Origin of the sequence: Curtobacterium sp. NPDC089185, from assembly GCF_040685235.1 — a bacterium.
GTDB classification, from domain to species: Bacteria; Actinomycetota; Actinomycetes; order Actinomycetales; family Microbacteriaceae; genus Curtobacterium; species Curtobacterium citri.
In genome coordinates, this window is sequence record NZ_JBFBHK010000016.1 from 1 (window position 1) to 57,072 (window position 57,072).

Consider the following 57,072-nt stretch of genomic DNA (forward strand, 5'->3'; position numbering starts at 1 on the left):
TTGCGCATGGGATGCGTTCCTTTCGTCGTCGCGCTCGGCGCGGCATGCTGTGTGCGCGCCGAACACACCCCGACCAGGGGTGGAGAACCAGCTACCTGCGGCTGGTGAGCGCTCCGGGTGTTTCCCGGCTTGTGACAGTGGTTCGGCACCCTCCGCCGGAGGGTTTGGGTCGGTTCGGTCTCGTTACCGTTCTGTTACAGAACCGGGGGACACCCCCTCGTCCGAGGGGCATCCGGACGGCGGTGGAGCCGAGGGCGCGTAGCGTGCGCCGCATGAGCGACCAGCACAGCGACACCAACCCGACCGACGGTTCCACGGACGCCCCCGAGAGCGAGTTCCAGCGCACCGAGGACCTGCCCGACGGCTCGTCCACCGGCAACGCGACCGAGGACCCGCAGCAGGACAGCGACGTCGACTCGGGCGGCGAGCCCGAGTCGCCCGACAACGAGCAGGTCTGACGGCCGTCGGCCCGGGCGCTCGCGCCCGGACCGCTCCGACGTCGACCTGACAAGCTCGGAGCATGCAGCACCACTCCCCCGTCGTCATCGCCGGGTGCGGCGACCTCGGTACCGAGGCCGGCCTGCGCTTCGCCGCGCTCGGACACCCGGTGACCGGCCTCCGCCGCCGTGCCGAGCGCATCCCGGCACCGATCACCGGCCGGAGCGTCGACCTGCGGCACGAGGCCCCGGCCGTCGACCCGGACACCGGCGTCGTGGTGGTCGCGTTCGCGGCCGGGTCGCGTGACGTCGACGAGTACCGCGCGACCTACGTGGACGGCCTCCGGAACGTCCTCGACGGCATCGACGCGTCGGGGGCGACACCGCGCCTCCTGGTCGTGTCGTCCACCGCGGTGTACGACGTCGACGACGGCAGCGAGGTGACCGAGCAGACGCCGACCCGCGCCGCCACCCCGACGGCGGGCGTGCTGCTCGAGGCCGAGGCGCTGCTGCGCGACCGGGCGCCCGACGCCGTGCTCGTCCGCCTGTCCGGCATCTACGGGCCGGGGCGGGAACGCCTCGTCGAACAGGTGCGCAGCGGGCGGGCGACGCTGTCCACGGGCGACTCCCCGCACACGAACCGCATCCACCGCGACGACGCCGCCCAGGCGCTCGTGCACCTGGCGGGCGTGGACCAGCCCGCGCCGACCTACCTCGGTACCGACGACGAGCCCGTGCGGCTCGACGACGTCCTGACCTTCCTGGCGTCCGAGCTCGGCACCCCGGAACCCCCGCGTGCGGACCCCGAGGGGCGGCAGGCCGGCGGGGACAAGCGCCTGTCGAACGCGCTGCTCCGGTCCACGGGCTGGGAGCCGCGCTACCCGACGTTCCGCGAGGGCTACCGCGCGGTGCTCGCCGGCGAGGGCACGCGGCACCCGTAGTCGGGTACGCGGTCGACGGACGGGAGGGACGTGGCGGGCTCGCCCCGTCCCTCCCGGCCGTCGGGTGGTCGCGTCAGCGACCGTCAGTGCTCGTCGTAGTGGTCCTCGTGACGGGCGTGGCGGTGCCCGTCGTGCACGAAGTCGACGTGGTCGCCGTGCTCGACGGTCTCGTGCTCGCCGCCGTCCTGCTCGTGGTCGTGTCCCGCGACGTCGTGCTCGGCGACGCGGTGCGCCTCGGTCTCGGCCTCGACGGCGGGGGTGGTGTTCGGGTCCGACATGGTTCCTCCTGAGTGAGATCGGTTCTCACCTGGAGCGTACGTCGCGGCCGCCGCCGTGTCCGGGCCGGTCAGTGCCAGCGGTGGTCCTGGATCGTCATCCGCGGACCGAACGCCGGCTTCCGGAAGCCCGAGCCCCCGATCAGCCGCACGACCCGCTCCCGGTGCCCGCGCCAGGGCTCGAGGAGCTCGAGCATCCCGTCATCGTCGACCGGCCCCCCGGCGAGCGCCCACCCGACGAGCGCCGGGACGTGGAAGTCGCCCACGCTCGGCGAGTCCGGGTCGCCGTGGGACCGCTGCGCCGTCTCGGCAGCCGTCCACGGTCCGATGCCGGGTACCGACCGGAGCCGCTGCGACACGACGGCACCACCGCGGCCGAGGGCGAGCGTCCGCTCGAGTGCGGGCGCGAGCTTCACCGCGCGCATCACCGTGGCGGAGCGTCCGGGCTCGATGCCGGCGCGGTGCCACTCCCAGCTCGGGATCCGCGCCCACTGCTCGGGGGTCGGCGGGACGAACATCTCGACGGGGACCGGTCCCGGTGCCCGTTCGCCGAAGCGGCGGAGCAGGTACCGCCAGGCTCGCCAGGCCTGCCGCGAGGTCACCTTCTGCTCCATCACCGCGGGCACGAGCATCGCGACGACGGTGTTCGTCCGGAGCAGCCGCAGCCCCGGCTGCCGGTGTCGCGCCTCGGCGAGGAAGGCGTGCGCGCTGACGTCGAGGTCGGACCAGTCGTCGCCGCGTCCGAGCAGGTCCGGAGCGTGGGTGACCGCCCACGCGGCCCCGTCGCCCCACGCGGACACCGCGATCGCGTCGTTGCCCGCTCGGCGAACGAGCACCGAGGCCGCTCCGGCCGGTGTGCGCAGGGCGAGCCACGTGTCGGCGCCGACCACCTGGAAGGCGGGGTCGCCGGAGCCACGCTGCAGGGGCCGGAGGGTCGCGCGAACGTCCACCGCGCCTCCCGGCCGGTACACGGTGTCAACCCGACCGGCCGCGGCGGACGCGTCACCGGACGGACCGGAGGCGAGGGCGGCTGGCAGGGACACACGGGGATGGTAATGCCACACCACCGTCAGACATGATGGGAGCGTCCCCTGCACCAGACGACGGAGTTCCCATGCGCATCGGCATCCTCACCTCCGGAGGCGACTGCCCCGGACTCAACGCGGTCATCCGGGCCATCGTGCTCAAGGGCATCGCGATCTACGGGCACGAGTTCGTCGGGTTCCGCGACGGCTGGCGGGGCGTCGTCGACGGGGACATCGTGCCGCTCGGGCGCAAGGACATCCAGGGCATCGCGAAGCAGGGCGGCACCATCCTCGGCACGAGCCGGACGAACCCCTTCGAGGGCCCGAACGGCGGCGTCGAGAACATCACGGCGACCCTCGGCCGGCACGGCATCGACGCGATCGTCGCGATCGGCGGCGAGGGCACCCTGGCGGCGGCGAAGCGCCTGACGGACGCCGGGCTCAAGATCGTCGGCGTCCCGAAGACGGTCGACAACGACCTCGGCGCCACCGACTACACCTTCGGGTTCGACACCGCCGTCGCGATCGCGACCGAGGCGATGGACCGTCTCCGCACCACGGGCGAGTCCCACTCGCGCTGCATGGTCGCCGAGGTGATGGGCCGCCACGTCGGGTGGATCGCGCTGCACTCCGGGATGGCAGCGGGCGCGCACGCGATCCTCATCCCCGAGCAGAAGACGAGCATGGAGCAGATCGCGGCGTGGGTGCGTGCCGCCTACGACCGCGGACGCGCGCCGCTGGTGGTCGTGGCCGAGGGCTTCGTGCCCGACCACGAGGACAACGCCCACACCGAGCGGGGGCTCGACGCGTTCGGTCGGCCGCGGCTCGGCGGGATCGGGGAGCGCCTGGCACCGCTCATCGAGGAGATGACGGGCATCGAGACCCGCGCCACGACCCTCGGGCACATCCAGCGCGGTGGCACGCCGACCGCGTACGACCGGGTGCTCTCGACCCGGCTCGGTCTCGCGGCGATCGACGCGGTGGTCGAGGAGCGGTGGGGCCGGATGGTCGCGCTCCGCGGGACCGACATCGAGCACGTGTCCTTCGAGGAGGCGCTCGGCGAGCTGAAGACCGTGCCGCAGGCGCGCTACGACGAGGCCGCCATCATGTTCGGCTGACGCACCCCGCCGGTGCGCCGGACGGGAGGCACGGGGTAGCGTCCGGCGCATGACGCGCGCAGTCCTCGTCTCCCGTTCCACCCCGCCGACCGTCACGCAGGTCGACCTGCCGGACCCCACCGAGGGCGAGGTCCTCGTCGACGTGACGTGCTCGAGCGTGAACTACAAGGACGGGCTCGCCCTGGCCGGCAACCCCGGTGTCGCCCGCATCGACCCGCTCGTCCCCGGCATCGACGTCGTCGGCACGGTGTCGGCGCTCGGCCCCGGGGTGCACGACGTGGCGATCGGCGACCGGGTGGTCTGCAACGGCGCCGGCCTCGGCGAGACCCGGTACGGCGGCTGGGCGGAGCACGCGGTGGTGCCGAGCGGCGCCCTCGTGGTGCTGCCCGACGCCGTCGAGGACTCCTTCGCTGCCGCGATCGGCACCGCCGGCTTCACCGCGATGCTCTCGGTGCTCGCACTCGAGCGCACGGTGTCGCCGGACGACGGACCGGTCCTCGTGACGGGAGCGTCGGGCGGTGTCGGCACGGTCGCGATCGCGCTGCTCGCCGCCCGCGGGTACCGGGTGACCGCATCGACGGGGCGGACGTCGAACGAGGCCTCGCTCCGCGCGCTCGGCGCCGCCGAGGTCGTCGACCGTGCGACGATCGCCGAGCTCGGTCGGCCGCTGCAGCGGGCGACCTGGGCCGGTGCCGTCGACAGCGTCGGGGGTGCGACGCTCGCGAACGTCCTGGCGTCGACGCGGTGGGGCGGGGCGGTCACCGCGTGCGGCCTCGCGCAGGACTCGGCGCTGCCGACGACCGTGATGCCCTTCATCCTGCGTGCGGTGTCGCTGCTCGGCATCAACTCGGTCGAGGCCCCGCTCCCGCTCCGGCAGCGGGCGTGGGACCGGCTCGCGACCGATCTCGACCGCGCCCTGCTCGCCGACGTCACCCGGACGGTCGACCTCGAACGTGCGGTGACCGTGGGCGCGGAGGTCGTCGCCGGCCGCGTGCACGGGCGGACGGTGGTCGACGTCCGGGCGTGACGCCGACGCCCTTGCAGGCGATTTCCCAAGCGCTTGCTCACTGACACGCTAGGTTTGGTACACGGCACACACCGGACCCTGTGAGGAGCAGCGCATGCCCGTCCCCAAGTCGACCGTCGAGAACTCCCCTCGGAAGCTCCTGCGTGACGTCGTCTACGAGAAGATGCTGGCCGCGCTCCGCGACGGGACCCTCGAGCACGGCGAGCGCCTCAACGACGACGAGCTCGTCGCGTGGCTCGGCGTCAGTCGCACGCCCATCCGCGAGGCGATCGCGAAGCTCGTCGACATCGGGCTCGTCGAGATGGAGGCGAACCGGTACACCCGCGTCGCGACCCCGACGCTCGACGACTGGGTGACCGCGAGCCGTGCGATGACCGGGTTCTTCGAGCTCAGCCTGCGCTGGGGCGTCCCGGAGTACTCCGACGCCGAGGTCCGCGACCTGCGGAAGCTCCTGGACCGCGCGGACGACCTGCGGAAGGTCCGCGACAACGGCTTCAGCGGCGCGGTCACGGCCGTCATCGAGTTCGCCGTCGAGCACTCGGGCAACCCGCTCGTCCGGAACGCGGCACAGGGTGCCCTCGAGCGCGTCCGGTTCACGCTGAACCCGACGCCGCCGTTCGAGCAGTGGGACTCCGAGGCGTTCTTCTCGATCCTGCGCGAGTCGCTGGAGGACCGCGACGGCGAGACCGCCGCCGAGGCCGGGCGTGCGCTCACCCGGAACATCGAGCACCACATCGACGCGGTCCGCTCCTCGCGGGGCTGACCGGAGCGGTGCGGGACACGGAGGCCGACCGGGCGGGCACCCGGGCGACGCCGTGGGACGACGCGTGGCTGGCGATCCTCCGCGCCGCTCGTTCCGGCGTGCTCGCGGAGGGCAGGCCGTGGTCGGTCGCCGAGCTCGCCGCGCGACTCGGTGCCGCGCCCGGTGCGGTACGCGGGGCGCTCTTCCGGCTCGAGTACCAGGGGTTCGCCCGACGGGTCGACGACGACGTCGTCGTCCTGACGCAGGCCGGACCCGAGCGGTGGGCCGCCGGCACCCGCGCCCTCGTCGGCATGCTCGAGTACGCGGTCCGCAGTGCGGTCCCCGTGCTGACGGCGGACGACGTCGACCGCTACCGCACGCTCGTCGACGAGGCCGACCGATCCCTGCGCCTCCGGTCGGACGGCGCACGGTCGGCACTGCTCGCGACGCTCGGGTTCTGGGTGGACGTCTGCCCCGACGTGCTGCTCGCACGCTTCACGCGACGCATGCTCGAGCTCGTCACGTTCGGGCTCGTACCGGGGACCGCGTGGCGCACCTGGGACGCCGACGCCTGGCTCGCCTCGTCCCTGCTCGCGGCGACGACCGGCGACCGTGACACGGCCCACGACGCCGGCCACGCGCTCGCCCGGTTCCGCGACGTCCGGGTCGCCGACGTCGAGGCGCAGGCCGGGCTGGCGGACGGTACCCTCGTGCGTCCGCCGGACCTGCGTCCGGCCGTCCCGAGCGTCGTGCCGTCGAGCGCCGTCGGCACCGCCTGGGACTCTCTGCTCGGAGCGGTTCGCAGCGGCGCACTCGAGGCCGAGCAGCGGTACACCGTCGACGACGTCGTGCGGATCACCGGGCAGCGGGACGCCGACGCGGACCTCGCGGTCCGGCAGCTCGAGGTCATGGGGCTCGCCCGGTTCCTCCCGGGCAACCGCACCGACTTCAGCCCCCGCACACCGTCGCTCGACGAGTGGGCGGAGAACGCCGCCGCCGTCGTCGCGTTCGCCGAGCTCGGTCTCCGGATCCTGGTCGGACACGACGACCACACGCAGGTCGCCGAGGCCCGGACGATCGTCGACCAGGTCCGCCGCCACGCGACCGTCCGCGACCCGCGACTGACGAGTGCGCTGGTCGACCTGGCCGGGTGGATCGCCGACCACGTCCCCGACCCGTTCGTGCGCGACGCCCTGCACTACACGCACAGCCGCGCGTTCCTGCTGCTCGACGAACCGCCGCCCTTCCGGCAGTGGGGCGTCACGGACGTCGCGGCGCACCTCGACCGAGCGTTCGACGGGGACGAACGGGCCGCCGCGAACGCGGCGCACGCCCTCGCGCGCCACGTCGACGCGCACGTGACCGACGTCCGGGACCGGTACGGCACGATGGGGACGTGACCGACCTCCTCGTCTCCGCCACCGGCCTCCGCGTCACCCGCTCCGGTCGCGACCTGCTGCACGACGTCGACCTGACCGTCCGGCGCGGTGAGCACTGGGCGCTGCTCGGACCGAACGGTGCGGGCAAGTCGACGCTGCTCACCGTGCTCGGGGCGGCCGGCCACCCGACCGCGGGGACCGTCGAACTGCTCGGGCGCCGGCTCGGTCGCGTCGACGTCCGGGAGCTCCGCGAGCACATCGGGCACGTCGACCCCCGCCACCGGATGCTGTCGCCGCTGACGGTGCTCGAGACCGTCCTGACCGGGCTGACCGGCACCGCCGACCTCATGCTGCGGTGGGAACCGACGGCCGAGCAGGTCGCCACGGCTCGTCGGCACGTCGCGGACGTCGGCATGGAGGCACGGGTCGACTCCCGCTGGCCGGTCCTGTCCCAGGGGGAGCGCGGTCGGACGCTCATCGCCCGGGCGCTCATGAGCGAGCCACGGCTGCTGCTGCTCGACGAGCCGGCGACCGGACTCGACGTCGCGGCGCGCGAGCACCTGCTCGAGACGGTCGACGCCCTGCGGCAGGGACACCCGGACCTCGGCAGCGTCATGGTGACCCACCACCTCGAGGACCTGCCCGCGTCGACCTCGCACGCGATGCTGCTGCGGGACGGTGCCGTGGTGGCGCAGGGTCCCGCCGACGAGGTGATCACGTCCGGGGCGGTGTCCGACGCCTTCGCGTTCCCGCTGACCGTCTCGCGCGACGGGGGCCGCTGGCAGGCGCGCCGCGCGCGGTAGCCGCCCCGCGCCTCCCGGCCGTTGTCCCGCTCGTCCCGCTCGCGAAACGCAACGTCGGCGGCTCCGCGCAGCGGGATGTCGCTGCGAGGAACCGCCGACGTTGCGTCTTGCGGAAGTGGCTCGGGCTAGGCCGTCGCGGCGGCCGCCGCCCGCGCGGCAGCCGGCAGCGCGTCGAGCACGCGGCCGACGGCAGCGTCGTCGTGCGCCGCCGTGACGAACCACGCCTCGAACACGCTCGGCGGCAGGGTGACCCCCGAGTCGAGCATGCTGTGGAAGAACGGGGCGTACCGGAAGACGTCCTGCGCGCGGACGTCGTCGTAGTTCCGCGGCGCGGTCTCGGTGAAGGCGAACGAGAACAGGTTCCCGGCGTGCTGCACGGTGTGTGCGACACCCTCGGCGGACAGCGCGGCGCTGGTCGCGTCGGCGATCGTCGCGGCGGTGCGGTCCAGGTGCGCGTACACGTCGGGCGTCGCGGCCCGGAGCGTGGCGGTGCCGGCGGCCACGGCGAGCGGGTTCCCGGAGAGCGTGCCGGCCTGGTACACGGGGCCGAGCGGTGCGAGGAAGTCCATGACCTCCCGACGGCCGCCGAGCGCGGCGAGGGGCATGCCGCCACCGATGACCTTGCCGAACGTGATGATGTCGGGCTTCCAGCCGGTGCCCTCGGGGACGGTGCCGTCGGCCTCCAGGCCCCACCACCCGGCGGGGCCGACGCGGAAGCCGGTCAGGACCTCGTCGACGATGAGCAGCGCACCCTGCGCGTGCGTGATCTCCGCGAGCGCCCGGTTGAAGCCGGGCTCCGGCGCGAGCACGCCCATGTTCGCGGCGGCGGACTCGACGATCACGGCGGCGATGCGTTCGGAGTGCTCGTCGAAGGCGGCCCGCACGGCGTCCAGGTCGTTGTACGGCAGCACGAGGGTCTGCGCGGCGGTCTCGGCGGTGATGCCCGCGCTGCCCGGCAGGGCCAGGGTCGCGACGCCCGAACCGGCCTCGGCCAGCAGCGAGTCCGAGTGGCCGTGGTAGTGCCCGGCGAACTTCACGAGGAGGTCGCGGCCGGTGTAGCCGCGGGCGAGCCGGATCGCGGTCATCGTCGCCTCGGTGCCGGTCGACACCATGCGGAGCTTCTCGATCGGACCGTCGCCGTCGACCTGCACGCGCTGCTTCACGAACTCGGCGAGCTCGGTCTCGCCCGGGGTCGACGCCCCGAAGGACAGGCCGCGGGACGCCGCCTGCTGCACGGCCTCGACCGTGCCGGGGTGGGCGTGCCCGAGGATCGCGGGGCCCCACGACGCGACGAGGTCGACGTACTCGCGACCCTCGGCGTCGGTGACGTACGCGCCCTTCGCGGCCGTGAGGAAGCGTGGGGTCCCGCCGACCGAGCCGTAGGCGCGGACCGGCGAGTTCACCCCGCCGGGGATGCTGTCCTTCGCACGACCGAAGAGCGCGTCGTTGGTCGTGGTCGGTGCGGTGGTGGTCATTCGGGGGCCTTCCCGGTCGAGGCGACGCCGGACACCGCCGCGGTGCTGCCGGACGTGCGCAGGCCGGCCTCCTGGTTGAGCTTCCGCGCGATGTCGACCGCGAAGTACGTCAGGATCGCGTCCGCGCCGGCGCGCTTGATGCCGACGAGGGCCTCCATCGCCGCGGCGTCGCGGTCGATCCACCCGTTCTGGGCGGCCGCCGTGATCATCGCGTACTCCCCGGAGATCTGGTACGCCCACACGGGGACCTCGGAGACGTCGGCAGTGCGGGCGAGGACGTCGAGGTAGCTCATCGCGGGCTTCACCATGACGATGTCGGCTCCCTCCTCGATGTCGAGCAGGACCTCGCGCAGGCCCTGGCGACCGTCGGCGGCGTCGATCTGGTAGGTCCGGCGGTCCCCGACGAGCGTCGAGGCGACGGCCTCCCGGAAGGGCCCGTAGAACGCCGAGGCGTACTTCGCCGAGTACGCCAGGAGCGCGGTGCCGCTGTGGCCGGCGCTGTCGAGGGCGTCGCGGGCGGCGGCGATCTGGCCGTCCATCATGCCGCTCATGCAGACGAGCTCGGCGCCGGCCTCGGCCTGGGCGACCGCCATGTCGCGGTAGCGCAGGAGCGTCGCGTCGTTGTCGACCGAGCCGTCGGCGGCGAGCACCCCGCAGTGGCCGTGGTCGGTGAACTCGTCGAGGCACAGGTCGGACTGCACGACGAGCGCGTCCCCTACCTCCTCCTTCGCGATGCGGATCGCGACGTTGAGGATGCCGTCCGGGTCGGTCGCGCCGGACCCCTCGGCGTCCTTCGACGTCGGCACGCCGAACAGGTTCACGCCGCCGACGCCCTGCTCCGCCGCCTGATTGAGTGCGCGGCGGAACGAGTCGAGCGAGTGCTGCTGCACGCCCGGCATGCTCGAGATGTCCACGGCGTCGGTGGCGCCCTCGCGGATGAACATCGGCAGCACGAGCTCGGCGGGGTGGATCCGGGTCTCGGCGACGAGTCGGCGCATGGCGGGGGTCGCACGGAGCCGCCGGGGGCGGACCTGGGGGAAGCGTCCGGTCACGATGACCTTCCTGTTCTGGGGTTCGGGTGGAGGGTCTCGACGACGGCGTCGAGGAGGGCTTCGGCGGACCGCTCGCGGGCGACGACGTGCACGGGGAGCCCGGCTGCACGGGCCGCTTCAGCGGTGGACGGTCCGATGCACGCGACGTGCGTGCGGGGGTCGAGGGGGGTCATCCGGCGGACGACCTGCTGCGCGACGCTGCCGCTCGTCACGAGCACGGCGTCGGGGGGTGGGGTGAGGACGACCGGCTCGTCGCCCGTCCCCACGGTACGGTACGCGACCACCTCCGACACCGGGATGCCGCGTGCCCGCAGCGCGTCGACGAAGGTGGGCGCCGCGATCTCGGAGCGGGGGAAGAGCACGTGCGCCGCGTCGGCCGGCAGCGCGGCCGCGAGCCCGGCCGCCGACTCCTCGTCGGGCACCAGGTCGACGGACCACCCGGCAGCACGGGCGGCCCGTGCGGTCGCCCCGCCGACGCACGCCACGCGCACACCGGCCGGGAGGCGCGGCATCCGCCCGGCGACCACGCGCACGGCCGTCGCACTGGTCACCGCCAGCCAGGGGGCGCCGGGACCGGCCCCGTCGGGACGGGTGCGGTCCGCGGGTGGTGCGTCGCGCCTCCCGGGAGGGTCCGTCAGTCGGGCGAGGGCCGCGTCGAGGGCTGCCGGGTTGGCCGGCCGCGCGTCGGTGATGAGCGGGACCACGACGGGCGCGAGCCCGCGTGCGCGTGCCGCCTCGGCGACCACGTCACCCCACGCACCGCCGCGCGGGACGAGGACGACCGGGGGTCGTGCCTCGTCCGCGGCGGGGGTGGTGTCGTCCGTGATGGTGCCTAGTCCGTCGCGGTGGTCGGCGTGGACGCGGTGTTCGTCGAGGCGTCGTCGGCCGGCTGCTCGGCCCCGGGCGTCGCCAGACCGGGTCCGGCGGAGTGGTCGCCCTCGGCGGGCGTGCCGGAGACCGAGGAGGCCAGGTCGGCGAGCTCGGCCGCACCGTTCTCCAGCAGCTCGGCGGCGACCCGACCGGCCACCTCGAGTGCCTCGTCGAGACGGTCCTGCGCGGACCCGTCGAGGTGCGCGGCGTGCGACGCCGTGCGGTACTCCGAGCCGTCGGGGCGGTAGACCGTCGCCGACACGAGCAGCAGCTCGGCGTCCACGACCGCCGTGGCGCCGATCGGTGCGGAGCAGCCGGCCTCGAGCTTCGCGAGCACCTCGCGCTCGGCCGTCACGGTGAGCCGGGTCGGTGCGTGGTCGAGCTTCCGGAGCGCGGCGAGCAGGCCCTTGTCGGTCTCGTCCGCGCGGATCTCGACCGCGAGCGCACCCTGGCCCGGGGCGCTCGGCCAGAAGCCGAGGTCGAGGAGCTCCGTCGCGGCGTTCAGCCGGTCGATGCGTCCGAGGCCCGCGGCGGCGAGCACGACGGCGTCGAGGTCGTCGTCCACCCGACCGAGCCGGGTGTCGATGTTGCCGCGGATGTCGATCACGTCGAGGTCGGGACGCTTGGCCTTGAGCTGCGCGACGCGGCGGGGTGACCCCGTGCCGACCTTCGCGCCCTCGGGCAGGGTCTCGACCGTCGCGCCGTTCCGCGCGACCAGGACGTCTCGGGCGTCGGCGCGCTTCGGCACCGAGGCGATCGTCAGGCCGTCGTACGGCGCGGTCGGCAGGTCCTTGAGCGAGTGCACGAGGACGTCGACCTCGCCGGCGACCAGGGCCTCGCGCAGGGCGCTGGCGAACACGCCGGTGCCGCCGAGGCTCGCGAGCGAGGCGCGGTTCGTGTCGCCCTCGCTCGTCACGGTGACGAGTTCGACCGGTCGCCCGGCCGCCTTCGCCAGGCGGTCGGCGACGTCCTGCGACTGCGCGACCGCGAGCCGGCTGGCACGGGTACCGAGCCGGATCGCAGCGGGGCCGTCCGTCACGGGGCGACGCCGGCCGCGGCGGGCTTGAACCCGGCACGCACGTTCTCGCAGCAACCCGGGCGGCACACGTCGTACCAGGGGCCGATGTCCGTCAGGTGCGGGCGCTCCGCGGTCGGCGTGCCGTTGACGCGCTCGAGCACGAGGTCGACCAGGCCGGACACGTACGCCGGGTCCACACCGGGCGTCTGCGTGCGGAGCGACCAGAAGCCGAGCTCGCCCGCGGTCTCGGTCGCCTCTTCGTCGAGGTCCCACATGACCTCCATGTGGTCGCTCACGAAGCCGAGCGGGACGATGAGCACGGCGCGGGTCGGACCGCCCTGGAGCTCCTCGTTCATGTAGTCGTTGATGTCGGGCTCGAGCCACGGCTGCGTCGGGGGGCCGGACCGCGACTGGTAGACGAGCTTCCAGTCGGGCTTCGACGTGCCCCGGAGGTGCGCGTGCTCGGGCTGCTCGAGCAGCTCGTTCCACGCCTGCTCGAGGACGACCTCGCCGACGGCCAGGTGCTGCGCCTCGTACGCGCCGTGCTCGTCGAAGCCGCGGTAGTCGGGGCCGGACCGGGCGGCGTCGGTGGACGGGATGGAGTGCGTCGAGAACAGGATGCGCAGCTCGGTGGCGACGTCGAGCCCCTCGTTCTCGGCGATCGCGCGGGCCATGCCGTCACGCACGCCGTCGACGAACGGGCGGACGAAGCCCGGGTGGTCGAAGAACTGCCGGACCTTGTCGACCTGGATCGTGTCGATCAGGCCGGTCTCGGTGAGCACGCGGGCGTAGTCCTCGCGGTACTGCCGGCAGCTCGAGAAGGACGAGTACGCGCTCGTCGCGATCGCGATGAGCTTCGTGTAGCCCTTGTCGGCGGCCTCGGTGAAGGCCTCCTCCAGGTAGGGCTCCCAGTTGCGGTTGCCCCACAGCACCGGCATGTCGATCCCGCGGGACGCGAGCTCCGCCTCGAGCGCGGCCTTCAGCGCGCGGTTCTGCGCGTTGATCGGGCTGACGCCGCCGAAGTGGCGGTAGTGGTGCGCGACCTCCTCGAGCCGCTCGTCCGGGATCCCGCGGCCGCGGGTGACGTTGCGGAGGAAGGGGATGACGTCGTCCTGGCCCTCGGGGCCGCCGAAGCCGGCGAGCAGGATCGCGTCGTACGCGGTCGGCACCTCGACGTGCTCGGGGCCGTCGACGGCGGCGGCAGTGGCGGCGAGGACCGTGCCCCGCCCGTTCGTGATGTTGCTTGTGTCGGTCACGACAGCACCTCCGGCAGCTCGGCGGTCGTCACCCGACGACCGGTGAAGAAGGGGACCTCCTCGCGCACGTGCAGACGCGCTTCGGTGGCGCGCAGGTCGCGCATGAGGTCGACGAGGTCGACGAGCTCCGGGCTCTCGAGCGGCAGGATCCACTCGTAGTCGCTCAGGGCGAACGTTGCGATGGTGTTGGTGAGCACGCGACGGTACTTCGCGCCGGCGATGCCGTGGTCGCGGAGCATCTTCGAACGCTCCTCCTCCGGCAGGAGGTACCACTCGAAGGACCGGACGAACGGGTACACCGTGATCCAGGCCTCGGGGTCCTTGCCGCGCAGGAAGGCGGGGGTGTGGCGCTTGTTGAACTCGGCCTCGCGGTGCATGGCCATCGCGTGCCAGACGGGCTCGGCGTCGGCGAACAGCCCGGTGCGCCGGATCTCGCGCAGCACGGCCTGGATCGCCTGGGCGTCGTCGCCGTGCAGCCAGATCATGACGTCGGCGTCGGCACGGAAGCCGGAGACGTCGTAGAAGCCGCGGATGGTGACCCCGCGCTCGGCGGCGCGGGCGACAACGGCGTCGAGTTCGGCGACCGCCCGGTCGCCGTCGTGCGAGACGGGGCCGAGCGGCCGCTGGAACACGGCCCACAGCGCGAACGCGGTGAGGAGGTTCGGGTCGATGCCGCTCGCCGGGTCGGTCTCGTGCGCAGGGCTGCTGGTGGCGTTGTCGTGCGGTGCTGCGTGCACGTCGGAGCTCATGGTTCCTCGTCTTGTCGGTTGCCTGGGTCGTGGCTGCGCGCCGCGGCCGGAGGACCACCGATCCGGCGGTCTACCGCCGTCGGAGCACCACCACGACGATACTCCCGACCACCGCCACGCCGGCTGCGAGCCCGGCCAGGTAGGGCACCGGCTTCTCGTCGATCCCCTGCTTGACCTTCGACGCCGCGATGCCGAGCTGCTTCGGCACGTTGAACTTGTCCTCGATCGCGTCGAGCGTCTCGAACAGCTGCGTCCGCATCGCCGTCACGCGGTTCGCCAGGTCGTCGTGCTGGTCGGTCACAGGGGTCCTCACGTCGGGGGTGTCGGTCGCCCCGCTCAGGAGCGGGGGGTGCGGTCGTGCTGGCCGGGCTTGTTGCCCAGGCCCTTCACCGCGTTGATGTCGTCCTTGACGCTGTCGATCGTGCGCTTCGGCGTGAGGGGCAGCCCCTTCTTGAAGCGCTTCCAGCCCACGAACCCGAGGATCCCGGCCACGATGAGCATCAGGACGGCGAGCAGGAGCGCGGCGAGCCACGCCGGCATCACGGTCGCCAGCCCCATCACGGCGGCGGTGAGCAGGACTCCGATGGCGTACAGCACGATGACGAGCGCGCCGATGAGGAGCCCCGCGGCGAGGCCGAAGACCTTCGCCTTGGCGATCATCTCGGCCTTGAGCAGGTCCACCTCGCCCTTGACGAGGTTCTTCACCAGCTTCGGGACGTCCCCGACCAGACCGAACAGCGATCGCGACTTGCGGTCGCGGGTGTCGGTCATGAGGTGGTCGTGTCCTTCTTCTGGCTGACCTTGCGGACGACCTTCTTGGTCTGCTCACCGACGAACTCGGCCACGTCCGGGCCCTTGTCCTGGATGAACTCCTCGGCCTGGTGCACGCCCTTCTGGACGTTCCCGTTGTTCCAGATCTTGCCGCTGACGGTCTTGATCTGCTCGTACCGCGCCCGTCCGGCTCGCGATCCCAGGACGTACCCGAGTGCGGCGCCGGCGACGAACAGGAGCTTGCCTCGCATGTGCGATCCTCCGTTGTTGAGGGGTGTGCGGTGGTCATGCGCCGAGCGGTATACGTCCGGCGTTCCACTCACAGTAGCCCTCGGGGCCTCGTCGGTCCGCTCAGGAATCCAGGATGCGTCCGGCAGCAGCGCGCGCGGCGGCGACGATGCCCGCGAGCCCGCGTCCGGACGAGGTCTCCCCGATGCCGACGACGCCCTCGGTCAGGCCGGCTGCCGCCAGGTCGGGTCCGTACCACCGGACACGGGCCGCGCCGAGCACCCGGTCCGCCGTGACCGGCACACCGAGCAGAGCGGTCGCGTCCTGGGTGGCGCGGGTGCCGACGGTGTCGTCCGGCGCGACCGGGAGGCTCGTGGCCGCGCCCGACGGGTCCGTCACGTCGTCGTGCGGCGGGGTCGCGTAGCTGAGCCGCAGCACGTGCCGTCCACCGGCCGCCTCGGCGAGCCACGGCCACTTCGCGGTCGCGTGGGTGAGCGCCTTCGCACCGACCCCCGCCGCATCGGGGTGCACGAGCATCCCGGTGCCGCGCGGTGCCGCGTCGAGCTCCGGCTGGTCGACGACGAGCGTCACGAGCTCGATGCCGGTGCGGTCCGGTGCCGTGGTCCGCGTCGGGTCGGCCGTCGAGGCGAGCACGTGCTGCGCGGGCAGGCGCTCCCGCGTGCCGTCCGCGGCCAGGGTCTCCACGGCGTACCGCTCGACGGCCGTGGCACGGGTGCCGAGCCGGACGTCCACGCCGTACGTCACCGTGTCGGCGACGAGCTCGTCGACGAGGCGGACGATGCCCCCGCGGATGCCCTGCACCGCGGAACCCGCCGCCGCACGGGAGCGGAGGGCGAGCACGGCTCGGGCGAGGGAGCCCTCCCGCTGCAGGGCCGCACGGAGCCCGGGTGCGACGCGGTCGGGGTCGAGCTGGTCGGGGTGCGTGGAGTAGACACCGCCGGCAACGGGGACGACGAGGTCGTCGAGGACCCGCTCGCCCATCCGCTTCCGGACGAGCGCCCCGAGCGACTCCGCCCGGGCGCCCACCGGCGAGGGCAGCAGCGAGTCCATCTGTGCGCGGAACGCGGCCCCCTGACCGATCACGGCCAGGACGTCGGCGGCCATCGGGCTGCCGGGGATGCCGAGGAACCCGGTCTGCGGGATCGGGGCCGTCCGACCGTCGCGGGTCATCAGCCACGCACCGCGCGGGTCGGGCGACACGATGTCGTTGCCGAGACCGAGCTCGATCGCGAGCCGCTCGACGGCGTCGGTCCGGGTCGCGAAGGACTCCGCACCCATGTCGAGGTCGAGCCCGGCGACGGTGTGCCGGCGGAGCATCCCGCCCAGGCGGTCCCCCGCCTCGACGAGGACGACGTGGGCCCCCGCCTTCGCCAGGTCGCGGGCGGCGACCAGTCCGGCGACCCCGCCGCCGACCACGACGACGTCGGTCACGCGGCGGACTCCTCGCCCACGCCCGTGCCGTCGCCGAGCGAGTGGACCAGCTCGACGACGCGGGTCAGCACGGCCGGGTCGGTCTCCGGCGGGACACCGTGGCCGAGGTTCACGACGTGTGCCCGGGCCGTGCCGCCGCGGCGGACGACGTCGCGCACGTGGGCCTCGAGCACCGACCACGGGGCGGCGAGCATCGCGGGGTCGATGTTCCCCTGCACGGTCACACCGGTGCCCACGCGGCGCACAGCCTCGTCGAGCGGGAGCCGCCAGTCGACACCGACCGCGTCTACCGCGACCGTGTCCGCCGGGTCGCCCAGCGTCGTCATCTCGTGCAGGACCTCGCCGCTGCCGACGCCGAAGTGGATGCGCGGGACGCCGAGGTCCGCCACGTGCCCGAGCGCCGTCGCCGAGTGCGGGGCCACCGAGGCCACGTAGTCCGCGCGGGACAGCGAGCCGACCCACGAGTCGAAGAGCTGCGCGGCCGACGCGCCCGCGGTGACCTGCGCACGGAGGAACGCACCCGACACCCCGGCCGCCCAGTCGAGCAGGCGCGCCCAGGTCTCCGGGTCGCTGTGCATCATCGTGCGGGCGCGGATGTGGTCCTTCGACGGCCCGCCCTCGACCAGGTAGGCGGCGAGGGTGAAGGGCGCGCCCGCGAACCCGATGAGCGGGGTGTCCCCGAGCTCGGCGACGGTGCGCTGCACGGCCTCGGTGATCGGCGCGAGGGCGTCCGGGTCGAGCGGGGCGAGTGCGTTCACGTCGGCGGCCGTGCGGATCGGCGCACCGAGCACGGGGCCGCGACCGGGGACGATCTCGACGTCGACGCCCGCGAGCTTGATCGGCACGACGATGTCGCTGAAGAAGATGCCGGCGTCGACCCCGTGCCGACGGACCGGCTGCAGGGTGATCTCGGACGCCATCGCCGGGTCGAGGCACGCGTCGAGCATGGCCGTGCCGACCCGCAGCTCGCGGTACTCCGGCAGCGAGCGGCCCGCCTGGCGCATGAACCAGACCGGCAGCGTCTCCGGGCGGTCGCCGCGGAGCGCCCGGACGAGCGGCGACCCCGAGGTCCGTCCGGTCACGAGCGGGTGGCTGTCGGGCAGGGCGGCGGGTGCGGCGGTGGTCACGCTCCGATCATCCCATCCGCGACCGGACGGGACACCGAGCGCATTCCCGGCTGCCGGTCCGCTGTGCACGCGGAGGGCGAACAGCCGGTGAACCGATGGCGAGTTACCATGGAACACGTGCTCATCTGTCTCACGGCGTCGCACCGCAACGCCAGCTTCGACCTCCTGGAGCGACTGAGCATCGGCGCACCGACCGCGGCGAGCCGTCTGGTGACGGACTCGGGCGTGCTCGACGGGGCCGTCGTCCTCGCCACCTGCAACCGCTTCGAGGCCTACCTCGACATCGCGGGCGACGACCGCGACTCCGCCGTCTCGGCCACCGTCGACGCCGTCGCCACCGCCAGTGACCTCGTGCCCGCCGAGGTGCTCGAGTCCGTCAACGTGCTCGGCGGCGGTGACGTCGTGCAGCACCTGTTCGCCGTGTCGAGCGGCCTCGAGTCCGTCGTCGTCGGCGAGACCGAGATCTCCGGCCAGGTCCGCCGCGCCCTCGAGGACGCCCGCGCCAACGGCACCACGACCTCGGACCTCGAGCGCCTGTTCCAGGAGGCAGCGCACACCTCGCGCGGCGTGAAGACCCGCACGCGCATCGGTGCCGCCGGTCGCTCGCTCGTGCGTCTCGGCCTCGAGCTCGCCTCGTCGCGCATCACCGACTGGGCCCGGACCCGGGTGCTGCTCGTCGGCACCGGCAGCTACGCGGCCACGACCATCGCCGCGCTGCGCGACCGCGGTGCCGCCGACATCCAGGTGTTCTCGCCGTCCGGCCGGGCACCGTGGTTCGCCGCGAAGCACGACCTCGTGGCCGCCACCGACCTGCGCGAGGCGATCCGCACGACCGACGTCCTCATCACCTGCACCTCGACCGAGGTCCCGGTCGTCGAACCGGCGGACCTCGACGACGGGCGGCGCCGCATCGTCATCGACCTCGGGCTCCCCCGCAACGTCGATCCCGACGTGGCCCACGTCGACGGCGTCGAGCTGCTCGACCTCGAGACGATCAGCATCCACGCCCCGATCGCCGAGCTGAACGCCGAGTCCGAGGCGCGCCAGATGGTCGACGACGCCGTGTCCCGGTTCCGGGCGCAGGCGCTCGAGCAGTCGACCACCCCGGCACTCGTGGCCTTCCGCAAGCACGTGTTCGACATCCTCGACGACGAGATCGACCGCGCGAAGCGCCGTGAGGGCGACACCGAGGCCGCCGAGCAGACCGAGCGCGCGCTCCGGCACCTGGTCGGCGTCCTGCTGCACCGGCCGTCGGTCCGCGCGCGGGAGCTCGGTCGGGCCGGTCGCGGCGAGGAGTTCGTCGGGGCGCTCGACGCCCTGTTCGGGGTCCGTCCCGAGCCCGAGGCGGAGCTGCCCGCCCCTGTGGTGCCGCTCGCGGAGCGCACCGCGCCCGAGTGCCCCGTGTCGACGGACCGCACCGGCGAGGCGGACGCGAGCTGACCCTCCCGGCCCGACCACGGACGCTCTGTGTCAGCGCGCTGCTGCTGGTGCGCGACCGGCGCGTGCTCATGGTGCGTGCCCGCGGCCGCGACGTGCTCTACCTGCCCGGCGGCAAGGCGGAGCCCCACGAGACCGACGTGCAGGCAGCGCTGCGCGAGGCGCGCGAGGAGACCGGCCTGCACCTCACCGAGGCGGACGTCGAGCCCTTCGGCACCGTCACCGAGGCCGCGCACGGCCAGGGCGAGGGGACGATGGTCGCGATGGCGCTGTTCACGGTCCGGCCGGGAGGCGCGACCGACTCCGCCACGCCCGTCGCCTCCGCAGAGGTCGACGAGGTGGAGTGGGTCACCTCCGCGGACGCCGACCGGTGTCCGCCGGCGGGCGTCGAGACGCTCCGCCGGCTGGTGGACGCCGGCCTGGTCGACTGAAGATCCGACCAGCCCGGGCCGGGGTCACTCGGTGTCGCTCACTCGGTCTCGCTCACTCGTCCTTGTCGACGTAGTGGCCGGTCTCGCCGTCCTGGGTCGGCTCGGCCTCGCCGGGGATGTCCGACTCGACGTACTCGCCGGTGTCGGCCGCCGGTGCGTCGTCCGGCCGCGTCTCGCCGGGGATGTCGCTGGAGACGAACTCCCCCGCGGGCTCGTGCGACTCGACGTGCTGCTCGCCCGGGATCTCGCTGTCGGTGAAGGCTCCGGCGTGCGGCTCGACGCCGTCCGCCCGGCCCTCGTCGCCGCGTGCCTGCTCGTGCTTGCCTGCCATGTTCCGACCTCCGTCGCTCGTGTGCCTGGCTGTGCCGCGAGTGTGGACGCGACGTCTGGACGCTACCCGAACACGACGGGACGGGCCGGAGTTGCGTCGAGGCATGCACCGCAGCACCGTCGCTCCCGTCCTCCTCGCCACCACCGGGGTCGTCCTGGCCCTCGCGCTCTCCGGCTGTTCCTCCGGTGGTCCGGACACGGCGCCCACCGCGACCCGGACGGTGACCGCCGCGCCGACGACCGGGTCCTCGTCGGCACCTCCGGCGGGGTCGTCCGCGCCGTCGAGGGCCCCGACCCCGACGGCGGCACCGAGCTCGACCGGTGGGACCGCGGCCGGCGACCGCTGTGACACCGACTCGCTCGCCGGGAGCATCGAGTCGGGCAGCGGCGGTGCCGCGGGCAGCACCTACGTGCACCTGGCCCTGCGGAACACCGGGTCGAGCACCTGCACGCTGCAGGGCTGGCCGGGGGTGTCCTTCGTCGGGGGTGGTGACGGCAGCCAGATCGGCGCTGCCGCGACCCGCGCCACGAACTCGCCGCACCCGACCGTGACGCTCGCCCCCGGGGCCGTCGCCGTGGCCCCGATCCAGGTCACCACCGCCGCCAACTACCCCACCGAGAAGTGCCAGCCGGTCGCGGCGGACGGCTTCCGCGTCTACCCGCCGGGGTCGAAGGAGTCGCTGTTCGTGCGGGACACGGACTTCACCGCGTGCCGGTCCGAAGACGCCGGGCTCCTCAACGTGTCCGGACTGGTGCCGGAGGGCCAGGCGGCAGAGTGACGTGCGTGGTCCGGCCGGCTACCCGCCGGGGGTCGCTCGTGGGTCCGGCCCTGGTGGTGCGGGCAGGTCGAGCACGAGGGTCCGCTCCGTATCCGAGCCGGACGTCCCGAAGTCCGGGCACGGGACAGCACGCGACGACACCGCGGAGCTCCCTGCGGTGAGCTGTGCGCGGAAGCACCCGTAGACGGTCGCACTGCTCGAGAGACCGGCGCCCTGCGCGGTGCCCGACGCGTAGGCGGACACCTCGACCCCCGTGGACGACCGCGCCGTCCCGTACACGGCGGCTCGCAGGTTGCCGCGCTGGCGAGCCAGCTCCGCAGGGGTGAGCGATTCGACGTCCCCGTACCCACCGAAGCGCTGCTCGCGGACAGCGGCCTGGAGCGCGGGACCATCAGGGGCCCCCAGCGCCGTGCTGCTCAGGGCCCGCAGCAGGCGGGACCCGTTCGCCTCGGCGATCTCGGTCGCGTCCGACGTCGGAGTGTGCACCTCGACGGAGCAGCCCGTCAGGGCGACCGCGATCACCGCGACGACCGCACCCACGCCCGCCCGGGCCGGCCTGCTCAACGAGGGGCTCACCGGTACGAGGGGGTGTGCACGACCTCGAGCACCTCGGTGCCCACGGTCCGCAGGGCCTCGATGACTGCCAGGCGCTGCTGCAGGGTCGCGTCGTCGAAGGTCACGGTGACGGCGTAGCTCACCGACGAGCCCGGCCCGCGGAGGATCCCGGCCTCGGCGCGGACCCCCGTCGACGAGCCCGTCACGACGACGGCCTGCAGCCCGTGGTCGAGCGCCCGGTGCGCCAGCGGGTCGACGCCGAACGCGCCCGCGACGAGCGACGTGTCACTCGCCAGGGACAACCACCCGAGCACCCGGTTCGACACCGGTTCGTCGACGACCTCGCCGAGCGCCAGGCCGCGCATGAGCCAGGCGAGCTCCCCCGACGGCGCCACGGAGGCGTCCGGGGCGTCGTCCGGGCCGCGGCGGTCGCGGACCCGGTCGATGAGCGCCGTCCGGTCGATGCCGAGCGCCTCCGCCCGGCGCCGGACCGCGTCGATGCCGACCGTCGAGAGCAGGGCGTTCATCGCCCACGCGTCCGCCGTCGCGCCGACGAGGGTCGCCAGGTCCGGCACCTGCATGGTCGGTTCCTGCAGGAACTGCCACAGGCCCGCACCGGTCGCCGTGTCGCGGGCCATCCGCTGGAGCCGGTCGCCGTGCAGGCGTCCGTCCTCGAGCTGGGCGGCGACCTCGATGAGCAGGAGGATCCGACCGAGGCTCGCGACGGGCTGGACGAGGGTGTCGTCGACGGCGAGCAGGGCCCTGCCGGTCGAGGTGTCGATGACGGAGGCACTGACGGACGCGCCGTCCCGTGCCAACGCGCCCAGTGCCTCCAGGCCGGCGCCGAAGCGTTCGTCCGCCCCGCCGCGGTGCCGTCCGCGCGCACGGGCGCCGTCCCCGCCACCGACCTGTGGTCGGCGACGGGGACGGCGAGGTGCGTCTGCGTCGGCTCCGGGCTGCGCACCCGGCTCGGGGGCACCCGGATCGGACGACGGAGCCGCGTCCGGCTCGGTCATCACCAGATCGCGACGCGCTCGGCCGGGTCGAGGTACATCGCGTCCGACTCGGTCACGCCGAAGGTGTCGTAGTAGACGTCGATGTTGCGCACGATCTGGTTGCAGCGGAACTCGTTCGGCGAGTGCGGGTCGATGCTGAGCAGGCGCGCGGCCTCCTCCGGGCGGATCGCCATGCGCCAGGCCTGCGCCCAGCTCAGGAAGAAGCGCTCGGCACCGGTCAGGCCGTCCACCACCGGGGGCTCCTGGCCGTCGAGCGACAGCAGGTAGGCCTTCCACGCGATGGACAGGCCGCCGAGGTCGCCGATGTTCTCGCCGATCGTCAGCGCGCCGTTGACGTGCGCGTCCGGCACCTCGGTCGGCACCAGGGCGTCGTACTGGGCGATGAGGGCCTTCGTGCGCTCCTCGAAGGCGGTGCGGTCGGCCTCGGTCCACCAGTTCTGGAGCCGGCCGTCGCCGTCGTACTGCGAGCCCTGGTCGTCGAAGCCGTGCCCGATCTCGTGCCCGATGACGGCACCGATCGCACCGTAGTTCGCGGCGGCGTCACGCGCGGCGTCGAAGAACGGGAACTGCAGGATCGCCGCGGGGAACACGATCTCGTTGAAGCCCGGGTTGTAGTACGCGTTGATGGTCTGCGGGGTCATGAACCACTCGTCGCGGTCGATCGGCTTGCCGATCTTGCCGAGCTCGCGGTCCACCTGGAAGCTCGCGACCGCGCGGACGTTGCCGATCAGGTCGTCGGGGCTGACGGGCAGCGCCGAGTAGTCGCGCCACTTGACGGGGTAGCCGATCTTCGGCGTGAACTTGTCGAGCTTGTCGAGTGCCCGGGCCCGGGTCTCCTCGGTCATCCAGTCGAGCGCCGTGATGCTCTGCCGGTACGCCTCGACCAGGTTCGCGACGAGCTCGTCCATCTCGGCCTTGGAGGTCTCGTCGAAGTGCTCCTGCACGTAGATGCGGCCGACTGCCTCGCCCATCGCGCCCTCGACCAGCGAGACGCCGCGCTTCCAGCGCTCGCGCTGCTTCGGTGCACCCGTGAGGGCGGTGCCGTAGAACGAGAAGTTCGTGGCCGACATCGCGCTCGTCAGGTACGCGGCCGAACCACGGATGACCTGCCAGCGCAGCCAGTCCTTCCACGCCTCGAGCGGCTGCGAGCGGAGCAGCTCGGCCAGGCCCGTGACGAACGAGGGCTCACGGACCACGACGGTCCCGAACGCGCCCTCCGGGGCCCCGATGGCCTGCCACCAGAGGTGCAGGTCCGCGCCGTTCGCGAGCACCGTGACCTCGTCCCAGGTCATCTTGTTGTAGGTCTTCTGGCTGTCACGGGTCGTGACGTTGTCCCAGTGCACCGCGGCGAGCGCCGTCTCGAGTGCGATGACGGCCTCGGTGCGCTGGCCGCCGTCGGCGAAGCCGGCGAGCGGGAACATCGACGCGACGAACTCGCGGTACTTCGAGCGGATGTCGGCGAACCGCTCCTCGCGGTAGTACGACTCGTCGGGGAGCCCGAGGCCGGACTGCTCGAGGAACACGATGTACGACTCCGGGTCGCCCGGGTCGTTGTCGACGAAGAGCTGCACGAAGCCGGGCAGGCCGAGCCGCTCGAACCGGCCGACCATCGCGATGACCTCGTCGACGGTCTCGACCGCATCGACCTCGCGGAGCAGCGGATCGATCGGACCGGTGCCGAGCTCCTCGAGGTGGTGCTCGTCGGTGAAGGACGTGTAGAGGTCGCCGACCTTGCGCTCCTCTGAGCCGGGTGCGGCCTGCTGCGAGCGCTCGACGATGTCGCGCACGGCGACCTCGGCCTCCTCGGCGAGGACCGTGAAGGAGCCGTACCGCGCCTTGTCGTCGGGGATCGGTGTCTGCGCGACCCAGGTCCCGTTCACGTGCCGGTAGAGGTCGTCCTGGGGGCGGACGTCCGGGTCGAGCTCGTCGGTGTGGATCCCTGCGGTGCGTGCGACGTCGGTCATGCGGTCCACGATAGCCACCGGGGCCGCGGCCGCTCGGAGTCGGGGCGCAGCGGCACCGGCCGGGTGCCCTCCGATCCGAGGTCAGCGCTCGCGGCGGACGATCCTGGTCACGCCGCGCCCCGGCCGGTGCTCGGATCGTGTTGAGTGCAGGGATGCGTGCCACCACCGGACCGACCCCGAGCCCCGGAGCGGCCCCCGCCGTGGCGACGACCGGTCCGAACACCACGGCGAAGGGCCTGAAGCCCGGGTCGATCGGCCTCCTGGGGAGCATCGTCGTCAGCCTGTCGTCGACGGCCCCCGCCTACAGCCTGGCCGCGAGCCTGGGCCTCGTCGTGGCGAGCGGCGGCGTGCTGCTCGCCGGCGTCAAGGCGCCGAGCATCCTGCTGCTGGCGTTCGTCCCGATGTGGATGATCGCGGTGGCCTTCCAGGAGCTGAACCGTCTCGACCCGGACTGCGGCACGACCTTCACGTGGGTGACCCGTGCGTTCGGGCCGACGACCGGGTGGCTCGGCGGCTGGGGGATCATCGCTGCGGACGTCATCGTCATGGCGAACCTGGCCCAGATCGCCGGGTCGTACGGGTTCCGCTTCGTCGGTGCGGTCACGGACGTCGACGCGATCACCGCACTCGGCGGCGACACCCTGTGGTCGACGGTCGCCGGTGTCGCCTGGATCGCGGTCATGACGGTCGTCTGCCACCTCGGTGTCGAGGTGTCCACCCGCCTGCAGTACGCGCTCCTCGGCATCGAGGTGCTGGCACTGGCGGTGTTCGCGGGGGTCGCGGCGTTCCGCGTGTTCGACGGCACGGCCGGCGTGACGTCGATCACCCCCTCGCTCGACTGGCTCTGGCCGAGCGGTCTCGACCCGGCGACCGTGATCGCGCCCGCGATGCTGACCGCGCTCTTCATCTACTGGGGATGGGACACGGCCCTCTCGCTCAACGAGGAGACGACCGACCCACGACGAACGCCGGGCCGATCGGCCGTCATCAGCACCGTCCTGCTGCTCGGCACCTACGTCCTCCTGGCGACGGCGACGATCGCCTTCGCCGGTGTCGGGACGGACGGCATCGGTCTGGGGTCACCGGGCAACGCCGACGACGTCTTCGCCGCGATCGCGCCCGCGCTGTTCGGGTCGTCCGTCCTCGGGCACGCGGCCACGGCGCTGCTCGCGTTCGCGATCCTGACCTCGGCATCGGCGTCCACGCAGACGACGATCCTGCCGACCGCCCGCACGGCGCTCTCGATGGCGGCCCACGGTGCCCTGCCGTCGCGCTTCGCCCGGGTGCACGCGCGCTTCCGCACCCCGACGTGGTCGACCTTCGGGATGGGGATCGCCTCGGCCGGGTGCTACGTGCTCTTCACGGTGCTGTCCGGCAACCTGCTCACCGCGCTCATCGGGTCCGTCGGGCTGATGATCGCCTTCTACTACGCCCTCACCGGGTTCGCGTGCGTCTGGGTGTTCCGACGGACCCTGCTCGACAGCGCGCGCCACTTCGTGGTGCGCGGCGTCGTCCCGCTCCTCGGCGGTGCGACGCTGACGGTCGCGTTCGGCTACGGGCTCGCGCAGTTCGCGCGGCCCGACTGGCTGCAGGACGCGGACGGGAGGAACGTGACGGTCCTCGGGATCGGTGCGGTCGCCGTCGTGGGCGTCGCCGCCATCGCGGTCGGCGTCGTCCTCATGGTCGTGTGGCGTCTCCGGTCGCCGGCGTTCTTCGTCGGACGCACCGGCGCGGCCGGCAAGGACCCGAACTCGGACTCGGTCGAGCGACGACAGCCCCGGCCCACCGTGGATCGCTAGGGTCGTGATCGTGAGTGTTCGTCGTCGCGCATCGCGCGCTGTCTCCATCGGCGTGGTCGCCGCGCTGGCCGCTTCCCTGACGGGCTGCGGCCAGGGAGCCGGCGTCAACGCCGACTACGCGAAGATCTGCCGCGACAACTCGACGCAGAAGCGCCTCCCGGACGACGACTGCAACAACCACGGCGGCCACGCGGGCTGGTACTACCTGCCGGTGAGCAGCAGCCGCAGCACCCGGGTCCCCGCGGTCGGCGAGCGCGCCTCCGGCGGGACGACGTCGCTGCCCTCGGGGAAGACGGCGAAGTCCGGCCTCTCGTCGCGCGGTAGCTCCGTCTCGAAGGGCGGCTTCGGCGGATCCGGCGAGCACGGCGGGTTCGGCGGCTGATGGAGCGCGTGGAGTACACGCCGCGACCGGACTGGCAGCGGAAGATCCAGCAGACCGGGCTCGTCTACTCGCGGTCGCACCGCGAGGACGGCACCGAGGTCGAGTACTGGAACGACGGCGCCGCCTACGTCTTCACCCTCCCCGAGGTCGAGGCGCTCGAGCAGCAGACCGAGGAGCTGCACCGGATGTGCCTCGAGGCCGCCCGGTACATGGCCTCGGGCGAACTCGGCACCCTCGGCCTGACGCGGGACGGCTTCGAGCTCGCAGCGTGGTCCCTCGAGCAGGGCGAACCGGACGTCTACGCACGCTTCGACCTCGCGTACGCCGGCGACGGCTCCCCCGCGAAGCTCCTCGAGTACAACGGCGACACCCCGACCGGGCTCATCGAGGCTTCGGTCACGCAGTGGCACTGGATGCGCGAGCGCGTCGAGTCCGGTGAGCTGCCGGCCGACACCGACCAGTGGAACGGCATCCACGAGGCGCTCGTCGCACGGTGGCGGACGCTCCTGCACGACTCGCTCCGCGCCGAGGACGGCGGACGGCTGTTCGTCGCGCACTCGGACCTCGACACCGCGGGCGAGGACTGGGACACCGTTGCGTACATGCGCGACCTTGCCGGCGAGGCCGGTTGGGAGCACACCGGCATCGAGATGAAGGACATCGGCTGGCACGGTGTCGCCCGGCAGTTCGTCGGCAACCAGGAGCCCTCGGGGTCCGCGCGGAGCGTCTTCACCCTGCCCGGCGACGAGCCCGGCACACAGTGGCCGGTCATCCGGAACCTGTTCAAGCTCTACCCGTGGGAGGACCTGGTCTCCGGGGAGGACCGCGCCACGGGCGACCAGGAGTTCGGGGCCTTCCTCGTGCGCGACCGCGGTCGGCTCGGGCGCTGGTACGAGCCCGCCTGGAAGATGTTCCTGTCGAACAAGCTCCTGCTCGTGGCGCTCTGGCGGCTGTTCCCCGGGCACCAGAACCTGCTGCCGTCGTACGCCGACGGGCCGGACGGCATGACGGACTTCGTCGTGAAGCCGGTCTTCGGCCGTGAGGGCGATGGCATCGCCGTCCACCGCGCCGACGGGTCGGTGACGTCGAACGGCTCGGAGTACCGTCGCGCCGGGACCGCCGGCGAGCGGGTGTGGCAGCAGTACCACGAGCTGCCGGACTTCCCCGGGTCGAACGGGCACAACCACCCGGTCCTCGGGTCCTGGGTGGTGGACGGTGAGTCGTTCGGCGTCGGCATCCGTGAGTCCGACGGCCCGATCACCGACTACTGGTGCCGGTTCGCGCCGAACATCATCGCGCCGGGCTGAGCGGGGCCGGCTCGTACGCCGTAGTTGAGCCGTATCGACGCCCGCGTCTTGATCTCTGCTCAAGTGGAGGCGCTCCGCCTATCGGTCAACAACGAACCGGTTCTTGCTGCTGACGATCCGAAATAGCGCGGTTCACCTGTTCGGCGGCGGTGCGAATGTCGCCCGGAGCTGCCGGCCGCGGTACCCAGTGGAACTACGTACCGACGCTGAGCGCTGACGGCTCATCGACCTACGATCTGTCCATGGGCATCGAACCGCTACGCGCGCGAAGGTTCGCGGCACCGACCAGCGCCCGCCTGCTCGTTCTTCTGGCGGTCGTCATGGCAGTCATCGTCGTGGCGAGCATTGGGATGTGGCTGACCAGGACGAGCACTGAACGTCTCGCCGATGACGGCGCGAACACCACCGGCACACCTACCGGCGAGATCTGTTCCTTTGAAGTGCGGAAGTACAGGGGTTCATACACGCAGTATGCGGCGATCTACGCATACACCGTCAACGGACGCCGCTACGAGGTCAAAGGCGCAGCCCGCTTCGGAGAAGTTGCCGACGTCACCACTGATGCGACTGGTGTCGAGGTCAGGTACTTGCCGGGGAAGCCGACCGAAGCCATCGCTCACGACGAACGTATTCAGCGCACTCCGAACGGATCCCAGGCCACACCGAAGGTCACAACAGACTGCTAGGCAGCGGCATTTCGCCTGTCGGACAATGGCGTCTGCGAGCCACCCCCGGAAGGTGCCGGAGACGAATGGTCGCCGTTACTTCAGGTGACCCGCTGGCTCCTCGCCGCCTTCAAGTGAATTGGCAACACAGAGGAACCCAGCAAATAAGGTCAGGGCTCGCTTCAATCGCATTCGGATCAGGACGTTCTTCTGCAGGAGGGCCAAGACCGACTCAAAACGCCGCGTCGCCCTTGCTCACACCGGCCCTGCCCATCGATTCGTGCAGGCTGAAATCGCCGAGCGCGCGTTCCTGGTCATGGTGGAAGGTCCGAGCAGTCGAGCGAAAGCCTCTGGTCGAGGATGAACCCAGCAAATGAGTTGCAGCAGCACCTTCGCGTCAGCATCGCCCGCCACTTCCGTACGCTGCAAGTCCGGATCCAGCTGCCGATCGAGTAGCTCGTCGCGGTCCTCGACAGCACTACCCCGATCGGCGGCGTGCAGTTCCTCGCAAAGTTCACGAACTCACCAGCGGAGACAAATGCACGCAGCACACGCTGATCACGGCCGCTGTCGCGGATGCCACCCATGCTCACGAACAGCGGACGGGTCAGAATCAACTCCGATAACGGTCCTTCTCAGAACGTCTTAGCAGGGGCGGAAGCGACTGTCCTTGGATGTCGAGAGTGGCGCCCCGACCGCTCGGAGCACGCTCGAGGGCGCCGGAAGCGCTTGGTGTGACCGATAAGCACGATGGCGCTTCTCACGCAGCCATTGCCAGGTTCCCACGGGGCGTTCCGACCTGGTCCACTCGTCTTGGAAGGCATCTTGACCCACGCCCGCTGCCGGACCGAATCACCCCGTCCGAACCACGCTGATCGGCGTGCCTATGGTAGAGCTTGGGGTCACGGCGGGTCCCGCAACTACAAGCACTGTTCACGCCTGCTCGCGGAACATCTAATCGCTCAAAAGATTCAGCTGAGCAGAGTTCCGACCACTCCGATCAGGGCTACTACGCCGAACGCCAATCCAATCACAGCTAGCACGAGCTGCAAGCCGTCTGCTGCTCGTCGCCTGACCCGCCGAAACAGCCAAACTGCGAGCGTCACGAGGAACCCAATGAGGCCCACAAGGAGTGCTACCTGCATGTCAGCACCCGCCAGGGGAGAGGGACTTTGCCGTGAGGAGCGCGCCGGGCGCTCCCGTCGCAAACGACACCGCGCCCAGCGCGCTAATCAGTATGTCAAGCGTTCCCGCGGTCGCTATAGATCCAAGGATGAAGCCAGCGCCATCGGCAAGAATACCGACACCTCCGAACACTGCAGCCGCGAACTTCGACTTCCTCCTGGGACGAACGTAGCCGGCATCGGACAGTCACATCAGCTCGTTGACACATCGGCGGCCGACGCCTTGTAGCCGGGTAGGTCGCCGATACGGTCACCCTCAACTATGACCGGGACAGCATTATCGTCGACCGAATAGCCATTTACCGCTGGCCAGATTTACGAGCAACTCGAGCCTACTGAGGAATTGAACCGGCGCTGCGACTTCCCTAGTGTGCGATTCCCTCACTAGGACTTGGAAGTACACCACTTTTCTATTGCATCAGTCGCTATCCGCTTGGCCCGACCCTCCATATTAGGACTACCGGTATCCATAGAGCCCATCAAGTAGCCAATAAGAGATTCATGCTGCTGGTCACCAGATTTCCAATTCAGAAACTGTCCATCTCGAACACCTGTGACTTGTTCACGGGGAACGACTCGAGTGACGAACAAGTTCCGCAGGATTAGCTGATCTTCCTGCAGAATCACACGCATTCGCACCCAACGCCATCCTATGAAGCAAGCCCCAATTGCAAGCAATGTGAACACCCAGGAAGCCTTCGGGAATAGAAATGCCATCAGAATCATCACCGCAGCACAAAGTAGCCAAGCACCAGCAGTACTAGTGCGGCTGGCGGGTGGGGCGGATAGCTCCTGAGTCATTTTTTCTTCCTATTTATTAGGAAAACGATGATGAGACTGACGGCGAGGATCGCCAGCGCAACCCAACCGAGCCCTGAGGCACCTGATGCGAACATACGACCACTCTAGGCATTGAGATTCTGTGTACGCCGATCCGGCCGCAATCTCGAGTCCAGAGAAGGCTCCGGTAGCTACACCAGCAGCGTTCCCAGCCTTCAGACCGGCACCCAAACCTCCAATCCCGAGGGTCGCTACACCTAGAACGGCGGCGCTGCCGATAGCAGCGGGAGGTGCACCGTCGACCGCGAGAGACGCCACGTTTGCCGCAGAGCTAGCGATTCCGAGACCGATTCCGACTCCCGCCCCGACGCCTGTTGCCGAAGCGATGAGGCCTACCCCGGACAAGAGAGCGCTCGAGAAGCCAAGGAACGTCCCTACATCACTCCGTCCGGTCGGGTCGGAACCATTGATTGGGTCTGAACCAGCGAAGGCATACCGATTCGCGTTGTTCGGGTCAAGAGGCGCGTCAAGTGTGTCGCGTTCGATCCAACCGCCGGTAACGGCCGATTGCCAGCGATACCCGAACTTGGTGAGTCCGTTGCTGGTGCTGCTGGCGCGGGTGCCACCCTTGAACCCGAAGGGGTTTTGTTGCCACTGGATACTGCTGTCACCGCAGGAAACGTTCTCCCCGCCGTACGGCGAGTACGAGACGGTATATGCCTTGGCGCCCTGGTCGGTGATGGCGGCCGCGGGGTTGCCGATGCCGTTGATGATCCACATGGTCGTGGTGCCGTCGGTGGTCCGGAGGTCCACCGGCCGACCGCCAGACGGGTCATTGAGCACTGAAGCAGTGCCAACACCAGCCACGGTTCGAGCCGTCAACGTGCCCGACTTGCCGTAGGTGTACCGGTAGGCGCTCCCACCGTCGGTCGCCTGGGAAAGCAGCTTCACCATGGATGCACCGGCGTAGGTGTAGCTGGTTTTGACGCCGTCCTTTGTTGAGGCGGTCATCTACTGAGCGCCGTTATAGGTGAAAGTTTGCTCCGGGGCGGCGACCATGTTGCCGGTGCCGTCGTAGCTGTACCCGGCGGTGGTGATCTGTCCGATCGCGTTGAAGCTGAGCTTCGTGTCGGTGGTCACGTCACCGCTGACGACGTCGGTGGCTTTCGCCTCGGTGCGGTTGCCGGCGTCGTCGTAGGTCGTAGGTGGTGCTGATGGTGCCGCCGGCGGAGCTCGGCCCGGTTTGGTTCCCGTTACCGTCGTACGTGTTCATGACCGTGGCGGTGCCGTCGCTGAAGGAGGTTGTCAAGAGGCGGTCGTCGTAGTCGTGGCCGAACGTGGTGGTGTTGTTCCGGCCGTCGGTCTGCGTCTTGACACGTCCGAAGTCGTCGTAGGTGTACACCTTCTGCCCAACGATTGGCTTTGTCACGCCGTCTGCCGTCTGCGTCGGCGCATCAATCGTCTTCAGCTGCTTGTTCGCGTCGTATGTGTACTTGGTCGGGTTGCCCGAGTTGCCCGGCGCGGTCGCCTGCTGGACGGTGCCGTCCTTGTTGTAGTTGATCGAGGCTTTCGAGCCTGCAACTGAGCCTGACTGCGAGGACTTCTGGTTCCCGTAGTCGTCGTACTCCATGCTCGTGCTGCTGCCCGAACTGCTCGTGACCTTCGACGGCAGGTACGCCGCCGCCGCGGACGAGGATCCGTACTCAGCGGAGGACGAGGAACCCGAGCCGGACTGCGACGCGGCAGCGAAGATGAACCCGGCGGCCGTGTCGCCCCAAGTGCCGCCGGTCGCCGCGCGGATGAAAGCCGCGATGCTGACGATCGCGAAGAACGCTACGTAGGCGGGCATGAGCACGCGTGGGAAGTCGAAGCCGACCGGAGTCGGGTTCCGTTTGACGTCAGAAGCGGCGTTCTCGCAGACGATGCGACTGAGTTCGGCGCTCAGCTCGTCGTCTTGGCCGGCGGTGACCAATCGGGTGCCGTTCTGCTGCGAGAGCTGAGCGAGCGCGGACAGCATCGCGGATGCACCTTGCGCTCGCTCGACATGGCGCCGCGCCCCCGAGGCGCGGAGCGCTGCGACTGTCGTCACGATGCCGCCGAGCGTCCCGAGGATCGTCACCACGCCCTCGAGCACCGGGAATCCGTCCGCCATGAGCGCACTCCCCCGCGTGAGGGCGACTCCGAGCGGTCACCGCATCAGCTCCGATAATGGTTCTTCTCGAATCGTATCGGCAGGGGTGGAAGCAGCTACAGTGGCACCGCCCGCGTTTGGCCGGCAGCCTTCGCCAATAGCACGCTGGGCGATCAACACGAGCACCACGGGTTCGGGCCGCCGCTACGCTTCGTGACCGGCGGACGACGGGAGCTGATGGGTGTCACGGCCGGCTTTCAGCAGCGCAGGTCGAGATGCCGTCGCCGCGTATCCGTCACTCCGAAACACCGCACGGATGAGGTGGAGTTCTTCGAGCAACGCCTCCTCGGTCACCCCGAGCACCAGGGCAGCCTCACGTGCACTCGGGATTTACGTATATGCGGCGACGACAAGTTTCTGGCGGGTCGACAGCGTCAGTGCGCCGCGTGCTCTAGGACTGACCATTGCAGCATCCAATCCAGGGCAAGTGCGCGTCGGCGAAAGCGTCAACGCCTGCAGCCCTAGGTCGCCGCTTTGGCTCACATGCGGTCGCCCTTGGTTGTCTCCTTCGAAGTACCGATTCAGACAACCGCAGCCCGAAGACAAGCGCCTTCGCTGGCGCCATCAGCGCCGATATCGCCAGATTCTCGGGATATTATGGCGGAAATAGAAGCGGTTTTCCGCTATGGCGCGCGCGCGCTGACCGCTCACGTACACACAGCCACTGAGAAGAACCCAGCGGCTGTGTGTCCGAGTCAAAACACGGGCGGCTCGTGCGTACATTACCGCCCCTGACATCAGAATGCTTCGCGCATCAGTGGCCCGTCAACTTGAGGCCCCAAGCAACAATCGAGAGGATTGCCATAACTAATACCACAATCCAGAACCCCCGAGTGAGATGGGGTGTATAGCCCTCTTGGCGTTTCTTGATCCCGCGAGAAAGAGACCACCCCAACTACCCCACTCCGCCAATGATTACATCAAAGGCTAAGATAGTCAAGAATGTGTTCACCTAAACTAAGTTTTTTCAATTCAGCGTGTGGCGTACAGGGCGGACACGCCGGCCGAACCGGACCGGTTCATGCGCAGGGGTGCCGATGCCACAGCGGTCGGGCAATAATTACTACCTAGCGCCTCACCACACACCTGTAAAGTTCAGCACCATGGCCAGCATAAAGAATGCAACAACGGCTCCAACTACAATCCAGGCACCTTTAGTGAGAGGCTGTCGGGGCTCGCCTCGACCTCGCTCGTTAAGCGCGCGAACCCAACGGCCGCTAAGAATAGCCCCCGCACCTACCATCAAAAAGACGGCCAGTATTATCCAAGGGACGTTACTCACTTCAACGCCTTTCCAACCTGACCAACAGCCAGCAAAAATGAAAGATATCCAGACCCTCCAGCAACTCCAGCTTTCTGATCCTCCGGCACCAAATCGGTCGCCAGCTGCGCGCCTACATTGAATGCGCAACCAAGGCCAGCCTCCAGCGCCAACCCTTGAGGCGTGTATGACGTGCCAATTCCGAGACCGATACCAACGCTAGTCAGAGCGCCCGTAGCGCACTGGGTTGCGTAGGTTCCGAAAGATGAAAGTTGGCCAGTCGGATCCATGCTGTTGATGGGATCACCACCGGCGTAAGCGTATCGGTTGGCGTTGCTCGGGCCGAGGGGTGCGTCGAGGGTGTCGCGTTCGATCCAGCCGCCGGTGACGCTGGTCTGCCACCGGTACCCGAACTTGGTGAGCCCGTTGTTCGTGCTGCTCGAGCGGAGCCCGCTCTTGAACCCGTAGGGGTTCTGCTTCCACTGCGCACTGTCACTGCCGACGCCGACGGTCTCGATGCCGTACGGGTCGTAGGAAACGGTGTAGGCAGTCTTACCGGTGTCCGCGATCGCGGCCGCGGGGTTCCCGGCACCGTCGACAATCCACATGCTGGTGGTGCCATCGGTGGTCTGCAGATCCAGCGGCTGCCCGGTGGTCGGGTCGCTGATCACCGAAGCGGTTCCTGAGCCGATGATCTCGCGCGCGGCGATCACGGGAACGCCGTTCTGGTCGGTGGTGCCATACGTGTATCCGTACTCCGCTCCCCCGTCCGTGGACTGCCAGAGCAGCTTGTTCATGTCGGCACCGGCGTACTCGTAGCTGGTCGTCACTCCGTCCTTCGTGGACGAAGTCAGCTGCTGCGCACCGTTGTAGGTGAACGTCTGACCGGGCGCGGAGGTGAGGTTACCGACCTTGTCGTACCCGTACCCGGTGGTAGTGATCTGCCCGACCGCGTTGTACGTCAGCGTCTGCGAACTCGTCGTGTCCCCGGACGCCTTCGCGGTGAGCCGGTTCCCGGCGACGTCGTACGTGTACGCCCAGGTGGTGTTCTTCGCACCGCTGGCCTGTGCAGCCTTGGTCAGTCTGCTGTTGGACTCGTAGGTGTACGTCGTGGTTTGGCCGGTGACGTTGTTCTTGACCCACTGGATCTTGTCGGTGTCGTTGGTGCTGGTCGTCGCGCTGCAGTCACCGCCAGCGGCGATCCCGGTGATGTAGCAGTACGAGAGGTCGACGACCGGCTTGCTGGTGTCGCTTGCCTGCCAGGCCTGCACGCGCGTGACCTTGTTCGACGCACCGTACGTGATCGTCTGGTGCGCCTGCCAGGACGTCGGGTCCGAGTCGCTGCTCGCGCCGAGCCAGGCGTCGGTGCGGCGGCCGTGGTCGTCGTTCTTGTAGACCTGCTTCGCCGTTCCACCGTCAGCGGCGGGGTAGGTGGTCTTGACGAGCACGTTCGCCGGGTCGTAGTCGTGGGTGACGGTGCTGTGCTGGTCGGTGACCTGGCTGGTGTTGCCGGCGAGGTCGTACCCGTAGGACACCTGTCCACCGCCGGCGGTGTTCACCGTCGAGGTGAGCCGATTGCGCTGGTCGTAGGTGTTGGTGATGGTGCCGGTCGCGGACTGCTCGGTCAGGAGGTTGCCGTTGCCGTCGTAGGTGTTCGTCACCGTCGGGGTGCCGTCATCGAACGCGGTGGTGAGCATGCGGTCGTCGTTGTCGTACGTGTACGTGGTGACGCCGCCGTTTCCGTCGGTGTGGGTCTTCACCCGGCCGAAGTCGTCGTACGCGTACTGCTGCTCACCGACCGTGTTCGCCGGTGCCGTGATGGCTCCGAGCTGGTTGTTCGCGTTGTACGTGTACGTCGTCTTCCGATCGCCGTCGCCCGGCGCGGTCGCGGTCTTCACCGCCCCCCACGCGTACGGGTCGGTGCCCTTCTTGTTGTACTCGAGGGTCGCCGTCGCAGCCTCCGGCCCCGTCCCGGTTCCGGTCGAGGACTGGTTGCCAGGTCCGTCGTAGCCGTAGCTGCTCTTGTTACCGGAGCTGTCCGTCGTCGACGAGGGCAGGTACGCCGTCGGAGCTGAGGAACCGTACGTCGCGGAGCTCGTGCTACCGGAGTCGGACTGCGACTGCGTCAGCGACTGGCCGTTGTTGCCGTCGTAAGCGTTCGTCGTGGTCGACCCGCTCGCTCCGGAGCCGACGGTCGAGCTGAGCACGCCGTTGTTGGTCGACTTGTACGACCGGGACTGCTCACGGTTCGCAGCATCGACAGCCTTCGTGACCAGGTCGTTGCCGTCGAGGGTGTACGTGGTGTGTGCCGCGTCCGCGACCGCCTTCGACTGGTCCGACCGCGGGTCAGCAACCTGCGTCGACGTGTCCGAGGCGTACGAGAACCGGGTCACCGCGGTACCGGCCGACCCCGCCGTCGCGTTCCGCTGCTCGACCTTCGTGACCCGGTCCGACGAGTCGTACGTGAACGCGGTCACACCACCGGTGGGAGCCGTGATCGACGTGAGGGCACCGTTCGTGTAGCCGAAGATGGTCTTCGCACCGTTCCCGTCCGTGTACGTGGTGATGTCACCCGCGGCGCTCTTCGCCCACGAGACAGAGCGGGAGCTCGAGCCGGAGGTCTGCGAGAACGTCTGGGTGCTGTTGGCGTAGGACGACTTCGCCGTCTTCGCGCCCGTCGTGCCGGCGGTGGACACGACCTCGGACAGTGCGTACCCGTCCGAGGTGTTGAAGCTGACCTGGTTGCCGTTGCGGTCGACAACCGAGGTCGGCTGACCGGCGAGGTTGAAGTGCGTGACCGAGTTCGTCGTCCACCCCTTCAGCTGGTACTCCGCGTCCGTGCCCGACGTGCTCACACGCTCCAGCGTCTGCTGCAGGCCAGCGGGCGTGGTGAACTTGCCCTGCCCGAGCGCCAGCGACGGCGTGAACTGCCATGCTGTGCCGGCGGCGTCCGTGTAGACGACACCGGAGGCGTTCGCGGTGAGGTCGCCTGCACCGGCGAGGGCGTACTGCCACCGGTTGGCGGCCATCGTGTTCGCGTCCGCGGCACGGGTGCTGCGGGAGTTGTACGCCGCACCGATCGTCGCGTTCTGCGTCACGCCCGGCAGCGACAGCGCGCTCGTGGTGACCAGCAGGTTCCCGGTACCGACGTCGACCGAGGCGTTGGTCTGGTCCGTGATCGGGAACGGCAGCGTGGTGGCGGACTTCCGCTGACCGGTCTGGTTCGTGTCCGACGGACCGCCGGGCAGCGAGTTGTACGCGCCCTGCAGGTCGACGACGAAGTCCGTCGCCGTGGTCGATGCGTTCTTGATCCGGATCTTCCCGTTCGCCCCGACCGGCACGATCGCGGTCGTGGTGCGGATCGACCCGGTGGGCGCGTAGTTGATGGCGCTGGCGCCGGGCTCGGGCATACCGTCACCCCACACCTTGGCGTACCCACTGTTCGTACCGGAGTGGATGGCCGTCAGGGTGATCGCCACCGCCGCGAGGCCACCTTCGACACTCGAGAGCCCGCCGCGTGCGCCGGCGATCTGCACCGCGAGGGAGCTGTTCGACGCGACCGACGAGCTCTGCCGAGTGTCGATGATGCGCCCCGTCAGCGGGGTGAACCCACCACCCGGGTTGCTCGCCATGTAGTAGCCCTGCACGTCTGCGATGACGTCGATCGTGCCGCCGCCGGCAGCAGTGTCGATCGTGACCTTGCCGTCGGAGCCGATCGGCACCTGCGCCGTCATCGTCGTGGAGATGCCCTTGGTCGACACGTAGTTGAGCACACCGGTGCTCTTCGTCCCACCTGTGGGGTACGGACGAACCCAGCCTGCACCGCCGCCGGTGTTCTGCACGATGACCCCGAGCGCGACCGCAGCGGCGTTCGCCGGGATCCCGTTGGCGCCGCCGACCTGGAAGGTGATGCTGTCCCCGCCGGAGAGCGTGCCCCTGCGGACGCCGGTCCCGTTGACGGTGTTCGCGATACGGGTGCCCGACATCGGGACGAAGCCGCCCGCGCCGACACCGTTCTGCGTGCTCGTGTAGTAGCCGGTGACGTTGACCGACACGTTCGACTGGTCGGTGCCGGTGCGGATGCGGATCGACCCGTCATCACCCACCGCCAGCAGCGCCGTGTTCGAGGTGTTCCCGCCGACACCGGCGCCGTAGATCATCAGCAGCGTGTCGGGGTCGGACGCGTTCGGACGACCGACGAGCTGCCCCTGAGCACTCGCGCTCGCGACCGTGACCAGCACGCTCACCGCGCCGATGCCCGACGTCGGGAGACCGTCGACACCGTTGACCTTGACGGTCTTGAACACCCCGGCCGTCGTCCCACCCTTGAAGACCTCGGCGTTGTCCGCCATCGGCACGTACTGACCGCCGGTTCCCGTCACCTCCGCCCGGGCAGGAGCAGGAGGACTGACGACCGCGAGCAGCGATCCCAACAGGGCCACGACGGCGACGAGCGCGAGGAGCACCCTTCGAGGCCGGGCAGCAGACAACGACGACGTTGCGAACACGCGGAAGAACCCCTCATCACGGCCGCGCCAGCTCTGCAGTCCCCATGACGGCGCTGTGCGGCCACTCAGGACGCCACGGAGCATGCCTCAGCTGCGCACCCCCAGAAGAGGGGGACGATCTGGCACAGCACCGACTGGTCGAGCGCGCGCCCGCGCCGACGCGCTGCACCCGCGAAGGACCCACCCCACCCGGTACCGTCATCCCATGGCACTCGGCTGGAAGCTGCACGGTGACGGCGCGACCGTCTCCTCCTCGACCATCGTGGCGCCGGACGAGCGCCTCTCCTGGGGCCGCACGATCGGTCTCGGCGTCCAGCACGTCGTCGCGATGTTCGGCGCGACCTTCCTCGTCCCGCTCATCACGGGCTTCCCACCGTCGACGACCCTGTTGTTCAGCGGCATCGGGACGATCCTGTTCCTGCTCATCACCGGCAACCGACTGCCGAGCTACCTCGGGTCGTCGTTCGCGTTCCTCGCCCCGATCGGTGCCGCGACGAAGATCGGCGGCATCCCGCTCGCCCTGTCCGGCATCATCGTGGTCGGTGTGCTGCTGGCGATCGTCGGTGCGATCGTGCACCTGGCGGGCGCCGGGTGGATCGACCGCCTGATGCCGCCGGTGGTGTCGGGAGCGATCGTCGCGCTGATCGGCTTCAACCTCGCACCCGCCGCCCGCGACAACTTCACGAAGGCCCCGGTCGTCGCGCTCATCACCCTCGCGGCGATCATCCTCGTCACGGTGCTCTTCAAGGGGCTGATCGGCCGGCTGTCGATCGTGATCGGCGTCGCGGTCGGCTACGTCGCGGCGCTCGTCGGCGGCCAGGTCGACCTGTCGAAGGTCGGCGAGGCGGCCTGGGTCGGCCTGCCGACCTTCACCGCCCCCGCGTTCGACGCCGGGCAGCTCGCGGTCTACCTCGGCTTCGTGCCGGTCGTGCTCGCCCTCGTCGCCGAGAACGTCGGCCACGTGAAGGGCGTCGGCCAGCTGACCGGGCGCGACCTCACGCCGCTGACCGGTCGCGCGCTCTTCGCCGACGGCGTCTCGACGGTGCTCGCCGGAGCGGGCGGCGGCTCGGCGACGACGACGTACGGCGAGAACATCGGCGTCATGGCCGCCACCCGCGTCTTCTCGACGGCCGCCTACTGGGTCGCCGCGATCGTCGCGATCCTGCTCGGGCTGTCGCCCAAGGTCGGCATGATCATCTCGTCCGTGCCCGCCGGGGTGCTCGGCGGTGCCACGACCGCGCTCTACGGCCTGATCGGTGTCATCGGCATCCGGATCTGGGTCGAGAACCGCGTCGACTTCGCCAAGCCCAAGAACCAGCTCACCGCCGGCATCGCGCTCATCATGGGCATCGCCGACTTCACGTTCTCGTTCGGCGGTGCGACGTTCGGCGGCATCATCGTGGGCACGATCGCCGCGATCGTCGTCTACCACCTGATGGACCTGGTCGGCCGGGCCCGCGGCACGGACCCGGCGACTCCGACGGCGTCGGAGCAGGCGCACGCCGCGACCGGGGCGGTCCCGGCAGAGCCGCGCGCGGACTGAGTCGGACCACCTGACGGACGGGAGGCCCGTGGCGACGCCGCCACGGGCCTCCCGTCCGTCAGGTGGTCACGCCGCAGGGCGCGCCGCCGGTCACCGGACCGGCCGCGGGACGGCCAGAATGGGCCGGTGCCCCGACCCACGACCACCGCCGAGCGCGCCGAGCGCCGGTCGGTCGACCGGGACGTCGTCCGCCTCGCCGTCCCCGCGCTCGGGGCCCTCGTCGTCGAGCCGCTCTTCCTGCTCACCGACACCGCGCTGGTCGGCCACCTCGGGGCGACCGCCCTGGCGGCCGTGGGGCTGGCGAGCGTCGTCCTGCAGACGGTCACCGGGCTGCTCGTCTTCCTGGCGTACGCCACGACGCCCGCGGTCGCACGCGCGCTCGGCGGCGGCGACCGTCGCGGAGCGGTGCACGCGGGCATCGACGGCATGTGGCTCGCGCTGGCGCTCGGCGTCGTGCTCGCGCTCGTCGGGTGGCCGCTCGCCGGACCGCTCGTCGACCTGTTCGGGGCGTCGCCCGAGGTGTCGGCCGCTGCGACCGCGTACCTGACCCTCTCGCTGGTCGGCCTGCCCGGGATCCTCGTCGTCACCGCCTCGACCGGGCTGCTGCGTGGGCTGCAGGACACCCGGACGCCGCTCGTCGTGGCGACCGTCGGCTTCGTGGCGAACGGGCTCCTCAACGCCGTGCTCATCTACGGCGTCGGGTGGGGCGTCGAGGGGTCCGCCGCCGGCACCGTCGTGGTCCAGTGGGCGATGGCCGCGGTGTACGTCGTCATCGCCGTGCGCGCCGCCCGGGCCTCGGGTGCGCCGCTGCGGCCGGGCGCCTCCGGGGTCGTGCGGGCCCTGCGCTCCGGTGCCTGGCTGTTCCTCCGGACAGTGTCGCTGCGGGTGGCGATGCTCGCGACCGTGGCGACCGCGAGCGGGCTCGGGACGACCGGCCTGGCGACGACGCAGGTCGGGCTGACCGTGTTCTCCACGCTGGCCTTCGCGCTGGACGCCCTCGCCATCGCCGGGCAGGCGCTCGTCGGGCACGGCCTCGGCGCGCGCGACCCCGCACGGGTACGACTGGTCACGCGGCGGCTCGTGGTGCTCGGGATCCTCGGCGGCGTGCTGCTCGGCGTGGTCGTCGTCGCCGTCAGCGGGGTGCTCGGCCCGGTGTTCTCGGACTCCGCCGCGGTCCGGTCGGCGCTGCCGGTCGTGCTCGTGCTCATCGCCGTGGGGATGCCCGTCGCCGGCTACGTGTTCGTGCTCGACGGCGTGCTCATCGGCGCCGGGGACGCGCGGTACCTCGCGCTGGCCGGCGTCGTGAACCTCGTCGTGTACCTGCCGCTGCTCTGGTGGCTCGGTGGGAGCCTCGCCGGGCTCTGGGCCGCCTTCGCGCTCGGCTACATCGGCGTCCGGGCGGTCACCCTCGGGGTGCGCGCGCACCGACCCGGCTGGGTCGGACAGGCGCTGGCCCGGTGAGCGGGCGGTCGCGCGTCGCGTCGTCGGCGCTCCTCGCCACGGTCGGCATCGGCGTGCAGGGACTCGCGAAGCTGCTCGTCACGGTGGTCGTCGGGCGGGTGTTCGGCACCGAAACCCTCGGGCAGACGACGGCCCTGCTGTCCCTCTCGGTGTTCACCGCCCTGCTGTGGCCGAACGCGGCGGGCAACACCGCCTCGCGGGTGCTGGCGATCACGCTGCGCGGGCGCCGGTCCGACACGGCGGTGAACAGGCTGCTCGGGGCCTCGATGGCGGTGTCGAGCGTCGTGCTCGCCGCGGTGACCGTACCGGTCGCGATCGCCTGGGGTGCGAGCCCCGGCATGGTGGTCGGCGGGGTCGGGGTCGTCGTCGGGTACGGCCTGTACTGCTACGCCCGCGGGGCCCAGCTCGGGTACGACCGCGCACCACGCGTCGCACTGTGGGACACGGTCACGAGCCTGCTCGCGCTCGGACTGCTCGTCGCGGCCTGCGTCGCCCGCCTCGAGCCGCTCGTCCTGCTCCCCCTCGCCGTCGGGTACACCGTCTTCGCGATCGCCTGCTGGCCGCGGGGCAACCGGGCCGCCGGCGCGCCGGAGCCGACCGCGGGGGTGCTCGGCTTCGCCGCGTGGAACGTGCTCGCGGTCGTGACCTCGAACGGGCTGCTGCAGCTGACGATGATCTCGGCGCAGGTGTCCTCCTCGGCGCTCGAGGCCGGGGTCTACGCCGCGGCCTTCACGCTCGCGACACCCGCGTCGATGGTCGGCCAGGCCCTGGGGCAGGTGCTCGTGCCGGCGTTCGCGCACCGGTCGGACGGCGGGTCGCTGCGCTCGCGCGGGGTGCTGCTGCTCGTGGGCGGCTTCGCCGCGGGCACCGCCGTGGTCTTCGGCCTCGTCGCCTGGCTCGCCGGGTGGTTCCTGCCGCTGGTCTACCCGGCCGAGGGAGCCGCCGCGGTCGCGGACCTGCGGTACCTGATGGTCGGCGTGTGGGTGTTCACCGTCGGACTCGTGCCGGCGGCGCTCCTGCTGGCGTCCGGTCGGTCACGGCAGGTGGCGCTGGCGTCGGTGGCGGGGTTCGTCGTGGGCGTGGTGCTCATGGCGGTGCTCGCGCCGTCGACGGGGGTGGCCGGGGGGACCACGGGGTTCCTCGTGGGGAGCGCGGTGAACCTGGTGGCGGTGGTGGTGCTGGGCCTGCGGCGGCGCTGACCTGTCGACGGTCCGTCGTGCTCGGGCAAGCGACGAGAGCGGATGCGTCAGTCGGCGGGCGCCAGCCCCACGTGCGGCTCCAGCCACGCCATCCCCGCGGCGATCGCCGCCCGCGCCATCGTCCAGTTGTGCCGAGCACCGGGCAGGACCCACCGCGTCACGTGCATCCCGACCGCCGCCGCACGGTCCGCGACGACGGGCATCGCCGGGCCGTAGTGGGTGTCGAGCTGCGCCGCGGTGAAGAACGCCCACGTCGACGCGTAGTGGCCGTGCCGGGCCATGACCGCCAGGGGCTGGGCCGCCCGGTACGCCGCCGCGTTCCCCGAGAACCCGCGGGCGATCGTCCGCGCCGGGTCCCCGAGGGAGGGGCCGAGCTCGCCGGAGACGTCGATGATGTTCCCGAAGCGGTCGGGGTCCCCGGCGCCGAGCTGGATCGCGCATGTGCCGCCCTGCGAGAACCCGCCGATCGTCCACGCCGCGGCACCGGTCTGCACCCGCAGGTGTCCGGTGATCCACGCGGGGACGTCGTGCTCCAGGTAGCTCCGGCTGTTGCCGAGCGGGCCGTCGATGCACATCGGGTTGCCCGACCGCGGTCCGAGCTGGTCGGGGACGACGACGATCGGTGCGAGCCCCCGGTGCAGGGCGGCGATCGCGTCCATGCTGCGGGCGATCTGCCCGCCCGACTCCATGTCGTCGGGGCCGGAGCCCTTCGACTGTCCGGGCATGAGGACCGCGACCGGCAGCGGCGGCGGGTCGGCGACGAGCGCCGCCGGCGGCAGCCAGAGGAGGGCGTCGCGGGCGACGAAGTGCGACGTCGTGCCCGGGACGGACACGTGGAGCAGTCGGCCGTCCGGGGGCAGGTCGGCGGGCGCACGCCACGTCCTGGCGAGGTCGACCGTGGCCGGCTCGTGCGGCGCGGGCCGCTCCGACAGGGGGATGCCGTCCGCATCGACGGGCAGCGGGGTCTCCGCCGGTGTCGGGGCGGCGGTCGGTGTCGACGCCGCTGCGGGTGCCGGCGCAGCCGGCGAACGGGTCCACACCACGGCGGCGACGACGACCGCGACCACCAGGACCGCGATGGTCAGGAGGACTCCCGGGAGCGAGGAGGGACGACGCGCGTGCTGCACGGTCCAGAGCGTAGGGACCGCGCCCCGGAACGGGCACCGACCGGCGCGCGCAGTGCTGAGGAAGCGCCCAGCACACGTCCCGCGACCGTCGAGGTACCGGCGACCGGAGGATCAGGTCCCGGTCCGCACCGGCCCCGTCGTGTCCCCGATCCGCAGCTCCGACCGGAACGCGGCCGGCTCCGGCTGGGCCCCCTCGAGCATCGCCAGCGCCGCACGTGCCGCGGCCCGGCCCTTCTGCTCGAACGGCTGCTCGAGCGTCGTGAGCCGCTGGATCGGCGAGCGGTGCAGCAGGCTGTCGTCGACCGTGATGCCGTCGAACCCGATCACGCTGACGTCCTCCGGCACGCGGAGCCCGGCGTCGAGCGCGGCCGAGATCACCCCGACGGCGAGCAGGTCGCTCTGCGCCACGACGGCGGTGGGCGCGGGCGCGCCGTCGGTGAACAGGGTCCGTGCGGCGGCGCGGCCGTCCTCCACCGAACTCCCGGCGGCCTCGACCGCGGCCGCGTCCGGGTAGACCTCGCGGACACCCCGCAACCGCTCGAGCGTCGTGTGCGCGACGCCGGCGGCCTCGCGGACAGCGTCGACCGGTCCGCAGCGGCGCTCGGCGTCGAGCGGCAGGGTCACGATCGTCACGGCGGTGTGGCCGAGCTCGGCGAGGTAGGAGGCCGCCCGCCGCGAGGCGTCGCGGTTGTCGAGGTGGATCGGCACCGCGCCCTCGATGTCGTCCGCCTCGATCGCGACGACGGGGATCTGCCGACGACGGAGGACGGCGACCGCGGGGTCGATGCGCACGTTGCACCCGACCAGGACGACGGCGTCCATCGGGGCGTCGACGATGGGCCCGGTGCCGCGCTCGTCGTCGAGGGGGCTGCGGACGAGCAGCAGCGACGCGCCGGCCTCGCCCGCGACCTCGGCGATCCCGTCGAGCGTCAGGACGTTCACCGGGTCGCGGAACGCATCGCTCAGGCGTTCGTCCATGACGACACCGATCACCCCCGAGCGCCCACGGCGGAGCGATCGTGCGCGGGGGTCGGGGCCGCCGTACCCGAGCTCCGCGGCGGCGGCGAGCACGCGGGCCTTCGCGTCCTCGGAGACAGGGCCGGCACCGCTGAACGCGAGCGAGGCGGTGGACGGGGCGACGCCCGCCGCCCGGGCCACGGCGGCCAGCGTGGGGCGGGGCCCACGGCGCGGCGCGACGGCGGCGCGGTCGCGGGAGCCGTCGGTCCCGGACGCGCCGCGTGCTGTTGCCGGTTGGTCCATCGCCCGTTAGCGTAGTCACACCGAGCGGTCGAATCGATTCGACAGCCGCCGGGACGCACCGCGACCGCACGGCAGCAGCCACCATCAGCACGAGACCGGAACCAACATGACGACGACGTCCACCCGCACCGCCCCGACGACCCGGGTGTGGATCACCGCGGTCTTCGTGGCCTTCACGCTCTCCGGGCTCGCCATCGCGACCTGGCTCGGCCGGATCCCGAGCGTCCGTGACTCGCTCGGCGCGACGACGTTCGAGATGGGTCTGCTCGTCCTCGGCATGGCCGTCGGCTCCATCGGTGGCCTGACGTTCGCCGGGCACATCGTGTCGAAGGTCGGCGCCCGTCGGGGCGTGCAGGTCGCGTCCGTGTGCCTGGCCGTCGGTCTGGTCTTCGCCGGCTTCGCCGTCACGTACGGCTGGGGCTTCGCGGCCATCTGGGTCGGCCTGATCGCCTTCGGCTTCGGCAACGGCCTGGTCGACGTCTCGATGAACGTCTCCGGCGCCGCCGCCGAGAAGGCCGGCGGCCGCACGATCATGCCGCTGTTCCACGCGGCCTTCAGCGTCGGGACGCTCGCGGGTGCCGGTCTCGGCGCACTGACCGAAGCCCTCGAGGTGCCCGTCGTGCTGCACTTCGCGGTCCTCGGGGTCGTGGTCTGCCTGGTCATGCTCGCGGCCGCGTCGCGCTTCGGCGACGAGCACCGGTACGAGGAGCACGAGTCCACCGCCACGAGCCCGACGCCCGTGCAGCTCACGCGCTGGCAGGTCTGGGCGCAGCCGTCGACGATCCTCATCGGCGTGATCGTGCTCGGCATGGCGCTGGCCGAGGGCTCCGCCAACGACTGGCTGCCCCTCGCGATGATCGACGGGCACGGGCTCGACAACGCGGCCGGTTCCGCGGTGCTCACGGTCTTCCTCGCGGCGATGACCGCGGGACGCATCGCCGGCAGCCCGCTCATCGACCGGTTCGGCCGGGTGCCGGTGCTCCGGGCGAGCGCGATCGTCGCCGTCGTGGGCCTCGGCATGCTCATCTTCGTGGACGTCGTCCCGATCGCGATCGTCGGCGTGGTGCTCTGGGGCCTCGGTGCCAGCCTCGGCTTCCCGATGGGCATGTCCGCCGCGGCCGACGACCCCCGCTCGGCGGCGCTCAAGGTCAGCGCGGTGGCGACGATCGGCTACGTGGCGTTCCTGGCCGGCCCCCCGCTCATCGGCTTCCTCGGCGAGCACATCGGCCTGCTCGGCGCACTGCTCGTGGTGTTCGTGTTCATCATCGCGGCCGGCCTGGCGTCGGGCGCAGCCCGCGAGACGGGCGCGGCGGCCGAGACCCTGCGGCGTCGACGCGCGCGGCGGGACGGGGGCGACCACGGGTCGGACGGTGACCACGGGACGGACGGTGACCACGGGACGGACGGGACGACCGTCGACGGGCGTGCCCCGCGCCTCCAGGCCGAGCCGACGGACGCCGGAGCGCACACCGACCGTTAGGATCGCCGGGTGCGTCTCGTCATCGCCCGCTGCTCCGTCGACTACGCCGGACGCCTGTCGGCCCACCTGCCGCTCGCGACCCGCCTGCTCATGCTCAAGGCGGACGGCTCGCTGCTCGTCCACTCCGACGGTGGCAGCTACAAGCCGCTGAACTGGATGAGCCCGCCGTGCTCCGTCGAGATCGGCGAGCCCGACGAGGAGCAGGCAAGTGCCGGCATCACGCAGGTGTGGACGGTCACGCAGAAGAAGACGCAGGACAAGCTCATCGTGAGCCTGTACGAGGTCCTCGCCGACGAGAGCCACGACCTCGGCACCGACCCCGGCCTGGTCAAGGACGGCGTCGAGGCGCACCTGCAGCAGCTCCTCGCGGAGCAGATCGAGCTCCTCGGTGACGGGCACACGCTCGTCCGCCGCGAGTACATGACGGCCATCGGACCGGTCGACATCCTGGCGCGCGACGACGCGGGGGCGAGCGTCGCGGTCGAGATGAAGCGCAACGCGAACATCGACGCCGTCGAGCAGCTCACCCGGTACCTCGAGCTCATGAACCGCGACCCGCACCTCCGTCCGGTGCAGGGCGTGCTCGCCGCGCAGACGGTGGCACCGCAGGCGCGCACCCTCGCCGAGGACCGCGGCATCCGCGTCCTGGTGCTCGACTACGACGCGATGCGCGGCATCGAGGGCGGGCACACCCGCCTCTTCTGACGTCCGGCCGGTTCTGACGTCCGGCCGGGAGGCGCGGCTGCGGTCCGCCACCCCGCTGCGGCCGTCCCGTGGTCGCCGCCACCGCCCCGACTAGGCTGAGCAGGACATGACGCGCCCGTACACCGCCATCCTGTTCGACCTCGACGGCACCATCAGTGACTCCGCTCCGGGGATCCTCGAGAGCATGACGCACACCTTCCGGACGGTCGGCGTGCCCGTGCCCGACCACGCGACGCTGATGTCGTTCGTCGGCCCGCCGATCATGGACACCTTCCGGACCGCGATGGGCATGGACGACGCGCAGGCGGAGCACACGCTCGCCGTCTACCGCGAGCACTACCTGTCCCGCGGCGCGCTCGACTCGGCGATGTTCCCCGGGATCGACGTGGTCCTCCGCACCCTGCACGAGGCCGGGCTGCCGATCTCGACCGCGACGAGCAAGCCCGAGACCCCGGCGACCGTCATCCTCGACCACTACGGCCTGACGCGGTACATCGACTTCGTCACCGGCGCCAGCGACGACGAGGTCCGCAGCGCCAAGGCCGACGTCGTCGCCGAGGCCCTGCGCCGCCTGGAGGCTGCTGGCCACGACGTCAGCCGCCCGGTGCTGGTCGGCGACCGGTTGCACGACGTCGAGGGCGCCCGCGTGCACGGCGTCCCGGTGGTCTTCGCCGAGTGGGGCTACGGTGCCCCGTCCGAGGCCGAGGGGACCGTGGCGCAGGCCGCGACCCCGCTCGACCTGCTGCCGATCCTGCTGCCCGCCTCGTGACGGACGGCACCGCGGTCCGCCGCGGACTCCGCGGGGCCGCCTGGCTGCTGCCCGCCGCGATCGTCCTCATCGCCCTGAACTTCCGCGGCCCGATCGTCGCGCCGGCGCCGGTGATCGGCGAGGTCCGGGTCGACCTCGGCCTGACCGCGACGATCGCCGGGCTCCTCACGACGATCCCGGTGCTGTGCTTCTCGCTCGCGACGCCGTTCGCGAGCTGGGTCATCGCGAAGGCCGACCCCGAGCGGGCGGTCTCGCTCTCGCTCCTCATCGTGCTCGTGGGCACGGTCGTGCGGTCGCTGCCGTCGTCGGCCGCGCTGCTCGTCGGCACCGCGGTGATCGGCATCGGCATCACGATCGGCAACGTGGTCGTCCCGGTGGTCATCCGGCGGGACACCTCCCCCGAGCGCGTCGGCATCGTCACGGGCGTGTACACGTCGGCGCTCAACGTCGGGTCGATGATCACCTCGCTCGGCACCGCGCCGATCGCCGCCGCGTGGGGCTGGCCCGTCGCGATCGCCGTGTGGGCGGTCTTCGCCGTCGTCGCCGGACTCGCGTGGACGTACACCGTCGGCGCCCGGGCCGCGTGGCTCCGGCCGCTGCACCACGAGCCCGTCGCGGCCACGGGGCCCGTCGAGCTGCTGACCGAGACCGGGTCGATCCGCACCGTCGCGTCCGCCTCGCGGTCCGGTGCCGCGGCCGAGCCGGTGCGACCGGCCCGACGGCTCATCACGTGGGGGCTGACGCTGGCCTTCGGCGGGCAGGCGTTCTCGTACTACGCGCTCACGGCGTGGATCCCGACCCTGCTGCACGACGAGATCGGCTTCTCGGCCGAGTCGTCCGGCGCGAGCTCGTCGGTGTTCCAGATCATGGCGGTCGTCGGCGCACTCGGGGTCCCGGTGCTCGCGACCCGGTTCCGGCCGCGCGGGATCATCGCCCTGGTGGGCTTCCTGTGGCTCGCGATGCCGCTCGGGCTGCTGTTCGCACCGCAGCTCTGGCTGCTCTGGTCGATCCTCGGCGGGGCCGCGCAGGGCGGGGGCATCACGGTCATCTTCATCGTGATCGTCCGGATCGTGACGAGCGACGACGACGCCCGGCGGATGTCCGCGTTCGTGCAGGGCGGCGGGTACCTGATCGGCTCGGCGGGGCCGCTCGTCGCCGGGTCCCTGCACGGTGCGACCGGGAACTGGACGGCACCCCTGCTCGTCGTGCTCGTCGCGGTGCTGACGCTCGGCGTCGCGGGGACGATCGCGGCGCGTCGCGTCGACTGACGCGGGCGCTGCGGCTGCGGCGCGCGCGGGCGCGTGTTCGGCGGGCGCGTGCACAACCGGGAGCACCTCGCGCCACGAGATCACGCGGCGCGACGTGCCTGCAGTGGTGCGGAAGCGCGCCGCACCACGGGGTCACCGCGCGCCGCCGAGGCGGACGTGCGCCGAGCCTCCCGGCCGGAGCCCCACAGCCGCGCAGCCCGCAGCCCGCGCAGCCGGCAGCAGCACGTGCACGACGAGGAGCGCGTCGCGCCACGAGATCACGCGGCGCGACGGGCCTTCCGTGGTGCGGGAGCGCGCCGCACCACGAGCCGGCGACCGCCCGCCCGGGCCTCAGAAGGTCGGACGCGACTCGTAGACCGACATGAGCACGGCGGCGGCCAGCCGAGCGGAGCGCGCCGGCTGCGCGGACCGCTGGACGGCGGACTCGACGCGCGCGCCCTCGATCAGGAGCGACAGGCCCTGCGCGATGTGCGCCGGCATCGCGCCCCGCTCGCAGACGAGCGTGAGGTGCCGCTGGACGTCGAGGAAGTGCTCGCGCGCGAGCTCGGCGACGCCCGGGTCCTGCCGACCGAGCTCCGCGTGGCCGTTGATGAAGGCGCAGCCGCGCCACCCCTCGTCCTCGAAGCACTCCTCGAGGTACCCGAAGATCGCGAGGACCTCGTCCCGCGGATCGCTCTCGGACGACGCGATCCGGTCCAGCGCCCGGCGCCAGGCTCCGTGCCACCGCTGGAGCACGGCGACGACCAGCTCGCGCTTGGTCGGGTAGGCGGCGGTGAGCTCGGCGAGGGTCAGCCCCGCGCGGTCAGCGACCTCCTCGAGGGTGACCGGGATGACACCGCGCTCGGTGAAGAGGGCGTCGGCGGCACCGGAGGCGGCGCGCTGCACGTCGGTCTCGCGGTGGGAGGGCGTGAGGGTGAGGAGGGTCATGGTGTGACGTGTCCGTTGTGCGGGGTCCGATCGGGGTGCTGACCGGCACCCGGGTCGGGCGCGGCCGGGATCAGGCCGCGGTGAAGAAGTCCGCGTAGGACGGTTCGAAGGCGGAGCGGGCGGTGCTGGAGAACTGCGCCCCGAGGCGCTCGGAGATCATCCGGTCGAGCTCCGCCGGGGCGGTCATGCCGCGGCGGTGCCACTCGGTGGGGTCCTGGCGGAGGGCGGCGAGGTCGTGGCGGTCACGCATCGGTTCGGTCCTGTTCTGCGAGGAGGGCGGTCATGTCGATGGCCTGGGTGGCCAGGTCGTCGTGCGCGAGCAGGGCGCTCATGCGGAGAGGGTGAGGATGATCGCCGCGGAGGCCGCGACGGTGACGGACAGGATGCCGGAACTCACGGCTGCCACCTGCAGGGTGTGCTGCCGACGCGCCTCGAGGACCTCGGTGAAGGGGCTGCGCTGTGCCGGACGGCGACGGCGACGGAGCGACACGGCGTCGTGCGCGGTCGTCGGCGCGACCTGGAGGTCGGTGGCGGTGATGGTGGTCATGCGGGTGTCCCTCGTTCTGCTCGGCGCCGGATCAGGAGTGGCGTCGGGCGGTGGTCCGACCGTACGGCGCGGGCGGGGACGACCGCGACCGACGGCGGCGACCTCGTCGGATAGCGGATGCGGGATCGTCGGATAGCGGATGCGGCTGCGAGGGGACGGCGCCGGTTGGGTCAGATCCTGACGCGTTCCGGATACTGGTCGGCCCCTGCCCGGTTCCTCCGGCACACTGCTGCCACCCCATGGATGACCCGAACCCGACCCGTGTCCAGGAAGCGACGCAGAGCACCGACCTCGACGTCGCTCGCGACTTCCTCGCCGAGGCGTACGCGGGCCAGCAGTGGAGTGCCGACCAGACCCGGCAGCCGTTCTCGTTCCGGTACACCGCGGTCGGCGACCGTTCCATGACGCTCCGGACGATCCGGTTCGACGGACACCTCGACGGCGTGATGACTCCGTCCGAGGACTTCGTCGTGCAGTGGACGACGAAGGGCACCGCGACGATCGGCACCGGTGACGACCAGGTCCGGATGGAGCCCGGTCGGCCGCAGCTCTGGCCGCAGCAGGGTGCGGTGTTCTCGTACGACGACTACGACCAGCGCATCGTCCAGGTGAACCGTGCGGCGCTCGAGACCGTGGCGGGCGAGCGCGGCACGGCACCAGGTGCCCTGCGACTCGACCACACGGTCCGACCGGACGACCGGGCCCTGCAGGTGTGGCGCAGCAGCGTGCAGCTCATCTCCCACACGGTGATGGACCGTCAGGCGTCACCGCTCCTGCAGGCCGAGATGGGCCGACTGGGGGCGCTCGCCCTGCTCGAGCTGTACCCGGTGGTCTCCGCGTCGCTGCCGGCCGACCTGCTGCTGCCGAAGAACAGCCACGTCCGCACCGCCGTGGAGTACGTGCACGAGCACGCCCACCTGCCGATCACCACGGCCGACGTGGCCTCGGTCGCGAACCTCAGCCTCCGTGCCCTGCAGCACGCCTTCCAGCGCACCGTCGCGATGAGCCCGAACGGGTACATCCGGCACGTCCGGCTCGACCGGGTGCGGGACGCGCTGCTCGCCGGCGACCCGGCGACGACGAACATCGCCGACGTCGCGCGGCACTGGGGCTTCGCGCACGCCGGTCGGTTCTCCGCCTCCTACGCCGAACAGCACGGGGAGTACCCCCGCGACACCCTCCGCCGCAGCTGAGGAACGGACGCATGCACGACCACGACGACGACCCGGTCGCCGCCACCATCGCGCGGACGCGCCTCGTGACGCGGACCCGCGACACCGCGACCGCCCGGAACGCGATCCTGCACACCTTCCTGGTGCGCGGCCTCGAGGTGACCGGCAGCAGCGACTTCACGTTCGAGGAGACCCTGACCGGCACGCCGCTGCTGACCCTCGAGTCGACCAGCTGCACCGGCACGGTGCGCGGCGAGGTCGACGCGACCGCTGCGATCGTCCTGGTCTGGTTGAAGGCCGGCCACGCGGTGGTGGGTGGGCAGCAGCTGCCGATCGGTCGTCCGGTCCTGTACTCGCCCGGTCGCCAGCAGGTGCAGTGGGACCGGTTCCAGAAGGACGTCCTGCGCATCGACCGTGAGGTCGTCGAGCGCGTCGCCGCCGAGCGCGGCGGGTGGGAGCCGGGGCCGCTCGAGTTCGAGCCGAACCACATCCCGGACGGGGCACCGCTCGCCGCGTGGTGGCTGATGGTCCGCACCGTCGCCGCGGAGATCCTCGGCACCACGGGCGAGGTCTCCCTGGCACGCGAGCACGAGCTCGCCGCGATGGCCGCCGCGGGCCTGCTCACCGCGATCCCGCACTGGCCCGCGCGGGTCGACGCACCGCGGACCGCCCACGCCGGGCTCGCCGACGCCGAGACGTTCCTCCTCGACCACGTCGCCGAGCGCATCACCGTCGACGACGTCGCCGCGGCCGCCGGGATGAGCGTGCGCGGCCTGCAGAGCGCGTTCCAGCGCATCCACGGCACCACCCCCATGGCCTACCTGCGGAGCGTCCGGCTCCTGATGGCCCGGCAGCAGCTCGAGACCGGACAGCACGCCGCGGTCGCGGACGTCGCGCGGTCCGTCGGGATCACGCACCTCGGCCGGTTCTCGGGTGCGTACCGCGAGGAGTTCGGCGAGCTCCCGGGCGAGACGCTCCGAGCCGCCCGGGAGCGGCACGCCTGACCAGGACCGACCACCGGTCGGGGGTTGCGAGGGTGCCCGTAGGTGTTCGGGTCACGGGCGGGCACCCTCGCGCTACGGCGCCGTCGGGTCCGACGCTGGGTGAGACGAGACCAGCCCGGGAACAGGGATCCGGGCTTCCGCGCAGGGTACGGCGCGGAGTAGCGCCGACGACACTACGAGGCGCGGTCGGAGACGCTCCCAGGTGCGTGCGTCATCCGGACAGGCGTCTGGCCGGCCGCTGGGTGCGGCGCTGGGTGCGGTGCCTGGCTGTGACCCGAACACAGCCAGACACGTCGACCGCCGCCCCCGGGGGGCTGCAGCGATCCCGGCGCGAGCGCCGGACACCCGCACAGTCGACCACCTCGTCGGCGGGTACCACGAGACCCACAACGCGGGAAGAACGATCGTTCTCCCTCGGCGGGTCAGCCGGCCTGCAGGACCTCGCGCAGGGACAGCGGACGTCGACCGGTCACGCGCTCGACGTCCGTCGACACGTGCGCGAGCGCACCCTCGGCGATCGCGGTGTACGTGCTCACCCAGGCGTCCGCCTGCCAGGGCTCCGGGTTCCACCGCGCCCGCGATGCGTACGCCTCCTCCACCGACTCCGGGTGGTACGTGACCGCACGGCCGCGGACCTCGGACACGGTGGCGGCGGCCTGCGCGAGAGTGATCGCCTCGGGTCCGGTCAGCTCGTAGGTGCGGTCACGGTGCTCGTCCGGGTGGAGCAGCACCTCGGTGGCGACCCGTGCGACGTCCGCCCGGGCGACCGCGGCCATCGCACCGACCCCCGCCGGCCCGCGGATCACGCCGTCCTCGCCGACCAGGTCCTCGACGAAGTCCAGGTAGAACGAGTCCCGCAGGAAGGTGTGTGCCGAGCCCGACTCCTCGATCGCCCGCTCGGTCGCCCAGTGGTCCCGACCCAGCGTGAACGTCGCGTCGGGGGCCGCGCCGACGAAGGACGTGTAGACGACGTGCCCGACGCCGGCGTCGGCGGCCGCCGCCACGAAGGTGCGGTGCTGGTCGAGACGGTCCCGCGCCTCGGCGCCGGAGACCATGAGGAGCAGGTCCACGCCCTCGAGCGCGGCACGGCTGGCGCCCGCGTCGGCGAAGGACGCCACCGCGACCTCCGCGCCGGGGAGGTCCGGTGCCCGGGACGCGTCGCGGACGAGCAGGCGGACGGGCGTGCCCGCCGCGGCGAGCGCGCGGGCGACGGCGCCGCCGATGTTGCCGGTGGCCCCGGTGATGGCGATGGTCATGGTCGCTCCTGTCGTGTCGGCGGGCTGGTGGGTCGGGTCAGGTCAGGTCAGGACCGTCCGGGAGGCACGGGTCACCGTGGTCGCGACCCTCGCCGCGTTCACGCCGTCGACCTCGAGCGCCCAGCTGCGGGCCGCCTCGTGGTCGCGTCCGTGGCGCATGTGCCGCCCGACCAGGCGGTCGACGCGGACACGGTCGTCGACGACGCACGCCCAGGTCTCGGTGAACAGGGTCGGCAGGGCCGACCAGGGCTCGTCGGCGTCGAGCAGGTAGTTGCCCTCGGTGACCACGAGCCGGGTCGAACGGGGCACGGGGATGCTCCCGGCCACGGGTTCGTCGACGCGACGGTCGAAGTCCGGGGCCCAGACGACGTCCTCGTCCGCGGCCACCAGGCGACGCACGAGCGCGACGTACCCGCCGGCGTCGAACGTGTCGACCGCGCCCTTCCGACCACGACGACCGAGGGCGTCGAGTGCCGCGTTCGTCAGGTGGAAGCCGTCCATCGGCACCTGCACGGCCGTCCCGGTGCCGTGGGCGACGTCGACGGCGGCGACGATCCGCCGGGCGAGGGTCGACTTGCCCGCGCCGGGCGCACCGGTGATGCCGAGGACCGCCCGCCCTGGTGCTGCGGCGAGCGCGACGGCCCGGTCGACGGCGTCGTCGACGGACAGCTCGGTACCGGTCACGCGTCCATCCTCGCAGGCCGGGTGGTTCACTGGCCGCATGGTCGACGCGACGACGGCGTTCAGCGGGTTCTCGGTCCGTGACGTGCCCGAGGCCCGGGCCTTCTACGAGGGCGTGCTCGGGCTCCCCGTCCGCGAGGACCACGGCATGCTCGTGCTCGAGGTCGGCGACGGTCCCGGGGTGCTGGTGTACCCGAAGGGTCCGGCGCACGAACCGGCGTCCTTCACGGTGCTGAACTTCCCCGTGCCGGACGTCGACGCCGCGGTCGACGAGCTCACGGCGAAGGGGGTCGCGTTCCTCCGGTACGAGGGCGTCACCGACGAGCGGGGCGTGAACCGACGGGGCGGCCCGCTCATCGCCTGGTTCACGGACCCGTCGGGCAACGTGCTCAGCGTGCTCGAGTCCTGACGCGGCCGGGACCGGCGCCCGATCCGGTTCAGCGCGGGGCGGACCGCAGGCGGTCCCACCGGTCCCCGACCGGACCGACGGGCACGATGCCGTCGAGCTCGGCCGTCAGCGTCGTCAGCGCCGCCAGGTGGTCCGGCAGGAGCAGGTCCCACGGCGGTGGCGCGACGCGTTCCAGGGTCCGGAGCGTGGCGGTGTCCGGGGCGGCCCCCCACTGCTCGGCGAGGGCGTGCACGAGGACGTCCTGCTCGAGGCGCAGCGTCTGCAACCGGTCGAGCAGGGGGTCGGCGCGGGCCGCGTCGTCGACCGCGAGGACCAGACGCCCGAGCACGTCGCGTTCGTCCCAGAGGCGCGCGGACAGGTCGGTGGCAGCACCGCTCACGTCCGTCCTCCTCGGTTCGTCACGCCGCCGAGGGTACCCGGACGCCCTCGGCGGTCAGCGGTCGGTGGTCAGTGGTCCGGGCGATCGGCAGCGGGACGGGCGGGGGACCGCGCTCAGGCGCGCAGGGCCCCCGCCCAGCCGAGGGCGATCGGGACGAGCAGCCCGTGCCGACGACGGGGCAGCTCCGCGACCGGCACCCACGCGGCCTCGTCCGTCGAGCCGTCGGTCTCGTTGCGCAGGGTGCCGCCGGTGACGGTCGCCCGGAAGACCACCTGCACCGCCTTCATCGGCCGACCGTTGTCGTGCATCCGGCGCTCCTTCGGAACGATGTGGTGCCGCACGCCGAGCAGGCGGCCGCAGGTGGCCTCGTACCCGGTCTCCTCGAGGACCTCGCGCACGACGGCCTGCTCGACGGTCTCGTCGAACTCGACCCCGCCGCCGGGGAGCGTCCACGTCCCGGCCTCGGGGACGCGCAGGCGGGCGAGGAGCACGCGGTCGCCCTCGGTGACCACCGCGTAGGCGGCGAGCCGGGTGTCGTAGTCCGTGTACTCCATCCGCCGACCCTGCCAGCACGGACCGTCGGCGGCTCCGAGACGCGCCGCTGACGCCGGGCAGGAGCCCCCGGTCCCGTCCACCGTCGGCCGCCGATCGGTGGCCGACCGGACACGGCGGTCCCGTCACCCGGCCACGTTCGGTGCGGGCCTGCTCAGGGTCAGCCGGGAAGGCGCCGAGGAAGCTCGATCCCGGGGCCGTGCGGACACCTCCGCTCGCTACGGTCGCGGGACGACGCCGCTCCCGCCCGTCCCCCGCCGCCGGCACCCGGGAGGGCCCCGACCGCCGGAACCACCCGTGACGACCCTGCCGCTCCTCTCCGCCCACGTGCTCCTGCCGCTGTACGCGGTGACCCTGCTGGCCGCGGTGGTCGTCGCCGCCGCGGTGCGCCGGTCGTGGCGGTGGATCGCGGTGGCGGTCGTCGCGGGCGCGCTGCTCGGGACGCTGCTGTCGTGGTTCCTCGGCGACGTGCTGGACGTGCTCGGCATCCCGCCCACCTGGGTCGACCGGGTGTGGACCGGGGTCGTGTGCGCCCTGCTCGCCGTCGCGGTGGTCGGGCTCGTGCGCGGACGCCTGCTCGCCCGGACGGTGGCGGTCCTGCTGGTGCCGCTCGCGCTCGTCTCAGGCGGACTCGCGGTGAACCGCGACGCGGGACTCTTCCCGACGATCGCGGACGCGCTGGGCGAGTCCCACGTGCCGGCACTCCGGCTGCCCATGGACCCGCACCCCGGGCCTCGGCTCGCCGACGCCTCGGACTGGCGGCCGCCGCACGACCTGCCCGCACACGGTCGGTACGGTTCGGTGCGGATCCCCGGGACGGTGTCGCACTTCCGCGCGCGTCCGGCGCTCGTGTGGTTGCCGCCGGCCGCACTGGTCGACCACGCCCCGGAACTCCCCGTCGTCGTGATGCTGTCCGGGCAGGGCCCGGGAGCGGCCCCGGCGAACATCCTCGAGGCCGGACGGATGGCGGACCGGCTCGACGAGGTCGCACGGCGGCAC

55 protein-coding genes (1 of these 55 only partly in view) are annotated in these 57,072 nt (G+C 71.7%); 25 read left to right on the forward strand and 30 right to left on the reverse strand.

Annotated elements, in window-relative coordinates; genetic code table 11:
- Positions 1-272: 272 nt before the first annotated feature.
- Both AB0N84_RS13805 and AB0N84_RS13810 read left to right on the forward strand, forming a co-directional pair.
- On the forward strand, positions 273-458 hold the full coding sequence (locus tag AB0N84_RS13805; RefSeq protein WP_069712730.1) for a hypothetical protein: 186 nt from the start codon (positions 273-275) through the stop codon (positions 456-458).
- Between the two features lie 62 nt (positions 459-520).
- The gene (locus AB0N84_RS13810) at positions 521-1,378 is read left to right on the forward strand and encodes an NAD(P)H-binding protein (protein ID WP_363547268.1); all 858 of its coding nucleotides are present in this window, start codon (positions 521-523) and stop codon (positions 1,376-1,378) included.
- Positions 1,379-1,461: 83 nt separating this feature from the next.
- Here the strand turns inward: AB0N84_RS13810 and AB0N84_RS13815 are convergent, their stop codons facing one another.
- Positions 1,462-1,656: a zinc transporter permease gene (locus tag AB0N84_RS13815; protein WP_069712728.1), complete on the reverse strand. Its 195-nt coding sequence runs from the start codon at positions 1,654-1,656 to the stop codon at positions 1,462-1,464.
- A gap of 68 nt (positions 1,657-1,724) precedes the next feature.
- Complete coding sequence (locus tag AB0N84_RS13820; protein ID WP_182045939.1) at positions 1,725-2,690, reverse strand: DNA-3-methyladenine glycosylase 2 family protein; 966 nt, start codon at positions 2,688-2,690, stop codon at positions 1,725-1,727.
- Positions 2,691-2,767: 77 nt separating this feature from the next.
- Between AB0N84_RS13820 and AB0N84_RS13825 the strand changes: the two genes are divergently transcribed.
- From AB0N84_RS13825 to AB0N84_RS13845, 5 genes are all read left to right on the forward strand, one after another.
- A complete protein-coding gene (locus tag AB0N84_RS13825; RefSeq protein WP_182045923.1) occupies positions 2,768-3,796 on the forward strand; it encodes a 6-phosphofructokinase in 1,029 nt (342 codons plus the stop codon).
- A gap of 49 nt (positions 3,797-3,845) precedes the next feature.
- The gene (locus AB0N84_RS13830; RefSeq protein WP_363547272.1) at positions 3,846-4,823 is read left to right on the forward strand and encodes an MDR family oxidoreductase; all 978 of its coding nucleotides are present in this window, start codon (positions 3,846-3,848) and stop codon (positions 4,821-4,823) included.
- 94 nt (positions 4,824-4,917) lie between these two features.
- Positions 4,918-5,586, forward strand: coding sequence for a GntR family transcriptional regulator (locus AB0N84_RS13835; RefSeq protein WP_182045921.1), 669 nt, complete (start codon positions 4,918-4,920; stop codon positions 5,584-5,586).
- Between the two features lie 8 nt (positions 5,587-5,594).
- Positions 5,595-6,965 carry a hypothetical protein gene (locus AB0N84_RS13840; RefSeq protein ID WP_363547275.1) on the forward strand — a complete coding sequence of 457 codons (1,371 nt, stop codon included), beginning with the start codon at positions 5,595-5,597 and terminating at the stop codon, positions 6,963-6,965.
- A complete protein-coding gene (locus tag AB0N84_RS13845) occupies positions 6,962-7,747 on the forward strand; it encodes an ATP-binding cassette domain-containing protein (RefSeq protein ID WP_363547278.1) in 786 nt (261 codons plus the stop codon). Before AB0N84_RS13840 ends, AB0N84_RS13845 begins: the two co-directional genes overlap by 4 nt.
- Positions 7,748-7,872: 125 nt before the next feature.
- Here the strand turns inward: AB0N84_RS13845 and hemL are convergent, their stop codons facing one another.
- From hemL to hemE, 11 genes are all read right to left on the reverse strand, one after another.
- Entirely contained in the window at positions 7,873-9,222 is a 1,350-nt protein-coding gene (gene hemL, locus AB0N84_RS13850; protein ID WP_363547281.1) for a glutamate-1-semialdehyde 2,1-aminomutase, read from the reverse strand.
- Positions 9,219-10,274: a porphobilinogen synthase gene (gene hemB / locus AB0N84_RS13855; RefSeq protein WP_363547284.1), complete on the reverse strand. Its 1,056-nt coding sequence runs from the start codon at positions 10,272-10,274 to the stop codon at positions 9,219-9,221. The genes hemL and hemB overlap by 4 nt, the downstream gene beginning before the upstream one ends.
- Positions 10,271-11,020, reverse strand: coding sequence for a uroporphyrinogen-III synthase (locus tag AB0N84_RS13860; protein WP_363547287.1), 750 nt, complete (start codon positions 11,018-11,020; stop codon positions 10,271-10,273). Before AB0N84_RS13860 ends, hemB begins: the two co-directional genes overlap by 4 nt.
- Positions 11,021-11,106: 86 nt before the next feature.
- Positions 11,107-12,183, reverse strand: coding sequence for a hydroxymethylbilane synthase (gene hemC / locus AB0N84_RS13865; protein ID WP_289460024.1), 1,077 nt, complete (start codon positions 12,181-12,183; stop codon positions 11,107-11,109).
- A complete protein-coding gene (locus AB0N84_RS13870) occupies positions 12,180-13,418 on the reverse strand; it encodes a ferrochelatase (RefSeq protein ID WP_363547290.1) in 1,239 nt (412 codons plus the stop codon). The genes hemC and AB0N84_RS13870 overlap by 4 nt, the downstream gene beginning before the upstream one ends.
- On the reverse strand, positions 13,415-14,167 hold the full coding sequence (hemQ, locus tag AB0N84_RS13875) for a hydrogen peroxide-dependent heme synthase (protein ID WP_363547293.1): 753 nt from the start codon (positions 14,165-14,167) through the stop codon (positions 13,415-13,417). Before hemQ ends, AB0N84_RS13870 begins: the two co-directional genes overlap by 4 nt.
- Before the next feature lie 70 nt (positions 14,168-14,237).
- The gene (locus tag AB0N84_RS13880) at positions 14,238-14,468 is read right to left on the reverse strand and encodes a hypothetical protein (RefSeq protein ID WP_363547296.1); all 231 of its coding nucleotides are present in this window, start codon (positions 14,466-14,468) and stop codon (positions 14,238-14,240) included.
- A 35-nt stretch (positions 14,469-14,503) separates the two neighbouring features.
- On the reverse strand, positions 14,504-14,938 hold the full coding sequence (locus AB0N84_RS13885) for a phage holin family protein (protein ID WP_363547299.1): 435 nt from the start codon (positions 14,936-14,938) through the stop codon (positions 14,504-14,506).
- On the reverse strand, positions 14,935-15,189 hold the full coding sequence (locus tag AB0N84_RS13890; protein WP_069712718.1) for a hypothetical protein: 255 nt from the start codon (positions 15,187-15,189) through the stop codon (positions 14,935-14,937). Before AB0N84_RS13890 ends, AB0N84_RS13885 begins: the two co-directional genes overlap by 4 nt.
- Positions 15,190-15,289: 100 nt before the next feature.
- The gene (locus tag AB0N84_RS13895) at positions 15,290-16,618 is read right to left on the reverse strand and encodes an FAD-dependent oxidoreductase (protein ID WP_363547302.1); all 1,329 of its coding nucleotides are present in this window, start codon (positions 16,616-16,618) and stop codon (positions 15,290-15,292) included.
- On the reverse strand, positions 16,615-17,745 hold the full coding sequence (gene hemE / locus AB0N84_RS13900) for a uroporphyrinogen decarboxylase (RefSeq protein WP_363547305.1): 1,131 nt from the start codon (positions 17,743-17,745) through the stop codon (positions 16,615-16,617). The genes AB0N84_RS13895 and hemE overlap by 4 nt, the downstream gene beginning before the upstream one ends.
- A gap of 117 nt (positions 17,746-17,862) precedes the next feature.
- On the opposite strand from hemE, the gene AB0N84_RS13905 reads away from it, so the two are divergent.
- Complete coding sequence (locus AB0N84_RS13905) at positions 17,863-19,185, forward strand: glutamyl-tRNA reductase (protein ID WP_069712749.1); 1,323 nt, start codon at positions 17,863-17,865, stop codon at positions 19,183-19,185.
- Positions 19,182-19,613, forward strand: a complete 432-nt coding sequence (locus AB0N84_RS13910) for an NUDIX domain-containing protein (protein WP_363547377.1) — start codon at positions 19,182-19,184, stop codon at positions 19,611-19,613. Before AB0N84_RS13905 ends, AB0N84_RS13910 begins: the two co-directional genes overlap by 4 nt.
- A 52-nt stretch (positions 19,614-19,665) precedes the next feature.
- Here AB0N84_RS13910 and AB0N84_RS13915 read toward each other — a convergent pair whose 3' ends face one another.
- The gene (locus tag AB0N84_RS13915) at positions 19,666-19,944 is read right to left on the reverse strand and encodes a hypothetical protein (RefSeq protein WP_363547308.1); all 279 of its coding nucleotides are present in this window, start codon (positions 19,942-19,944) and stop codon (positions 19,666-19,668) included.
- A gap of 103 nt (positions 19,945-20,047) precedes the next feature.
- Here AB0N84_RS13915 and AB0N84_RS13920 point away from each other — a divergent pair, with 103 nt between their 5' ends.
- The gene (locus AB0N84_RS13920; RefSeq protein WP_363547311.1) at positions 20,048-20,722 is read left to right on the forward strand and encodes a DUF4232 domain-containing protein; all 675 of its coding nucleotides are present in this window, start codon (positions 20,048-20,050) and stop codon (positions 20,720-20,722) included.
- Positions 20,723-20,740: 18 nt separating this feature from the next.
- Here AB0N84_RS13920 and AB0N84_RS13925 read toward each other — a convergent pair whose 3' ends face one another.
- The 3 genes from AB0N84_RS13925 to AB0N84_RS13935 form a co-directional block, all read right to left on the reverse strand.
- Complete coding sequence (locus AB0N84_RS13925) at positions 20,741-21,298, reverse strand: hypothetical protein (protein WP_363547314.1); 558 nt, start codon at positions 21,296-21,298, stop codon at positions 20,741-20,743.
- Positions 21,295-22,095 carry a serine hydrolase gene (locus AB0N84_RS13930; protein WP_289460015.1) on the reverse strand — a complete coding sequence of 267 codons (801 nt, stop codon included), beginning with the start codon at positions 22,093-22,095 and terminating at the stop codon, positions 21,295-21,297. The genes AB0N84_RS13925 and AB0N84_RS13930 overlap by 4 nt, the downstream gene beginning before the upstream one ends.
- 197 nt (positions 22,096-22,292) lie before the next feature.
- Positions 22,293-24,257, reverse strand: coding sequence for a M13-type metalloendopeptidase (locus tag AB0N84_RS13935; protein WP_363547317.1), 1,965 nt, complete (start codon positions 24,255-24,257; stop codon positions 22,293-22,295).
- A gap of 152 nt (positions 24,258-24,409) precedes the next feature.
- Here AB0N84_RS13935 and AB0N84_RS13940 point away from each other — a divergent pair, with 152 nt between their 5' ends.
- The 4 genes from AB0N84_RS13940 (at position 24,410) to AB0N84_RS13955 (ending at position 28,431) form a co-directional block, all read left to right on the forward strand.
- Positions 24,410-26,056: an APC family permease gene (locus AB0N84_RS13940; RefSeq protein WP_363547320.1), complete on the forward strand. Its 1,647-nt coding sequence runs from the start codon at positions 24,410-24,412 to the stop codon at positions 26,054-26,056.
- Positions 26,057-26,066: 10 nt separating this feature from the next.
- A complete protein-coding gene (locus AB0N84_RS13945) occupies positions 26,067-26,438 on the forward strand; it encodes a tRNA-dihydrouridine synthase (RefSeq protein WP_223246591.1) in 372 nt (123 codons plus the stop codon).
- Positions 26,438-27,745 carry a glutathionylspermidine synthase family protein gene (locus tag AB0N84_RS13950; RefSeq protein WP_363547323.1) on the forward strand — a complete coding sequence of 436 codons (1,308 nt, stop codon included), beginning with the start codon at positions 26,438-26,440 and terminating at the stop codon, positions 27,743-27,745. The genes AB0N84_RS13945 and AB0N84_RS13950 overlap by 1 nt, the downstream gene beginning before the upstream one ends.
- Positions 27,746-27,987: 242 nt before the next feature.
- Entirely contained in the window at positions 27,988-28,431 is a 444-nt protein-coding gene (locus tag AB0N84_RS13955; RefSeq protein ID WP_363547326.1) for a DUF3592 domain-containing protein, read from the forward strand.
- A gap of 1,973 nt (positions 28,432-30,404) precedes the next feature.
- Here the strand turns inward: AB0N84_RS13955 and AB0N84_RS13960 are convergent.
- The 4 genes from AB0N84_RS13960 to AB0N84_RS13975 all read right to left on the reverse strand — a co-directional run bounded on the left by AB0N84_RS13960 (position 30,405) and on the right by AB0N84_RS13975 (position 38,178).
- Positions 30,405-31,385, reverse strand: coding sequence for an RHS repeat-associated core domain-containing protein (locus AB0N84_RS13960; RefSeq protein ID WP_363547329.1), 981 nt, complete (start codon positions 31,383-31,385; stop codon positions 30,405-30,407).
- Positions 31,386-31,514 carry a hypothetical protein gene (locus tag AB0N84_RS13965; RefSeq protein ID WP_363547332.1) on the reverse strand — a complete coding sequence of 43 codons (129 nt, stop codon included), beginning with the start codon at positions 31,512-31,514 and terminating at the stop codon, positions 31,386-31,388.
- Position 31,515: 1 nt separating this feature from the next.
- The gene (locus AB0N84_RS13970) at positions 31,516-32,526 is read right to left on the reverse strand and encodes a hypothetical protein (protein WP_363547335.1); all 1,011 of its coding nucleotides are present in this window, start codon (positions 32,524-32,526) and stop codon (positions 31,516-31,518) included.
- A 1,317-nt stretch (positions 32,527-33,843) separates the two neighbouring features.
- A complete protein-coding gene (locus AB0N84_RS13975; RefSeq protein ID WP_363547337.1) occupies positions 33,844-38,178 on the reverse strand; it encodes an RHS repeat-associated core domain-containing protein in 4,335 nt (1,444 codons plus the stop codon).
- A gap of 361 nt (positions 38,179-38,539) precedes the next feature.
- Between AB0N84_RS13975 and AB0N84_RS13980 the strand changes: the two genes are divergently transcribed.
- The 3 genes from AB0N84_RS13980 to AB0N84_RS13990 all read left to right on the forward strand — a co-directional run bounded on the left by AB0N84_RS13980 (position 38,540) and on the right by AB0N84_RS13990 (position 42,537).
- Positions 38,540-39,877 (forward strand): solute carrier family 23 protein, encoded by a 1,338-nt coding sequence (locus AB0N84_RS13980; protein ID WP_363547340.1) that lies wholly within the window; start codon positions 38,540-38,542, stop codon positions 39,875-39,877.
- Between the two features lie 126 nt (positions 39,878-40,003).
- Positions 40,004-41,338, forward strand: coding sequence for an MATE family efflux transporter (locus AB0N84_RS13985; RefSeq protein WP_363547343.1), 1,335 nt, complete (start codon positions 40,004-40,006; stop codon positions 41,336-41,338).
- Entirely contained in the window at positions 41,335-42,537 is a 1,203-nt protein-coding gene (locus tag AB0N84_RS13990) for a hypothetical protein (RefSeq protein WP_289460008.1), read from the forward strand. The genes AB0N84_RS13985 and AB0N84_RS13990 overlap by 4 nt, the downstream gene beginning before the upstream one ends.
- Before the next feature lie 47 nt (positions 42,538-42,584).
- On the opposite strand, the gene AB0N84_RS13995 is transcribed toward AB0N84_RS13990, so the two are convergent.
- Together AB0N84_RS13995 and AB0N84_RS14000 are read right to left on the reverse strand one after the other, a co-directional pair.
- Positions 42,585-43,664, reverse strand: a complete 1,080-nt coding sequence (locus tag AB0N84_RS13995) for an alpha/beta fold hydrolase (RefSeq protein WP_289460007.1) — start codon at positions 43,662-43,664, stop codon at positions 42,585-42,587.
- A 111-nt stretch (positions 43,665-43,775) separates the two neighbouring features.
- Positions 43,776-44,924 carry a LacI family DNA-binding transcriptional regulator gene (locus AB0N84_RS14000; protein WP_289460006.1) on the reverse strand — a complete coding sequence of 383 codons (1,149 nt, stop codon included), beginning with the start codon at positions 44,922-44,924 and terminating at the stop codon, positions 43,776-43,778.
- Between the two features lie 106 nt (positions 44,925-45,030).
- Here AB0N84_RS14000 and AB0N84_RS14005 point away from each other — a divergent pair, with 106 nt between their 5' ends.
- The 4 genes from AB0N84_RS14005 (at position 45,031) to AB0N84_RS14020 (ending at position 49,146) form a co-directional block, all read left to right on the forward strand.
- A complete protein-coding gene (locus AB0N84_RS14005; protein ID WP_289460005.1) occupies positions 45,031-46,404 on the forward strand; it encodes an MFS transporter in 1,374 nt (457 codons plus the stop codon).
- 9 nt (positions 46,405-46,413) lie between these two features.
- Positions 46,414-47,109 carry an endonuclease NucS gene (gene nucS, locus AB0N84_RS14010; protein WP_069712700.1) on the forward strand — a complete coding sequence of 232 codons (696 nt, stop codon included), beginning with the start codon at positions 46,414-46,416 and terminating at the stop codon, positions 47,107-47,109.
- 106 nt (positions 47,110-47,215) lie between these two features.
- The gene (locus AB0N84_RS14015; protein WP_069712699.1) at positions 47,216-47,878 is read left to right on the forward strand and encodes an HAD hydrolase-like protein; all 663 of its coding nucleotides are present in this window, start codon (positions 47,216-47,218) and stop codon (positions 47,876-47,878) included.
- Positions 47,875-49,146: an MFS transporter gene (locus AB0N84_RS14020; protein ID WP_363547349.1), complete on the forward strand. Its 1,272-nt coding sequence runs from the start codon at positions 47,875-47,877 to the stop codon at positions 49,144-49,146. Before AB0N84_RS14015 ends, AB0N84_RS14020 begins: the two co-directional genes overlap by 4 nt.
- A gap of 330 nt (positions 49,147-49,476) precedes the next feature.
- Here the strand turns inward: AB0N84_RS14020 and AB0N84_RS14025 are convergent, their stop codons facing one another.
- The 3 genes from AB0N84_RS14025 to AB0N84_RS14035 all read right to left on the reverse strand — a co-directional run bounded on the left by AB0N84_RS14025 (position 49,477) and on the right by AB0N84_RS14035 (position 50,620).
- Entirely contained in the window at positions 49,477-50,073 is a 597-nt protein-coding gene (locus AB0N84_RS14025) for a TetR/AcrR family transcriptional regulator (protein WP_182045895.1), read from the reverse strand.
- 70 nt (positions 50,074-50,143) lie between these two features.
- Positions 50,144-50,323 (reverse strand): hypothetical protein, encoded by a 180-nt coding sequence (locus tag AB0N84_RS14030; RefSeq protein WP_069712697.1) that lies wholly within the window; start codon positions 50,321-50,323, stop codon positions 50,144-50,146.
- Positions 50,324-50,401: 78 nt separating this feature from the next.
- Complete coding sequence (locus tag AB0N84_RS14035; protein WP_069712696.1) at positions 50,402-50,620, reverse strand: hypothetical protein; 219 nt, start codon at positions 50,618-50,620, stop codon at positions 50,402-50,404.
- 239 nt (positions 50,621-50,859) lie between these two features.
- Here AB0N84_RS14035 and AB0N84_RS14040 point away from each other — a divergent pair, with 239 nt between their 5' ends.
- On the forward strand, positions 50,860-51,813 hold the full coding sequence (locus tag AB0N84_RS14040; RefSeq protein WP_363547352.1) for an AraC family transcriptional regulator: 954 nt from the start codon (positions 50,860-50,862) through the stop codon (positions 51,811-51,813).
- 11 nt (positions 51,814-51,824) lie between these two features.
- Positions 51,825-52,796: a helix-turn-helix transcriptional regulator gene (locus AB0N84_RS14045; protein WP_363547355.1), complete on the forward strand. Its 972-nt coding sequence runs from the start codon at positions 51,825-51,827 to the stop codon at positions 52,794-52,796.
- Between the two features lie 422 nt (positions 52,797-53,218).
- Here the strand turns inward: AB0N84_RS14045 and AB0N84_RS14050 are convergent, their stop codons facing one another.
- Positions 53,219-54,052, reverse strand: a complete 834-nt coding sequence (locus AB0N84_RS14050; RefSeq protein ID WP_363547358.1) for an NmrA family NAD(P)-binding protein — start codon at positions 54,050-54,052, stop codon at positions 53,219-53,221.
- A gap of 42 nt (positions 54,053-54,094) precedes the next feature.
- A complete protein-coding gene (locus AB0N84_RS14055; protein WP_363547361.1) occupies positions 54,095-54,736 on the reverse strand; it encodes a nucleoside/nucleotide kinase family protein in 642 nt (213 codons plus the stop codon).
- A 37-nt stretch (positions 54,737-54,773) separates the two neighbouring features.
- Between AB0N84_RS14055 and AB0N84_RS14060 the strand changes: the two genes are divergently transcribed.
- Entirely contained in the window at positions 54,774-55,142 is a 369-nt protein-coding gene (locus AB0N84_RS14060) for a VOC family protein (protein WP_182045890.1), read from the forward strand.
- A 28-nt stretch (positions 55,143-55,170) separates the two neighbouring features.
- Here AB0N84_RS14060 and AB0N84_RS14065 read toward each other — a convergent pair whose 3' ends face one another.
- On the reverse strand, positions 55,171-55,521 hold the full coding sequence (locus AB0N84_RS14065; RefSeq protein ID WP_182045889.1) for a hypothetical protein: 351 nt from the start codon (positions 55,519-55,521) through the stop codon (positions 55,171-55,173).
- Between the two features lie 113 nt (positions 55,522-55,634).
- Positions 55,635-56,075, reverse strand: coding sequence for an NUDIX domain-containing protein (locus AB0N84_RS14070; protein ID WP_363547365.1), 441 nt, complete (start codon positions 56,073-56,075; stop codon positions 55,635-55,637).
- A gap of 295 nt (positions 56,076-56,370) precedes the next feature.
- On the opposite strand from AB0N84_RS14070, the gene AB0N84_RS14075 reads away from it, so the two are divergent.
- Positions 56,371-57,072, forward strand: the 5' portion of a protein-coding gene (locus AB0N84_RS14075) for an alpha/beta hydrolase-fold protein (protein WP_363547368.1). It continues 582 nt past the right edge of the window; only the first 702 of its 1,284 coding nucleotides appear in the window; the start codon lies at positions 56,371-56,373; its stop codon lies off the right edge, out of view.

Coding starts and splice junctions, on each gene's coding strand:
- AB0N84_RS13805 (WP_069712730.1), top strand. CDS start 273: ATGAGCGACCAGCACAGCGACACCAACCCGACCGACGGTTCCACGGAC.
- AB0N84_RS13810 (WP_363547268.1), top strand. CDS start 521: ATGCAGCACCACTCCCCCGTCGTCATCGCCGGGTGCGGCGACCTCGGT.
- AB0N84_RS13815 (WP_069712728.1), bottom strand. CDS start 1,656: ATGTCGGACCCGAACACCACCCCCGCCGTCGAGGCCGAGACCGAGGCG.
- AB0N84_RS13825 (WP_182045923.1), top strand. CDS start 2,768: ATGCGCATCGGCATCCTCACCTCCGGAGGCGACTGCCCCGGACTCAAC.
- AB0N84_RS13830 (WP_363547272.1), top strand. CDS start 3,846: ATGACGCGCGCAGTCCTCGTCTCCCGTTCCACCCCGCCGACCGTCACG.
- AB0N84_RS13835 (WP_182045921.1), top strand. CDS start 4,918: ATGCCCGTCCCCAAGTCGACCGTCGAGAACTCCCCTCGGAAGCTCCTG.
- hemL (WP_363547281.1), bottom strand. CDS start 9,222: ATGACCACCACCGCACCGACCACGACCAACGACGCGCTCTTCGGTCGT.
- hemQ (WP_363547293.1), bottom strand. CDS start 14,167: ATGAGCTCCGACGTGCACGCAGCACCGCACGACAACGCCACCAGCAGC.
- AB0N84_RS13885 (WP_363547299.1), bottom strand. CDS start 14,938: ATGACCGACACCCGCGACCGCAAGTCGCGATCGCTGTTCGGTCTGGTC.
- AB0N84_RS13890 (WP_069712718.1), bottom strand. CDS start 15,189: ATGCGAGGCAAGCTCCTGTTCGTCGCCGGCGCCGCACTCGGGTACGTC.
- AB0N84_RS13915 (WP_363547308.1), bottom strand. CDS start 19,944: ATGGCAGGCAAGCACGAGCAGGCACGCGGCGACGAGGGCCGGGCGGAC.
- AB0N84_RS13920 (WP_363547311.1), top strand. CDS start 20,048: ATGCACCGCAGCACCGTCGCTCCCGTCCTCCTCGCCACCACCGGGGTC.
- AB0N84_RS13935 (WP_363547317.1), bottom strand. CDS start 24,257: ATGACCGACGTCGCACGCACCGCAGGGATCCACACCGACGAGCTCGAC.
- AB0N84_RS13940 (WP_363547320.1), top strand. CDS start 24,410: ATGCGTGCCACCACCGGACCGACCCCGAGCCCCGGAGCGGCCCCCGCC.
- AB0N84_RS13950 (WP_363547323.1), top strand. CDS start 26,438: ATGGAGCGCGTGGAGTACACGCCGCGACCGGACTGGCAGCGGAAGATC.
- AB0N84_RS13955 (WP_363547326.1), top strand. CDS start 27,988: ATGGGCATCGAACCGCTACGCGCGCGAAGGTTCGCGGCACCGACCAGC.
- AB0N84_RS13960 (WP_363547329.1), bottom strand. CDS start 31,385: ATGACCGCCTCAACAAAGGACGGCGTCAAAACCAGCTACACCTACGCC.
- AB0N84_RS13970 (WP_363547335.1), bottom strand. CDS start 32,526: ATGGCGGACGGATTCCCGGTGCTCGAGGGCGTGGTGACGATCCTCGGG.
- AB0N84_RS13975 (WP_363547337.1), bottom strand. CDS start 38,178: ATGGCGGACAACGCCGAGGTCTTCAAGGGTGGGACGACGGCCGGGGTG.
- AB0N84_RS13980 (WP_363547340.1), top strand. CDS start 38,540: ATGGCACTCGGCTGGAAGCTGCACGGTGACGGCGCGACCGTCTCCTCC.
- AB0N84_RS14000 (WP_289460006.1), bottom strand. CDS start 44,924: ATGGACCAACCGGCAACAGCACGCGGCGCGTCCGGGACCGACGGCTCC.
- AB0N84_RS14005 (WP_289460005.1), top strand. CDS start 45,031: ATGACGACGACGTCCACCCGCACCGCCCCGACGACCCGGGTGTGGATC.
- AB0N84_RS14015 (WP_069712699.1), top strand. CDS start 47,216: ATGACGCGCCCGTACACCGCCATCCTGTTCGACCTCGACGGCACCATC.
- AB0N84_RS14025 (WP_182045895.1), bottom strand. CDS start 50,073: ATGACCCTCCTCACCCTCACGCCCTCCCACCGCGAGACCGACGTGCAG.
- AB0N84_RS14030 (WP_069712697.1), bottom strand. CDS start 50,323: ATGCGTGACCGCCACGACCTCGCCGCCCTCCGCCAGGACCCCACCGAG.
- AB0N84_RS14035 (WP_069712696.1), bottom strand. CDS start 50,620: ATGACCACCATCACCGCCACCGACCTCCAGGTCGCGCCGACGACCGCG.
- AB0N84_RS14040 (WP_363547352.1), top strand. CDS start 50,860: ATGGATGACCCGAACCCGACCCGTGTCCAGGAAGCGACGCAGAGCACC.
- AB0N84_RS14045 (WP_363547355.1), top strand. CDS start 51,825: ATGCACGACCACGACGACGACCCGGTCGCCGCCACCATCGCGCGGACG.
- AB0N84_RS14050 (WP_363547358.1), bottom strand. CDS start 54,052: ATGACCATCGCCATCACCGGGGCCACCGGCAACATCGGCGGCGCCGTC.
- AB0N84_RS14060 (WP_182045890.1), top strand. CDS start 54,774: ATGGTCGACGCGACGACGGCGTTCAGCGGGTTCTCGGTCCGTGACGTG.
- AB0N84_RS14070 (WP_363547365.1), bottom strand. CDS start 56,075: ATGGAGTACACGGACTACGACACCCGGCTCGCCGCCTACGCGGTGGTC.